This window comes from Aporhodopirellula sallentina SM41 (assembly GCF_000346505.1).
Taxonomy (GTDB): domain Bacteria; phylum Planctomycetota; class Planctomycetia; order Pirellulales; family Pirellulaceae; genus Rhodopirellula; species Rhodopirellula sallentina.
Genome location: NZ_ANOH01000431.1, coordinates 1 through 57,671 on the forward strand (window position 1 = coordinate 1; position 57,671 = coordinate 57,671).

At 57.2% G+C, this 57,671-nt stretch carries 52 protein-coding genes and 1 other RNA gene (1 of these 53 running past the window's edge); 37 read left to right on the plus strand and 16 right to left on the minus strand.

Annotated features, from left to right (window positions below; translation table 11 throughout):
- The 3 genes from RSSM_RS35045 to RSSM_RS27740 all read left to right on the plus strand — a co-directional run.
- Positions 1 to 299, plus strand: a 299-nt coding sequence (locus RSSM_RS35045; protein WP_044303852.1) for a hypothetical protein, incomplete at its 5' end; no start/stop codon positions are given.
- A gap of 280 nt (positions 300 to 579) precedes the next feature.
- On the plus strand, positions 580 to 1,203 hold the full coding sequence (locus RSSM_RS27735; protein WP_144060174.1) for a hypothetical protein: 624 nt from the start codon (positions 580 to 582) through the stop codon (positions 1,201 to 1,203).
- A gap of 260 nt (positions 1,204 to 1,463) precedes the next feature.
- Positions 1,464 to 1,895, plus strand: coding sequence for a peptidylprolyl isomerase (locus RSSM_RS27740; protein ID WP_008687643.1), 432 nt, complete (start codon positions 1,464 to 1,466; stop codon positions 1,893 to 1,895).
- Positions 1,896 to 2,029: 134 nt separating this feature from the next.
- Here RSSM_RS27740 and RSSM_RS27745 read toward each other — a convergent pair whose 3' ends face one another.
- From RSSM_RS27745 to RSSM_RS27770, 4 genes are all read right to left on the minus strand, one after another.
- A complete protein-coding gene (locus tag RSSM_RS27745; protein WP_008687645.1) occupies positions 2,030 to 2,734 on the minus strand; it encodes a hypothetical protein in 705 nt (234 codons plus the stop codon).
- Between the two features lie 630 nt (positions 2,735 to 3,364).
- Positions 3,365 to 4,219 carry a glycosyltransferase family 2 protein gene (locus tag RSSM_RS27750; RefSeq protein WP_081613911.1) on the minus strand — a complete coding sequence of 285 codons (855 nt, stop codon included), beginning with the start codon at positions 4,217 to 4,219 and terminating at the stop codon, positions 3,365 to 3,367.
- A gap of 1,307 nt (positions 4,220 to 5,526) precedes the next feature.
- Positions 5,527 to 6,075, minus strand: coding sequence for a hypothetical protein (locus RSSM_RS27765; RefSeq protein WP_044303866.1), 549 nt, complete (start codon positions 6,073 to 6,075; stop codon positions 5,527 to 5,529).
- A gap of 277 nt (positions 6,076 to 6,352) precedes the next feature.
- Positions 6,353 to 9,349, minus strand: coding sequence for a protein kinase domain-containing protein (locus RSSM_RS27770; protein ID WP_063709143.1), 2,997 nt, complete (start codon positions 9,347 to 9,349; stop codon positions 6,353 to 6,355).
- A 329-nt stretch (positions 9,350 to 9,678) separates the two neighbouring features.
- On the opposite strand from RSSM_RS27770, the gene hemC reads away from it, so the two are divergent.
- Positions 9,679 to 10,623 carry a hydroxymethylbilane synthase gene (gene hemC / locus RSSM_RS27775; RefSeq protein ID WP_144060177.1) on the plus strand — a complete coding sequence of 315 codons (945 nt, stop codon included), beginning with the start codon at positions 9,679 to 9,681 and terminating at the stop codon, positions 10,621 to 10,623.
- 31 nt (positions 10,624 to 10,654) lie between these two features.
- On the opposite strand, the gene RSSM_RS27780 is transcribed toward hemC, so the two are convergent.
- Positions 10,655 to 11,236 carry a glutathione peroxidase gene (locus tag RSSM_RS27780; protein ID WP_044303868.1) on the minus strand — a complete coding sequence of 194 codons (582 nt, stop codon included), beginning with the start codon at positions 11,234 to 11,236 and terminating at the stop codon, positions 10,655 to 10,657.
- 133 nt (positions 11,237 to 11,369) lie between these two features.
- Between RSSM_RS27780 and RSSM_RS27785 the strand changes: the two genes are divergently transcribed.
- The 5 genes from RSSM_RS27785 (at position 11,370) to RSSM_RS27805 (ending at position 16,410) form a co-directional block, all read left to right on the plus strand.
- Positions 11,370 to 12,101: an SDR family oxidoreductase gene (locus RSSM_RS27785; protein WP_044303855.1), complete on the plus strand. Its 732-nt coding sequence runs from the start codon at positions 11,370 to 11,372 to the stop codon at positions 12,099 to 12,101.
- A 174-nt stretch (positions 12,102 to 12,275) separates the two neighbouring features.
- Positions 12,276 to 13,088 carry a hypothetical protein gene (locus RSSM_RS27790; RefSeq protein WP_236621437.1) on the plus strand — a complete coding sequence of 271 codons (813 nt, stop codon included), beginning with the start codon at positions 12,276 to 12,278 and terminating at the stop codon, positions 13,086 to 13,088.
- Between the two features lie 154 nt (positions 13,089 to 13,242).
- A complete protein-coding gene (locus tag RSSM_RS27795; protein ID WP_008687667.1) occupies positions 13,243 to 14,424 on the plus strand; it encodes a Gfo/Idh/MocA family protein in 1,182 nt (393 codons plus the stop codon).
- 153 nt (positions 14,425 to 14,577) lie between these two features.
- A complete protein-coding gene (locus RSSM_RS27800; RefSeq protein WP_008687669.1) occupies positions 14,578 to 14,814 on the plus strand; it encodes a hypothetical protein in 237 nt (78 codons plus the stop codon).
- 123 nt (positions 14,815 to 14,937) lie between these two features.
- Positions 14,938 to 16,410 carry a GumC domain-containing protein gene (locus tag RSSM_RS27805; protein WP_008687671.1) on the plus strand — a complete coding sequence of 491 codons (1,473 nt, stop codon included), beginning with the start codon at positions 14,938 to 14,940 and terminating at the stop codon, positions 16,408 to 16,410.
- Between the two features lie 123 nt (positions 16,411 to 16,533).
- On the opposite strand, the gene RSSM_RS27810 is transcribed toward RSSM_RS27805, so the two are convergent.
- Positions 16,534 to 17,118 carry a DUF2141 domain-containing protein gene (locus tag RSSM_RS27810; protein ID WP_236621438.1) on the minus strand — a complete coding sequence of 195 codons (585 nt, stop codon included), beginning with the start codon at positions 17,116 to 17,118 and terminating at the stop codon, positions 16,534 to 16,536.
- A gap of 216 nt (positions 17,119 to 17,334) precedes the next feature.
- Between RSSM_RS27810 and ffs the strand changes: the two genes are divergently transcribed.
- The 6 genes from ffs to rpoN all read left to right on the plus strand — a co-directional run bounded on the left by ffs (position 17,335) and on the right by rpoN (position 22,199).
- Positions 17,335 to 17,429, plus strand: an RNA gene (gene ffs, locus RSSM_RS32175) — signal recognition particle sRNA small type.
- A 101-nt stretch (positions 17,430 to 17,530) separates the two neighbouring features.
- Positions 17,531 to 18,721, plus strand: coding sequence for a DNA polymerase III subunit gamma/tau (gene dnaX, locus RSSM_RS27815; RefSeq protein WP_008687675.1), 1,191 nt, complete (start codon positions 17,531 to 17,533; stop codon positions 18,719 to 18,721).
- A gap of 344 nt (positions 18,722 to 19,065) precedes the next feature.
- A complete protein-coding gene (locus RSSM_RS27820) occupies positions 19,066 to 19,548 on the plus strand; it encodes a hypothetical protein (RefSeq protein ID WP_008687676.1) in 483 nt (160 codons plus the stop codon).
- 36 nt (positions 19,549 to 19,584) lie between these two features.
- Complete coding sequence (locus RSSM_RS27825; protein ID WP_008687678.1) at positions 19,585 to 19,971, plus strand: YbaB/EbfC family nucleoid-associated protein; 387 nt, start codon at positions 19,585 to 19,587, stop codon at positions 19,969 to 19,971.
- Complete coding sequence (gene recR / locus RSSM_RS27830; protein WP_008687680.1) at positions 19,968 to 20,567, plus strand: recombination mediator RecR; 600 nt, start codon at positions 19,968 to 19,970, stop codon at positions 20,565 to 20,567. Before RSSM_RS27825 ends, recR begins: the two co-directional genes overlap by 4 nt.
- A 144-nt stretch (positions 20,568 to 20,711) precedes the next feature.
- Positions 20,712 to 22,199, plus strand: coding sequence for an RNA polymerase factor sigma-54 (gene rpoN / locus RSSM_RS27835; protein ID WP_144060178.1), 1,488 nt, complete (start codon positions 20,712 to 20,714; stop codon positions 22,197 to 22,199).
- Positions 22,200 to 22,212: 13 nt separating this feature from the next.
- On the opposite strand, the gene RSSM_RS27840 is transcribed toward rpoN, so the two are convergent.
- Together RSSM_RS27840 and RSSM_RS27845 are read right to left on the minus strand one after the other, a co-directional pair.
- A complete protein-coding gene (locus tag RSSM_RS27840; RefSeq protein WP_008687683.1) occupies positions 22,213 to 23,811 on the minus strand; it encodes a sulfatase family protein in 1,599 nt (532 codons plus the stop codon).
- A gap of 268 nt (positions 23,812 to 24,079) precedes the next feature.
- Complete coding sequence (locus tag RSSM_RS27845) at positions 24,080 to 24,820, minus strand: tetratricopeptide repeat protein (protein ID WP_008687684.1); 741 nt, start codon at positions 24,818 to 24,820, stop codon at positions 24,080 to 24,082.
- A gap of 202 nt (positions 24,821 to 25,022) precedes the next feature.
- On the opposite strand from RSSM_RS27845, the gene RSSM_RS27850 reads away from it, so the two are divergent.
- The 3 genes from RSSM_RS27850 (at position 25,023) to gltX (ending at position 28,748) form a co-directional block, all read left to right on the plus strand.
- Positions 25,023 to 25,292, plus strand: a complete 270-nt coding sequence (locus RSSM_RS27850; RefSeq protein ID WP_008687686.1) for a hypothetical protein — start codon at positions 25,023 to 25,025, stop codon at positions 25,290 to 25,292.
- A 290-nt stretch (positions 25,293 to 25,582) separates the two neighbouring features.
- Positions 25,583 to 26,731 (plus strand): DNA-binding transcriptional regulator, encoded by a 1,149-nt coding sequence (locus RSSM_RS27855; protein ID WP_008687688.1) that lies wholly within the window; start codon positions 25,583 to 25,585, stop codon positions 26,729 to 26,731.
- Between the two features lie 463 nt (positions 26,732 to 27,194).
- Positions 27,195 to 28,748 (plus strand): glutamate--tRNA ligase, encoded by a 1,554-nt coding sequence (gene gltX / locus RSSM_RS27860; protein WP_008687692.1) that lies wholly within the window; start codon positions 27,195 to 27,197, stop codon positions 28,746 to 28,748.
- Position 28,749: 1 nt separating this feature from the next.
- On the opposite strand, the gene RSSM_RS27865 is transcribed toward gltX, so the two are convergent.
- Both RSSM_RS27865 and RSSM_RS27870 read right to left on the minus strand, forming a co-directional pair.
- Positions 28,750 to 30,144 (minus strand): mandelate racemase/muconate lactonizing enzyme family protein, encoded by a 1,395-nt coding sequence (locus RSSM_RS27865; protein WP_008687694.1) that lies wholly within the window; start codon positions 30,142 to 30,144, stop codon positions 28,750 to 28,752.
- 402 nt (positions 30,145 to 30,546) lie between these two features.
- Positions 30,547 to 31,179 carry a response regulator gene (locus RSSM_RS27870; RefSeq protein WP_008687697.1) on the minus strand — a complete coding sequence of 211 codons (633 nt, stop codon included), beginning with the start codon at positions 31,177 to 31,179 and terminating at the stop codon, positions 30,547 to 30,549.
- 572 nt (positions 31,180 to 31,751) lie between these two features.
- Between RSSM_RS27870 and RSSM_RS27875 the strand changes: the two genes are divergently transcribed.
- Positions 31,752 to 32,846 (plus strand): DUF4261 domain-containing protein, encoded by a 1,095-nt coding sequence (locus tag RSSM_RS27875; protein WP_044303871.1) that lies wholly within the window; start codon positions 31,752 to 31,754, stop codon positions 32,844 to 32,846.
- On the opposite strand, the gene RSSM_RS27880 is transcribed toward RSSM_RS27875, so the two are convergent.
- From RSSM_RS27880 to RSSM_RS27890, 3 genes are all read right to left on the minus strand, one after another.
- Positions 32,792 to 33,538, minus strand: coding sequence for an esterase/lipase family protein (locus RSSM_RS27880; protein WP_044303857.1), 747 nt, complete (start codon positions 33,536 to 33,538; stop codon positions 32,792 to 32,794). The genes RSSM_RS27875 and RSSM_RS27880 overlap by 55 nt on opposite strands.
- 23 nt (positions 33,539 to 33,561) lie before the next feature.
- Positions 33,562 to 33,744, minus strand: coding sequence for a YqaE/Pmp3 family membrane protein (locus RSSM_RS27885; protein WP_008687701.1), 183 nt, complete (start codon positions 33,742 to 33,744; stop codon positions 33,562 to 33,564).
- A 184-nt stretch (positions 33,745 to 33,928) separates the two neighbouring features.
- Complete coding sequence (locus RSSM_RS27890; RefSeq protein WP_144060175.1) at positions 33,929 to 35,221, minus strand: hypothetical protein; 1,293 nt, start codon at positions 35,219 to 35,221, stop codon at positions 33,929 to 33,931.
- 210 nt (positions 35,222 to 35,431) lie between these two features.
- On the opposite strand from RSSM_RS27890, the gene RSSM_RS27895 reads away from it, so the two are divergent.
- Entirely contained in the window at positions 35,432 to 39,007 is a 3,576-nt protein-coding gene (locus RSSM_RS27895; RefSeq protein WP_144060176.1) for a mechanosensitive ion channel domain-containing protein, read from the plus strand.
- A 20-nt stretch (positions 39,008 to 39,027) separates the two neighbouring features.
- Here the strand turns inward: RSSM_RS27895 and RSSM_RS27900 are convergent, their stop codons facing one another.
- Positions 39,028 to 39,951: a LysR family transcriptional regulator gene (locus RSSM_RS27900; protein WP_008687707.1), complete on the minus strand. Its 924-nt coding sequence runs from the start codon at positions 39,949 to 39,951 to the stop codon at positions 39,028 to 39,030.
- A gap of 124 nt (positions 39,952 to 40,075) precedes the next feature.
- Between RSSM_RS27900 and RSSM_RS27905 the strand changes: the two genes are divergently transcribed.
- The 8 genes from RSSM_RS27905 to RSSM_RS27940 all read left to right on the plus strand — a co-directional run bounded on the left by RSSM_RS27905 (position 40,076) and on the right by RSSM_RS27940 (position 49,430).
- The gene (locus RSSM_RS27905) at positions 40,076 to 41,662 is read left to right on the plus strand and encodes an MFS transporter (RefSeq protein ID WP_008687709.1); all 1,587 of its coding nucleotides are present in this window, start codon (positions 40,076 to 40,078) and stop codon (positions 41,660 to 41,662) included.
- A complete protein-coding gene (locus RSSM_RS27910; protein WP_008687710.1) occupies positions 41,659 to 42,702 on the plus strand; it encodes a Gfo/Idh/MocA family protein in 1,044 nt (347 codons plus the stop codon). Before RSSM_RS27905 ends, RSSM_RS27910 begins: the two co-directional genes overlap by 4 nt.
- Complete coding sequence (locus RSSM_RS27915; protein ID WP_044303858.1) at positions 42,699 to 43,328, plus strand: cyclase family protein; 630 nt, start codon at positions 42,699 to 42,701, stop codon at positions 43,326 to 43,328. Before RSSM_RS27910 ends, RSSM_RS27915 begins: the two co-directional genes overlap by 4 nt.
- Before the next feature lie 45 nt (positions 43,329 to 43,373).
- Complete coding sequence (gene otnK, locus RSSM_RS27920) at positions 43,374 to 44,678, plus strand: 3-oxo-tetronate kinase (protein WP_008687714.1); 1,305 nt, start codon at positions 43,374 to 43,376, stop codon at positions 44,676 to 44,678.
- Positions 44,675 to 45,295, plus strand: a complete 621-nt coding sequence (gene otnC / locus RSSM_RS27925; protein ID WP_008687715.1) for a 3-oxo-tetronate 4-phosphate decarboxylase — start codon at positions 44,675 to 44,677, stop codon at positions 45,293 to 45,295. Before otnK ends, otnC begins: the two co-directional genes overlap by 4 nt.
- Positions 45,296 to 45,433: 138 nt before the next feature.
- Positions 45,434 to 45,721 carry a putative quinol monooxygenase gene (locus RSSM_RS27930; protein WP_008687717.1) on the plus strand — a complete coding sequence of 96 codons (288 nt, stop codon included), beginning with the start codon at positions 45,434 to 45,436 and terminating at the stop codon, positions 45,719 to 45,721.
- A 30-nt stretch (positions 45,722 to 45,751) separates the two neighbouring features.
- On the plus strand, positions 45,752 to 46,870 hold the full coding sequence (locus tag RSSM_RS27935; protein ID WP_008687719.1) for an isocitrate/isopropylmalate dehydrogenase family protein: 1,119 nt from the start codon (positions 45,752 to 45,754) through the stop codon (positions 46,868 to 46,870).
- 58 nt (positions 46,871 to 46,928) lie between these two features.
- Entirely contained in the window at positions 46,929 to 49,430 is a 2,502-nt protein-coding gene (locus tag RSSM_RS27940) for a DUF5060 domain-containing protein (protein ID WP_008687721.1), read from the plus strand.
- 151 nt (positions 49,431 to 49,581) lie between these two features.
- Here RSSM_RS27940 and RSSM_RS27945 read toward each other — a convergent pair whose 3' ends face one another.
- On the minus strand, positions 49,582 to 49,770 hold the full coding sequence (locus tag RSSM_RS27945; protein ID WP_008687725.1) for a hypothetical protein: 189 nt from the start codon (positions 49,768 to 49,770) through the stop codon (positions 49,582 to 49,584).
- Between the two features lie 272 nt (positions 49,771 to 50,042).
- Here RSSM_RS27945 and RSSM_RS27950 point away from each other — a divergent pair, with 272 nt between their 5' ends.
- The 9 genes from RSSM_RS27950 (at position 50,043) to RSSM_RS27990 (ending at position 57,562) form a co-directional block, all read left to right on the plus strand.
- The gene (locus tag RSSM_RS27950) at positions 50,043 to 50,951 is read left to right on the plus strand and encodes a MotA/TolQ/ExbB proton channel family protein (RefSeq protein ID WP_008687726.1); all 909 of its coding nucleotides are present in this window, start codon (positions 50,043 to 50,045) and stop codon (positions 50,949 to 50,951) included.
- 2 nt (positions 50,952 to 50,953) lie between these two features.
- Complete coding sequence (locus RSSM_RS27955) at positions 50,954 to 51,391, plus strand: ExbD/TolR family protein (protein ID WP_008687728.1); 438 nt, start codon at positions 50,954 to 50,956, stop codon at positions 51,389 to 51,391.
- Positions 51,388 to 51,879, plus strand: coding sequence for an ExbD/TolR family protein (locus RSSM_RS27960; protein ID WP_008687731.1), 492 nt, complete (start codon positions 51,388 to 51,390; stop codon positions 51,877 to 51,879). Before RSSM_RS27955 ends, RSSM_RS27960 begins: the two co-directional genes overlap by 4 nt.
- Before the next feature lie 7 nt (positions 51,880 to 51,886).
- Positions 51,887 to 52,771, plus strand: coding sequence for an anthranilate synthase component II (locus tag RSSM_RS27965; RefSeq protein WP_008687733.1), 885 nt, complete (start codon positions 51,887 to 51,889; stop codon positions 52,769 to 52,771).
- Positions 52,768 to 53,415 (plus strand): DUF447 domain-containing protein, encoded by a 648-nt coding sequence (locus RSSM_RS27970; RefSeq protein WP_008687735.1) that lies wholly within the window; start codon positions 52,768 to 52,770, stop codon positions 53,413 to 53,415. The genes RSSM_RS27965 and RSSM_RS27970 overlap by 4 nt, the downstream gene beginning before the upstream one ends.
- A complete protein-coding gene (locus tag RSSM_RS27975) occupies positions 53,412 to 54,509 on the plus strand; it encodes a GHMP family kinase ATP-binding protein (RefSeq protein ID WP_008687737.1) in 1,098 nt (365 codons plus the stop codon). The genes RSSM_RS27970 and RSSM_RS27975 overlap by 4 nt, the downstream gene beginning before the upstream one ends.
- 130 nt (positions 54,510 to 54,639) lie before the next feature.
- Entirely contained in the window at positions 54,640 to 55,392 is a 753-nt protein-coding gene (gene pyrH, locus RSSM_RS27980; protein WP_044303859.1) for a UMP kinase, read from the plus strand.
- 32 nt (positions 55,393 to 55,424) lie between these two features.
- On the plus strand, positions 55,425 to 55,985 hold the full coding sequence (gene frr / locus RSSM_RS27985) for a ribosome recycling factor (RefSeq protein WP_008687741.1): 561 nt from the start codon (positions 55,425 to 55,427) through the stop codon (positions 55,983 to 55,985).
- 14 nt (positions 55,986 to 55,999) lie between these two features.
- Positions 56,000 to 57,562: a zinc ribbon domain-containing protein gene (locus RSSM_RS27990; protein WP_052336151.1), complete on the plus strand. Its 1,563-nt coding sequence runs from the start codon at positions 56,000 to 56,002 to the stop codon at positions 57,560 to 57,562.
- A gap of 4 nt (positions 57,563 to 57,566) precedes the next feature.
- On the opposite strand, the gene RSSM_RS27995 is transcribed toward RSSM_RS27990, so the two are convergent.
- On the minus strand, positions 57,567 to 57,671 hold the final stretch of the coding sequence (locus tag RSSM_RS27995; protein WP_044303876.1) for an NAD(+)/NADH kinase. The gene runs 867 nt beyond the window's last position; only the last 105 of its 972 coding nucleotides appear in the window; its start codon lies beyond the right edge, outside the window; its stop codon occupies positions 57,567 to 57,569.

Here is a 57,671-nt window from a genome sequence, read left to right on the forward strand (position 1 = left end):
CGCGATGGCCTGAAAACGAAATTCTTGGACAAAAAACGGTCTACCCAACCGCACGCGTGTTTGTATGCCCTTGCGACGTAGCGAGGTTTCCCAAACGTCGTTTGCAACGCACCCATAAAATAGCCGAAATCCGCGTGCGCTCCAGTGGTCGAACTGATTTCTGGTGCGATGTTGCTCCTTCTCGGGTAAACCATTCGACCCCGCCGGCAGCCGTTCGTGGCCGCACAGTTTCTCTTTCTACACGGTTCAAAATGATTGAAAACGGCGCGAAAGTCGCATCGCAATTGGACTCAGGCTAAGGGAGGATTCGCGATCACAGGCGATTGCGCAACGTATTCCCTCGGTCAGATGCGATGGCCCTCTGTCGGATCAGAAGGTTGTATCGACGCAGGGGGGGGCAGCGGCAATTTGACTCGTTTGAATGCGTAGAGGTGGGCCGCCTCCCGCGATTCGAGGTTCTTCGCTAAAATTCCTGCCATTGCGGAAGAACAACGCTACGACGCTTTCGCTTCTGATCGAAGCCGACGGCGGGTATTTCACAGCCCGTCATTCCTCGCTGTTAATGGATTGATGGGCGATATGTCCAACGACTCTTTCTCCTCCGGTAGTTCTTCAGGTCCCACCGGCCAGAATGGCAACTCGCCTGGTGTTCCGGGCAGCCAGCCCGACGGTTCTTCCTCGACCAAGAATCGCAAAACTTGTTTGTGGATTCTTGGAATTTTGTTGGGCGGTGGCTTTTTCTTGATGATCGTTTGCTGCGGTGTCGGTTTATACGGCGTGCAGAATTACGGTTCCGTCATCTTCGAGCCCGTGCGTGCTGAACTCAATCAGATGGCGGAACTGCGCAGCGAAGTGGGGAATATCGAATCATTGAACATGAATGTATTCGCCACCGTGGAGGAAGGGGAATCCAATCCCGAGTTCGTGATCTTGGACGGGAAGTCCGACCAGGGCGACATTCAACTGTCGGTCAAAATGGATAACTCTGGTGAGCTGCAAAAAGTCTTTCTGGTGCTGCCCGACGGCAGTCGCAAACCGATCGATATGGACAAACGCGTGGGATCGACGACCGTTGTCCCCGCCCCCACGCCAGGCGGCAACTCCGAGCAGACGCCGGGCGATGCGGAGGAGTCCACCCGAACACCGCTCGATGAAACCGAGCGTGAGCTTCGTGAACTCGAAGCAGAATTGGACCTGACCTAGTATTCCGCTGCAACGTGGCTTTCGGGAGGAATGGTAGTGGGTGACGCGAGGAATCCCCTTGCGTGACTAGCACATCAAGGACTCGTCGCCTCGTCCAGTACCCGAAAATCAAGTTGACATGAAGTACTAGTTGCGGTCGGCGAGCGAATGAACTGGTTCGTGAGTGACTGGCCCGCTCATTGATCCGCCGCGCTGCGTCGGCTATGGTCCCGCCTGTTCCAAAACGCCTATTTCCCTACTCATTTCACGAAATCACTACGATGAAAGTAGCTACGTTCGAGACCAATCGCGGTACCATCAAAGTCGAACTTTTTGAAGAGAAGACTCCCAAGACCGTTGGCAACTTCGAAAGCCTCTGCGAGAAGAAGTTCTACGACGGGTTGAAGTTCCACCGCGTGATCGCTGACTTCATGATCCAAGGTGGTTGCCCACAAGGAACCGGAACCGGCGGACCGGGATACCAGTTCGAAGACGAGTTCGACCCTTCGCTGCGTCACGATGGTCCCGGCGTTCTTTCGATGGCCAACGCAGGACCGAACACCAACGGTTCGCAGTTCTTCATCACGCACGTTGCGACCCCGCACCTGGACGATCGTCACTCGGTGTTCGGGAAAGTGATCGAAGGACAAGACGTCGTTGATTCGATCAAGCAAGGCGACGAAATGACCACGGTTCGCGTGACCGAAGAGTAGACCCTCGTATTCCACTGCAGCGTGGCTTTCGGGGGGAATCGTAGTGGGATGACGCAAGGAATCCCCTTGCGTGACTAGCGATCAAGGACTCGTCGCCTCGTCCCCCTACCCGAAAATCAAGTTGACATGAAGTACTAGCGGTCGCATCCCGAATCGCAATCGCAACCGGATTCGCACGAGTTGCAGGTGTTGCATGCCGGTTCGATCAATCCGCCATGGTCGCATGTTTGCCATGTGCCAAGCAGGTGCGGGCTCTTGTTGCGGCAACGGTTACGCGTCTCTTCGGCGTATCCGGCCCAAACCGCTGAGTACGAATTCCGGCTGCGGAACATCTGCAGCAGGCTGCTCGGTGGTGGCAGGGTCGGACGGTAGTGTGGTCGGCACTCGCTGAGTCCCTTGCAGTGGCAGTCAGCACCGTTGACGAGTTCACCGCACCCGCTGCCGCACCCGCACGATGGTTTCGAACAGGAACCCGAGTCGCAACCGCAGTCACTCGCCGGCGTGTAGTACGGGTTCGCGGTCGGGGTCGGTCCGGCGAAGTGGTCTGGCTCGCTGTACGCGCCGCCGACGGTTCCGGCGTCCTGGTAGATCATCTCGCCAGCATGCGAGGTGAGGGTTTTCCCTTCTCCGTCGCTGTCCTTCGCCTGATTGGGTTGGACGCTCGTTTGCGAGACGTCGGCTGCCGGTGCGAGGCTGAAGTCTTCCGATGCGTAAGCGTCCGAATCGTGAGACGCCGCTTCGGCCCAATCACCGAGCAGGGAATCAAGGTCAGCACGTGCAGCAGATGCGCCGCAAACGGTTGCGATGATAGCGAGAGCAGCGGAGAGCGAACGTTTCATGTTTGATCCTTGAAGATGTCTTCCCGATCGGTAGTCGAAGTACCGTTAGGAGGTATCGACCGATCGGGGGAGACGGCAACGCAGCAAATTCAATGGCTGTTAGCGGTTCGCCAACCGATGCAATCCGCTAATCGGAAAAACCGGAACCCTCGATATCGCCGCTTTTCTTCTGTGTGCGGATGTTCAGAGGTTTGGTTGCTTTGAAAGAGGGGGCGATTGTTTTTGGCGGGCTGTTGATTCATTCGTCTAACAGCAATACCGTTCAATTTTCGTTTAACCCGTGCCCGAAGGGTAGGTTGTGTTCCGTCAAGCGTCGCCTACGGCTACCGGTTAAACGAAAACGCCACAACCCGGTGCTTCATTGAACGGTATTGCGGTTAAACGAAAACAGGTTGACTCTTGATTAAATCGACAAACCGACTAGCGAGGGATCACACGCAACCACTCGCTGGCGCATCGGGCCGGTGTTGCCATTAATCAACAAACCGTCAACGAAATCGCTCGTCGTGACGGCCGGCATCTAGTCGCGTATCGGCATCGTTCGACATGCCGGTCTCTACGGGTATGGGATGCGTCCGCGTGGCTGCATTGGGGTGGCGCTTTCGCGCGACAGGTGTCCCTTGAGGCGTCTTAGCGTCGCAGGAGGCCGTATTTGGCGATGCAGTAGAGAGCCGCGACGCCGTCCTTCCAGGTGATCTTTTTGCCTTCGTCGTACCACCGATGCTGGTAGCGAATTGGGCGTTCGGTAAAACGCAATCCGAGTCGCGCCCAACGTGCAGTCATTTCGATTTCAATACCGAATCGATCTTCTTTCAGGGCGGGCAGTATTTGGCGAAAGTGTTCACGGGTCGACATTTTGTAGCATGTCTCGACATCGCTCAGTCGAGGGCCGATTGCGATGCTCGCGAGCATCGTGATCAATCCGTTGACGGCCTGGTGCCACCACGGTGAAACTTGTCGGTCACAGTGGCCGTAGCGCGTTCCGTAAACCACATCAGCAGAGTTCTCGATCAGCGGTTGGAGCAACCCTCGAAGGTCATCGGGATCGTATTCGCTGTCAGCGTCTTGGATCACGATGACGTCCCCGGATGCGGCTTCAATTCCACTGCGGATCGCTGCGCCTTTGCCACGGTTATGTTCATGGCGAATGAGTGTGACATCCTCGGATGCGCTGCACGCATCGAGTACTTCGGAGGAGCCATCGTTGGATCCATCGTCGACCAGAATAATCTCCAGGGGGATGCCAGTTTGACGCAGACGCGTCAGCACCTCTTCCACGGTATCGCATTCGTTGTAAACGGGCACGATGACGCTGAGTAAGAACCCCGGCGGCAACGAAAAAATTGCGAGTCGTCGACACGCGTTGGGGCCGAGAAGTTGCTTCACTTCTGCGACATAATTGTCGTCAAACCATCTTGCTTTATGCGGGGCAATGTGATCTTCATTGGCGGCGAGATGATCGGTCTGATCGGGGTGTTCATTCATGATGATCCTAGGTCTCGCGCGAGCCGATGCGTGATCGGTTTGAGACGAGTTATGCACAAAAAAATCTTCCGGCTAAGATACCGTTTTTGCAAGCTCAAACGCATCGGGAAAATTTTTCCAACCCGCAAAGGGTCACTTTGTTGTTGACATCGGACAGTCGTAACGGCAAATTCTTCATGGCTTCAACGACACGGGCGTCACCGCGGCCACGTTCGATTGTTATCTCACGCGATCGAGCTGTTTCGGTCCAACTTTTCTCGACGCCTTGCTTTTCCATACGGAGTGCGCAAGATGCATTTTGATAGGGTAACGTACACAATGTGCATAGTTAACTCACATCGAAAAGCATCGGATCAACACACCTTCGGAATCACTCCGAGCTCTTTCCAGCGTCAGTGCCTTTGGGCCTCTACTCGCTAGGTTTTTAATTCATCGGTCGGCGCAGGATCGCGTCGTCCATTGGTACGTCACAATGATTGTGGACGAGTCACCGGGAGATGGTTCAGACGGACGCCACCAACGAGGTTTCGGCCTCGGGACACGGATCGTCACTCCCAGATTTTTTCTTGTTGGTAACCTGAAGAGTTTTCCGCAGAACTCTCTTCGACAATTTCTTTTGTCGTCAGGCTTCGGACCAAACGTAGTTCATGGATGAGTTACGTCGGGCGATTGCCGAAGGATCAACAAAGCGAACTCAGTGAAGCAGGATGTGGAGCTGGTTCGCTTTTTTTATGCGCTCTCATCTTTGATGTGTTCAAGCGAAGATGCGCTCAAACGAAGGGGCGTCTAAACGAAGGCGCACGGCGCGTTCAAACAAACGTGGTTTTTCGTTTGAGTCGAATCAACGAGCGATGATCGGTGCGGATCAATCGTCTATCGCTACACCGGCTGTTGATTTATTCAAGAGTCAACCTGTTTTCGTTTAACCGGTAGCCGTAGGCGACGTGCAGTTGCAAGTACGTCGCCTTTGGCTGCCCCGTTAAACGATTAAATCAACAGCCCGGCAAGCGAGGGGTTGTGTGTGATCCCTCGCTAGCTGTGTGTGATCCCTGCTAGCGCAGCGGGCTGGTAAAGCAGCTGCCCATGATGCGTCAATGTGTCGCTGCGTTCATGCTTCCATGCATGATTGCTTTGCCGAGCGGGGTCGCCAAGATCTGCGACGGGCGACCGAGATAATCGCGGCTTACTTAGAAGACCACGATCGCGTTGCAGCGAGGTCGCGAAAACAAGATTGAGGCTCAGGCTCAGTGCAGTACAGCGCAGTGCAGTGAAAGGCCTCGGTGGTTGGTCTGGACGCCGATGGTTCGCTAGCGAGCGTCGCGACGGTAGCGAGGCTTTCTCGCTTTGGGTAATTCGATTTGATGTTCCTCTTGGAACCGTCGACGTTCCACCGCGTCGGCGTAGTAGGTCAACCAAGTCTCGTTGTCGTCGACGCAACGCCATTCGAGTTCATTGCCTTCGACTGCCACCTTCTTTTCACAACATGGCAGGATGTCGCGATAGATCACGCGGTAGAGTTCTCGGTCGCTCAGATGGTCCGTGCACGAGAGAACGATTCGTTGTGACTTGAGTTTCTCGATCGTTCGTTGCAGAACGCTCGAGAGGGAATCGTCGTCGAGCGATTCGGGGGAAGGAATCTGCAACGGCGGATTGAACCAATCGCGGATCGGAAGAGCCGGGGCACGTTCCCAGGCCAAGATCGATGCGAGGTATTCGTTTTCGACTGGTAACGGCATGTACCGCATCGTGGGGTCATCGATTGAATCATCACGATACGGTTCTAGCTCGTCTCTCAGTCGAGCGTTGTCGATCAGTAGATCCACTTCATCGATCATAGGTCGACTCGTCTCACTCATATCCATCGTTTCCTTCACCTTCCCAATTGAAACCGGCCACACGTCTCGCGTGTGATTCGGGGAACGTTCCCCACACTCCATTTTGATGTTGATGTCGGGGGAAATTCGTGGTCGGTGACACGCCTTTCCGCGACCCACCTAGGCTATCCAACTGCCTTCGCTGATCAAACGAGAATTGAGCGAAAACCAACGAAACTTGAAGATTCGAGACGCCAGATGTCGCCCTGATCGTTACGAGCGTTAGCGTTTGACAAACAGGCGCGGCGGTAGGGTTTGCTCAGGCCTGATTTTCCACCCATTCCCGCCAATCCTCCCACTGATCCGGGCTCAGACCGAGTTCCGGTAGCGATGGGAGGCGGACGGTCCGTCCGAGGTCGGGACGTTCCAAATGGACCGATAGCAGGCCGTTGATATCGATCTCGAAACCGATCTTTCGAGTCGGTGCATGTTCGGCCGCATCCACCGAGATGCGATGGCGTCCGAGCGTCTGCCATCCTTCATCATCGAGCCCCGAGGACTCGACCAACGCGAGCGTGAGAGCCTCGTCTTTGGCTGTGCCGCCGAGTTGACGATTGGTCCGCGCGGGAGTGGGAGTGCCGCGAGTGATGATCGGGAGGATCTTCCGTTTGCCTGTTGCCTCGGAGACGACAAAACCGACGGAGTGGGTGGCGATGGTTTGTGCGGGAAGAATGCCATCGCGGTGCCCCGGCAACTCGGAGGTCACGCAAGCGGCAGCGCCCGTCGCGGCATCGGTGTAGTCGAAGAACTCGATTGAGGTTTCCTTCTTCAGTGCCGAGAAGACGCGTTTGCGAATCGGTGGGAGGCGAAGAATCGGACTGAGGACGAAGCATCGGTCGACGTCCGTAACGTCAATATCGGCGCGGCTGCATGCGAGCGCGATGCCGCGTTCGATTTGCGTCATCAGGTCGTCGCACGACGTGAGCCATTCGTCGCGGGTCACCTTCACGTTTTCTGTTCTTCCATCGTGCCGAATCTCGACGCTGCTTTCGGGGAGCAGCAGCAGTGAGTTCATCGCACGCTCGCCGGCGATTTGGACCTTGGCGGCATGCAACAGCCAACTGCGGTTGGACTTTGCCTTGGAGCCTCGTTTGGGGCGATGTTGCAGTCGGGAGCGTATCGTTTCGACGAGGCGGCTCGACCAGTTGATGGCACCGAGTTGCCAGTGCCCTGCGGAGGCGACCTGTTCGAGCTTCTTGCCACGTCGTTTGATGACTGCGACGTCGAATGCTTGGCCCGTCAGGCCAACATAAAGAATCGTTTCTGAATCGCTGTCGTCGAGCGAGACAGCCGGTTCGTTGTACTTCGTGCTCGTGTCGCCAAACGACTGATCGCTGCTGAGGGCGAACCGTGCGATCGCGACGCCTCGGTCGATCAAGCGTACCGACGGCAGGCCTGCGATACGTGCGGCGGTGTAGACGGCGCGCCGGTGCAGTTGGTCGTAGCAACCGGGCACGGTGATTGCGACCGCGTCGGGCCAACTTTCGTGTCGATGCCAGGTTGCACCGAGTACGCTATCGATAGAACCATCAGTTGAACCGGAGTTGGGCGAGCCGGGAACTGCGGGAGGCGTGTTGTCTTTCGCCCTGCTGTGGTTCATCAATGTTGTACCGACCAGGCGACGCATGCAGAGCGCCTCGGCCACGATCGGTGGGCACATCCGGCCGTCGATTCGCCGAAGCATTTCGTCGCGGCCAAAGTACATCATCTGGCAATGCGAGACGCGATGGGGATGGTTCTTGCGGAGTTCGTAGGCTTCGTGTCCGAAGAGCACCTGCCCGGGCTGCAATCCCGAGTCGCTCGATGAGTTTGGGCGCTCTGCGACGGCCATGCGAAAGAGAGGTTGGGGGCGACCTGAATTGACCGACGGCCAACCCGGTTGGATGTTCCCATCGGGCAGTCCCACGGCGGTGGCGGCGTGGGTCAGTCCCAAGTCGATTCCGAGGACACTGAGTGTTTTATTTCGTGTCGCACGCGTGCTGCGACTGATCTCGTTTGCCGTCGAGCCTTCCTCGTCGAGTTTTCGTTCGGCGAAATCCAGTACCCATGCCGGAGTCGAACGGTCGTTATCGTAAGGCGACATCGCCCGGGCGACTTCGTCCATCGACCCGTACCGCTGGGCAGGAGATTTCGCGAGCATCCTGCTGACGATGTTCGCTAGCGTCAGGTCGATGTCTTGGCGGTACGCCATCAGGTCAGGAATCTCTCCGTGCCGATGGCCATAAACTTGATCGATCATTTCGCCGGGGAAAGGAGGATGACCGACCAACAGGTAAAACAGCGTTGCACCGAGCGAGTATTGGTCGCTGCGGGCGTCCGCTGATTCAGGATCCTCGAGTTGTTCAGGCGAGATGAAAGCGAGCGTGCCCAGTAGCGAACGTTTCGGTGAAGTGAATGGTTGCAAGGAGTCGGACTCCTGCGAACCAGAACCGGATGGCATCGCCGAGGATGACTCCGACGGTGACGCGGAGGTGACCTGTTGAGGATCGATGACTCCGATCTTGCTATTGGATTTGCTCTCATTGGCGTTGTGCCAGTGACGCGAGAATCGGGCCAATCCGAGATCGAGCAGTTTGATCGTTCCTTCCTGTGAACGCATCAGGTTTCCCGGCTTCACATCCCGGTGAATGATTCCCGCGGTGTGGGCGTGATGCAGCGCGAAGGCGGCTTGGCGGATTGCCGACGTCGCGTCGCCGATCGAAAACGGGCCTTCCTCAGCGACGATTTGCGACAGGGTTTTTCCGTTGACGTATTCCATCGCGAGGAAATGAATTCCCTCGGATTGGCCGGCGTCGAAGGCGGTCACGATGTTGGGGTGCATCAACCGTGAGGCGGCGCGGATCTCTTCGTGGAAACGGTTGACCGATCCGCTGCGACCGAGCCATTTCGCCGGCAGGATTTTGAGGGCAACGGTGCGGCCCATCGAACGGTGTTCGGCAAGGAAGACTTCGCCCATCCCGCCTCGGCCTAGGCGGGTGCCGACTCGATATCCTCCGATGACTTCCGGAAGCGGGCCGAACTCCTCGGGTTCCATCTCGTCGAGTTCGATGGAGACGGAATTGTCGTCGGACTGCCAATCCTGCGTGTGGTCTACTGAATTCGCCTTGCCGCGTTGGCTGGTGGTGCCTTGGGGGTGCCGCGCCGAGCCACCGGAGGTGGGAAAGTGGCTGATCGGAGGTGCCCAATCACTCGAATCCAAGCTGGCAGAATCCATCTGCGGCTCGGGAGTATCGGGATCGCTGGCGTTAGAAGACACGTTGAGGGGAATCCGAAAAAAGGGGGCCGGACATGACAGGTTTCGGCAGCGACGGTGTCCCCCTAAACTGCCGTGGAAAACGAACTTCAGGATAAACTAGCACCGCTCGTAGGGAACGCATAAATCGTCCAATCGTCCGGACCCGCCATCCATCGTGGCCGTGTTTCGCGTTCATTCGCGTCGTCCGGAATATGCGGGATTAGCGTTTGGCCGCAGTTGTCGCTCGTTGTCCGCTCATTTTTGACGATTGGATCAAATTGAACGATTCTTCCACTCCATCTCCTGAACGTATCCCCACGCCGCAGGTACCCGCTGATTCAGACCGAATCATACGAATCGCGACTCGTGAAAGTCCCCTGGCAATGTGGCAGGCTCGCTATGTCGCATCCCGGCTCAAAGAGCACGGAGTCGCGACCGAGTTGGTGCCGTTGGTCAGCAAAGGCGACACCGATTTGCGGCCGATCGACGGCACCCGACAGGTAGGTTTGTTCACGAAGCGGATTCAGCAGGCGCTCGTCGACGACGAGGCTGACGTGGCGGTCCATTCGCTCAAGGACTTGCCGACGCAGGTGGACGAACGTTTCTCTCTCGCCGCCGTTCCGGTGCGAGAAACGGTGCGGGATAGTTTGGTGAGCGTCGATGGGGTTTCGCTCGACGATCTTCCGCAGGGGGCGATAGTGGGAACCGGTAGCACGCGGCGCATCGCTCAACTGCGGTCGATACGGAGTGATTTAGAGGTGTTGCCGATTCGCGGAAACGTGCAGACTCGATTGGCAAAACTGCGCGGAGGGGAGTTCGACGCGATCGTGCTCGCCGAAGCGGGCGTGGTGCGTTTGGAAATGCATGATCTGCCGCGGGTGCCGTTTTCACTCAAACAGATGTTGCCCGCACCCGGTCAGGGCGCCCTCGGTATCGAAGTGCGGAGTGACGATGAGTTTGCTTTCGCGGCGTTGTCGAAACTGGACGATCGGCCGACACGGCTCGCGGTGATCGCCGAGCGGACCGTTCTGGCCGAACTGCACGGCGGGTGCCTGGCGCCGATTGCCGCGTTGGGGACGATCGAACAAACGCCTGATTCAGAAACGACGGAACTGAGCCTGACCGCCGTTGTGCTGTCGCCCGATGGTTCCCGCCGATTGCAAGAGCAGGCCCGATGCCGCGTCGATCTCAACACGGCGACCGCCGAGGTTGCTTCAGCTGAGTCGCTCGGCGGGAGAGTCGCGGAGGCTCTTCGAAGTGACGGTGCGGGCGAATTGATCGCGGCCGCCCGATGACCGGCCGCGATGGAAATCCGATCGAGAACGTCTAGCTCTTGCTGGACAGTTGTGCTTCGATCGCTGAGATGAGTTCTTCGTCGAACGGTTTCGTTCCCGATCCGAAGCGATTGACCACGTTTCCATCGCGTCCGATCAGGAACTTTTCAAAGTTCCATGAGACGGGACCGGCGCCCTTGGGCTGAGCATCCTGTTTGGTCAGGTGTTTGTAGAGGTCGCAGGCGTCGGGAGTGTTGACTTCGATTTTGCTCATCATTGGGAACGTGACGCCGAATTTGCTGGTGCAGAATTCTTTGATGTCGGCGTTGCTGCCGGGCTCCTGCCCACGGAACTCGTTGCTGGGGAAGCCCAGGATGACGAGGCCTTTGTCCTGGTACTTCTCGTAGAGGTCCTGAAGACCGGCGTACTGTTTGGTGTAGCCGCACTTGCTGGCGACGTTCACGATCAGGACGACTTTGCCCTCGTAGTCGTGCAGGTCGACTTGTTCGCCGTCGATGTTCTTGGCGGTGAAACTGAGTGCGCACGAGTGTTCAGCGGTCGCGGCATCGTCGGCGATCGCGGCGGTGGACATCAGGCAAGCGAACGCGGCTGTGAGCAGAAAGAGTCGGTTCATCATGTAGTTTCCAGAAGGGAAGGAACTGGGGCAAAAACAAAAGTCGCGGTATGATAGTGGGTCAGCCAGTGCTGTGCCGCGATGAACGGACATCGCGACTGATTTTGCCGCGATCATGATGAGGTTAGCCGAGATGAATCTGGATGGAAAAGTTGTTGCGATCACGGGCGGAGGCACCGGAATCGGAGCGGGAATCGCACGGGTGCTGGCCGAAGCGGGCGCGAAGGTCACCATCGGCGGCCGCCGCAGCGAACCGCTCGATCAACTCGCCGCGTTGGTCGACGCACCGCATCCGATTCGCACGCACACAATCGACGTCGCGGAAAACTCCACAATCGAAGCTTTCTTTCGAGACGTTCATGACAACGTCGGACCGGTCGACATCCTGGTCAACAGCGCGGGCATCAATATCGCCAAACGCACGATGGCGGAGATGGATCCGGACGAATGGGACCGGGTGATGCGGATCAACGCCACCGGGGCCTATCGGTGCATGTGCGAGGTGTTGCCCGCGATGCGAGACCGGCGTGACGGTTTGATCATCAATATTTCATCGATCGCGGGAAAACGGGCGATCAGTTTGGGCGGGATTGTGTACTGCGCGAGCAAGTTCGCGATGACCGCATTGGGAACGGCGGTGGCCAATGAGGTTCGCCACGAAGGCGTGCGGATTACGAACGTTTATCCAGGCGAAGTGAACACGCCGATTCTCGATCGCCGTCCGGTTCCGGTCTCCGACGAGCATCGCGAATCAATTCTGCAACCGGAAGACATCGCCGGCGTGGTGTTGTCAATTTGCCAATTGCCTCCGCGTGCCTGTGTGCCGGAAATCGTTATCAAGCCAACGACGCAGGAATGGGTGTGAGCGATTCGGTTGCCGGTAGGGGGCCCAGTAGGGTTGCCGGGGGACGCAGGGCTGCCTGAATGTCCGGGGTTCTCTAAGTTCTCTTGCCTCGCGGCGTTGTGAAACGCTACCACTCACAGGATGGAAGAGGTCTCGCTCCAACCGAAACACTATCTCACCTGCTTTTGGCCGGGGATGGCTGAATTATGGTGGCGTGGTCGTTTTTCGGCATTGCCGGCCGCGATCGCGTTTGCCGCGGTCGTCAACGCGCTGCTGATCGCGAAATTTATCTATTCCGATTGGCTTTCGGGTGGTTTGGTTTTGCTGGCGTGTTGGGTGGTTGCGGCCGCCTGGTTGGTCCTGACCATCCGGGCGATCCGAGAATTGCCTCTTTTGCTGACGCCGCTGCAAGCAAGCGAGGAGCCAGATCGGTTCCCGGATGCTCAAGTGGCGTTTTTGCGTGGCGACTATGAGGCGGCTGAAAAGCTGCTCGGTGAAAACCTCGCGATCGAACCGCGTGATCCGCCCGCCCTGCTACTGCTCTCGGCGATCTACCGACACACCGGCCGGTTGCACGCGTCGCAATTGTTGCTGACGGAAATACGGAAATTGGAGGTCGCGGATAACTGGGGATTGGAATTCGCGGCGGAACAATCACGGCTCGAAAGAGACATCGCTGCGCGAGAAGAAGACCAAATTGAAGAGGAGGCTGAGGACGAGGCTGGAGAAGCCGCTCAGCCCGAGCCCGAAGATGAGGCTCATCCCGAGGCCACCGAACGGACCGAGCAAGCGACCGACGCGGAAGATTCTGCTCAACGAGATCCCGAGCGCGGGGCAGAATCAGATTCGGGGGCGGCGTCAGAGCGAACCGGTGCGTCCCTTTCGGAGGACTTGGTCGAGAACCTCGCCGAAGATCAAAGCCGAGAGCGAGGAGATGAAGATCTGCCGAATCACAATGATGATAACGAGGGTTCCGGCGAGCCGGTCAGGACGAACCGGGCCGCGTGAGCGGTTGTGGATCGCTGCGACAATTTGAGTCGTTTGTGGCGCCCTTGTGGCGGTGTTCGGGGGGATGATGCCTGTTTATACTCGCCCGCGAGTGAGTTGAGGCCGGAGCCTCTACGAACAGTCACGTCTATCCCCGAGTCAAGCGAGCAGAGTTATGTCGGAACGACCCCTCAACGTTGGTTTAATCGGTGGCGGTGGTGGAGCCTTTATTGTGCAGCCACACCAACGTGCCATTCATTTCGACGGAACGCGTCGGGTAACGGTCGCGGCGCTGCACCCTGACCCCGAAGTGGCTCAAGCGGAAGCCGCCGCGTGGGAGTATCCGCTCAAGGGGTACGACAGCTACGATGATTTGATCAAACAGGAAGCCGCCAAACCGCTCGGCGAGCGAATCGACTATGCGTTGATCGTGACCCCAAACCACGTGCACTTTGACCCGGCGATCAAGTGTGTTCAAGCGGGAATTCCGGTCTTCTGCGAGAAGCCGCTGACTCTGAATATCGACGAAGCCAAACAGTTGGTCGATGCGGTCAAAGAGAAGAATGTTCCGTTCGCCGTTTCACACACCTACCTCGGTCATTGGACGAGTCGTTTTGCGCGATTCATCGTCAAGAGCGGATTGCTCGGCGACGTTCGATGGGTCGATTCTTACTATCTGCAAGGATGGCTCGCGGCGCGGACGGAGGACTCGGGGAACGCGCAAGCGGAATGGCGTGTCGATCCGAAGAAATCTGGTGCGAGCCTCTGCGGTGGTGATATCGGGACCCATGCATTGATGCAGTTGCGATACGTTACTGGGCTCGACGTCACGCGTGTGCAAGCACACCTGGAAACGTTCGTCGGTGGGCGGAGCCTCGATGATCACTTCACGACCTACGTGGAGTTGTCCAACGGTGGTCGTGGTTTGGTCCGCGCTTCGCAAATTGCTATCGGTCACAAGAATGATCTCGGCATCGAAATCAACGGCACCAAGGGATCACTCGTGTGGCGTCAGGAGTTCCCTGAAGAGTTGACGATCCGGTTGCCCGACCAACCCGACCGGACGTACTTCCGCGGTTCGGTTTCTGCTAACGATGGATTCCTCAAAGACCTGCCCGAGGAATTGATGGCGGAACCGAATATCCCGCCGGGGCACCCCGAGGCGTTCCATGATGCGTTCGCTCGATTGCACCGTTGTTTTGAACAGGACGTTCGGGCGTATAACGACGGCAAGCCGTTTGAATGCGATGGCAGCAAGTATGCCAACATCGACGACGGCTACATGGGAATGGCCTTCATTCAAGCATCGGTCAAGAGTTCGCAAGAAGGCAACGTTTGGGTCAACATGGACTGCTAGTCTTCCACTGCAGCGTGGCCTTCGGGTGGAATCGTAGTGGATGCCGCAAGGAATCCCCTTGCGTGACTAGCGCGTCAAGGACTCGTCGCCTCGTCCACTACCCGAAAAACAAGTTGACGTGAAGTACTAGGCGTGTAAACGTCGCGGCATGACGTGATTGGCATCGTCGATCGAGAAGGTGTCGATCGAGAAGGTGTCGATCGAGAAGGTGCCACACATGATTTGCAGGACGACGCCGTTTCGTTAACGAGCCGGCAGGTCACCGCATGTGTGTTCACCAGCCGGTATTTATTGATGCGATCGGATCAACCGTTATGTCCGGGCGCAAAGACCGCGTGGGGTGACGCGGCAGGTGGAATCTTTTGGGGTGGGTACGTCGCTGCGTCCTAGTGTTCTGCAGACGTACCGAAGCCCCGTCTCGACCAGCGGGATCGATCCGCGAATGTGCGGTGAGGTTTCGGCGATACGTCTTTCCGTTTGACGAAACGACTCCATTCCATTGCCGACTCTGCTATGTCTTCCGCACCGATTCCTTGGAAATACCTGCGTAACATCCTCGTGCTGTTTGCCCCGTTGTGGGTAGGCTCAGCCTTGTTGTTTGGAATCGGCGGTCTCGGAGTGGCGGTCCTGTCGAGCGATCGATGGTTGGCCCGTCAGCCTTTGGTGTTGCGTGACGAAGCGAACGGCGCGGTTGACCGGCTGGGACGTTTCGGTAGCCAAACGGAACTCAAAGCCGCCCAAGAAACCATTCTCGAAGTTGCGCAGAACCCGGAGGTCGTCGCGTCCGCACTTCGGCAACTCGGTCCGCCCGATGGTGGAAACGATCCTTCTTATCCGACGCCAAGCGAAGTGGACGATATCGCGAAGGAATGCGTCAACGTGGTCGCGCCGCAGGGGCGTGAGTTTGGAAACACCGAGGTGGTTTACCTCGCCGTGGAAGCTGAAACTCAGGAGCGAGCCGGTGAGTTCTGCCGCGTGCTGTTGGATAGTTTGACGTCTCACCTGCGTGAAGTGCGACGCATTCGTGCCGACAGCGTGATCGTCGAGTTGACCCACGCGAGAGATCTCGCGCGACAGAAACTCGACGCGGCTCTCGGCCGCATGCGTAAGATCGAATTGGAGGTCGGTGCCGACCTCGGAGAACTTCGCAATCTTAATGATACGATTTCCGGTGACGGTGCGAGCCGTCGGACGATGCAAGAGATCGAACGCGAGCTACAGATTGCTGAGTTGGAAATGCGACGGCTCGAGGCGATGTACGAATTGTTGCTCGCCGGTTCGAAGAACGCTCGCACGTTGTTGATCAGCGGGGATGAGTTGCTCTCGAGTCAACCTTCGCTGCAACGGCTCAAGGACGGATTGATCGACGCACGTATCGAAGCCAGTCGTCTGGCGAGCATTTACACAACCGAACACCCGCGACGCCGTGCGGCCATTACGACCGAACGAGAAATCGAACAACGCATGCTCGAAGAAGCACGTCACGCGTTGAAGGCGATGGAACCAACGTTGCGACTGAGCACCGAGCGTGTTCGTCGTCTGCGTGAGCAGCATTCGGATCTCAGCGAAAAACTGACTCGGCTCGCCGGTGTGCGTACGGGTTATTCCAAACTCGACTCTGAAATTGATGCTTTGACTGATAACCTCGCTCGCGCCGAAGACGCGCTCAGCAAAGCACAGGCGAGCCGGTCGGCTGCCCTTTCAACAAACCTGCTTTCCGAACTCGGGCCGCCTCAGGTGGGTGACAAACCCGAGGGGATGTCCGGTTCGATGACCACGCTCGGTTCGATGATCGCCGGTTTGGTTTTCGGTTTGGGAACTGTGTTCCTGGTCGCACCTGGACCAACGGGGCCAACGTTTGGACGTCGCCTCGGTGATTACCTGACCGGTCGTCGCAGCACGGATCCGGGAAACCATACCCCCGGCCAACGTCCCGCCGAGGGCGTGCCGCCGGACGGGGTTGAGCGACGTCGTCGCCAGGGCTAGGCATCGAGGATCACCGAGTTTAACTGCAGCCAAGAGCCAAGAGCCAAGAGCTAAACGGGCGAACGTCACATGCGTCGCCCGTTCGATTGGCGTGTCAGATTCTCTGCCTACCAGATTCTCTGCCTACCAAATTTTCAGTTCGATCACGCTGTCCGCTTCGGGGAGTGCGATCGTGGCACTCTCGAAGGACGGCGGACCCACTGTTCCGCGGGCTGCGTTACTGAATCCGTAGCGTTCGGTGGGAATACCGAGTGCGTTTCGGTCGAGCTTTCCGTTGGAATTCATGTCGTGGTAGGCCGCGATCGCGAATTCGGCCGGCAATTCGCTCAGAGCGACCCGGAACTCGCTGATCCCGTTGGGAGCGACGACGAGTGATTGTTTCCAATCGGCCGCTTCGGGAACGTTGAAATCTTCCTCGCTGGTGTAGATGGCCACTCGAATTTCGCCGGCGCTGTCGGCGGCGCCCACGACACGCAGCACAAATTCCGGTTCGGTCGAGGTAATGGTGGCTTGAGTCGGGGTGGCTTGTTCAATCGCGTCGGCGCTCGGGAACGAGGGTTCGCGAAACCGGTTTTGTTGATACGCCAACACCGCCACGCCGACCAAAAACACGCCGGCGGCGAAACACATTAGCAGCGTACCGTGATTGGCGTTCCATTGGTCTGAGTACGATTTCCATGAAACGTCGCCCCGCGGGTTTGCGGGCATTCTACCTTTGGCGGTTTCGGTCGGTCGGGTAACGGGCGGATGTTCCTCGTCCACAAAGAGCTCTCCAAAAATCACTGAATCAAGTCAAACGCGGGACGCTATTTGTACCCCATCGTAGCAGTCCTGATGAATCTCAAGTTAGCCGATTGCTGTGCCTTCCGCGAACAGTGATGTTGTTCTAAACTACGGCTCGATCAGAAAAATACCCCGTGTGATGGTGGCGGCCCTTGCGACTGCGAGCTGTGAACCTGGTCAGGCCTTAACTGGAGCAGCCATAAGCGGTGTAGCTTTGTGTGAGGGTCGCCTCCACCACGCGGGTTGTTTTTTTGCCGGGGGGGAGAATGTTACTCCGTCCCCTGTGTCGATCGACGGGGCCACTCTCGCCAGCAACAGGTAATCAATCGCCACCAATATGGGCAGTTCAGCTAGAGAGCAGGAGTCTGACAACGGTTCCTATGTCGTTGTGGCTCGTCGATATCGCCCTCGCGATTTTGACCAACTCGTCGGCCAGGACCACGTCGCCAAGGCACTGCAGGGAGCGATTGAGACGTCTCGCGTCGGGCACGCGTATCTCTTCACCGGTGCCCGCGGGGTCGGAAAAACCAGTACCGCGCGGATCTTCGCGAAGGCGCTCAACCATCCCGAAGGTCCCACCGCAAACCCTGACAGCGACAGCGATATCGCTCAGGCGATCGATTCCGGCGAAGACGTCGATGTGATCGAAATCGACGGTGCGAGTAACCGCGGGATCGATGAAATTCGTTCTTTGCGGGCGAACGTCGGCGTCCGGCCGAGTCGATCCCGGTACAAAATTTACATTATCGACGAAGTCCACATGCTGACCGGGGCGGCGTTCAACGCGTTGCTCAAAACGCTCGAGGAACCGCCCGAGCATGTGAAGTTTATTTTCTGCACCACCGATCCGGAGAAAATCCCGATCACGGTGCTCAGCCGATGCCAACGGTTCGATTTTGCTCCTGTTGAAAGCAGCAAAATTGTCGGACGACTGCGCGAAATCGTCGAGTCGGAAAACAATACCGCCGAAGACGAGGCCCTCGAGCTGCTCGCCCGACGGGCGGCCGGTTCGATGCGAGACAGCCAGTCGTTGCTCGAGCAGGTGTTGAGTTTCAGCGACGGGCATTTGACCGCCGATCAGGTCCACGTCATGCTCGGCACGGCGGACGATCAGCGACTGCACAAACTCGCTCAGGCGTTGCAGGCTCGTGATGCCGCCGCGGCGATCAAACAGGTCGACGAAGCCGTTGCGGCCGGAGTCGACGCGGGGCGATTGGCCGAGCAGATGCTCGGATATCTTCGTGATTTGATGACGGTGAGTGTCGGCTGCGACGCCAAAATGATGCGTTACGCGGCCGCATCCATGCACGGATCGCTCGTCGAACTCGGCCAGCAATGGGGACTGCAGACCGTGCTCGCGATCGTCGGGCTCGTGGATGAAACCCTCGTCCGGATTCGGCACAGTGTTCATTCACGCGTGTTGCTCGAATCCACCCTGATTCAAATTTGTCACCTGCCGGATTTGCAGGCGATTGTAGATCTGACGTCGGCGGCGAAGGATGCCGGCGGCGAAAAAAAAACATCGTAGCGCGAGTTCCAGCTAGACCGGCTGCCAACACTCCCGCGGCTTCTTCGGTCCAAGCGAGCCCGTCTGCTCCAGCGAATTCGTCTGCTTCAGCGAACCCGTCTTCCCCAGCGAGTCAGTTGGCTCCTCCAGATCAGGCAACCCAGCCGAGTTCATCTCAGCCCAGTCCGGCCCAGCCAAGCCTATCTCAGCCGAGTTCCACGCAGCCCAGCCCAACCCCGTCCGCTTCTGCGGCGACCGAGCCCTCCGGCGCGGCGGGAACGACCTCGGTCGCGACAGTAGGGTCAGCTCCGGCGACGGGAGGATCGGCAAGTCATTCGCCGTCCACCGGTTCGTCTTCGTCTGCGGTGGCAATAAGCACTCAACCGGCCAGCCCGCAAGGTTCCAAAGAGTCAACCGCAGTCGCGGCCGGTTTGGACAACGCCTCGCCGTTGACCGACGCCGAACTGCAGCCGTTGTGGAACCAGGTTCTCGATGAAATGGATCCGATCACGGCGACGTTGGTGAAGGCCGCCGAAAAGGTCGGCGTGCCTCAGCCCGGCGTGCTGCAGTTGACGTTTCCCGAAGCGTCCGGGTTGGCGATGAGCCGGTGCGGCTCGGCGACCAACAAAGATGAGATTGTCCGAACGGTGGCTCGCGTGACCGGGCGTCGTTTGAGTCTCGCGTTTGCGACAGGCACCAAAGCACCGGTGGTGGCTCAGGCGGTGGCAAAACCGAAGGCAAAGAACCGCATGCAGCGGATGCGGGAAATCGAATCCAACCCGATGGTCCGAGCGTGTATCGATCTGCTCGGCGCTGAAATCGTTCGCATCGACACGCCGCGAAACTAACCCCATTTTCTTCATTTCCTCGATAGGACTCATTTCATGTTTAAAGGACTCGGAAACCTCGGCAATATCGCTTCCATGGTCGGCAAATTGCAGGATCTGCCGCAACAAATGCAGGACCTGAACGAACGGATGAAGTCCGAACGTGTGACGGCGAGTTCCCCGTGCGGGCACGTGTCGGTCACCATGAACGGCGTTGGGGAAGTGCAGTCGGTCGACGTCAGCCCTGAGGTCTTTGGCGGGGAAGGCGGTTCCGCGGTCGCCCCCGAAACACTCGCCCAAGCGATCCAAGAGGCAACGAACTCGGCCGGTTCGGAAGCTAAACAGCTCTACGCCGGAGCCGTTCATCAACTGGCCTCGGATCTCGATCTGAATATCCCCGGCATGGACGGACTGCTGTCGAGTTTGACCGGCGGCAACGGATGAGCGGGCATGCCGGTGCGGTCTCGCAACTGGTCGATCGGCTGAGCCAATTGCCCGGTATCGGCCGTAAAAGTGCCGAGCGTTTGGCGTTTCACCTGCTGCGTGTCCGTGAGGACGAAGCGTTGGCGTTGGCGGACGCGATCCGGCGAGTGAGAACCGACGTTCGGTACTGCGCCGATTGCTACAACTTGTCCGAAAAGGAACTCTGTCAAATCTGCGCCGATCCGAAACGCGACCGCACTCGGTTGTGCGTGGTCGAGCAGCCGCGGGATCTACTCAGCCTCGAGGCGTCCGGCGCCTACAAGGGTCTGTATCACGTTTTACTCGGCCGCATCGCACCGCTCGACGGCGTGACACCCGACCAACTCACGATCGATTCGTTGGTTGATCGTGTGCGGACGGGAAACTTTTCTGAAATCATCATGGCGACGAATCCGACGGTTGAGGGCGACGGCACTTCGTTGTACCTGTCCAACCAACTCGGCGAGTTCCCCGTGGAAATTACCCGCCTGGCGCGCGGGATCACCGCAGGAAGTGTCCTGGAATATGCCAACCGAGAGATCATTGCCGACGCGCTCACCGGACGCCAAAAACTCTGAGAAAAACGGGGTGAAACGCGAACTTGCTTTCGTCTTTCCACAAAAATCACGAATCATTCTTTTAATTGGCACCGTATTCGCTCTACAATAGCCGGGACTCCTATTCACCCAACTATTCTCTAGAAGAATCGAACTCTCATGCGGATGTCAGTGGGGCTGCACGCCCGACAAAGCCAGGTGCAAAAACTGGCGCCTCGGATGATCCAATCGATGGAGATCCTGCAAATGCCGACGCTGGCGTTGCAGGAGCGGATCGAGCAGGAGATGAATGAAAATCCGCTTCTCGAGCAGGTCGTCGGTGACCCGCTGTCGCCCGAAGAGTCTGACGACGACGGTCCAACCAAGGACACCCGCAGCGAGGACGAGAAGGAGTTGGTTGTCGATAACGATCACGACAACAAAGACGATTTCGAGCGTTTGCTGAACATGGATGCGGAGTCATCGAGCAATTTCGATGACTCATTCCGCCGCAGTGCAAACCGCATGTCGGAAGAGGCTGATCGACGGCACGACATGATGGCCAATGCGCAGTCACGTCCCGAATCGCTTAATGACTATCTGCTGCACCAACTCGCGGAGTTGGATATCGATGATAACGTCGAACAGATTGCCGAGCGGATCATCAGCACGCTCAACGCATCCGACGGCGGATACCTGCGCAGTCCGATCGCGGACATGTTGCCACCGGGGCACACCAAAGAGGACCTCGCTCAGGCGGAGGAAGCTCTACGTGTGGTGCAGTCGCTCGAACCGACGGGGATCGCCGCCCGCGATTTAGCTGAGTGTCTGATTCTGCAACTCGATCCCAACCATCCGCATTACGAGGAACTGGAGAAACTAATCCGGTTCCACCTCAACGACCTCGCCGAAAATCGCCTGCCGCAGATTTCGAAAAAGACTGGCTATTCGATCGAGCAAATTCAGGAACTGCGGAACGATCTGCACCTGCTCAATCCCAAACCCGGTGCGGCGTTTCTAGAAACGTATGTCCCCAATGTCACGCCCGATATCATTCTCGAACAGGATGAGTCGGGTGAGTATCGGGTGCGTTTGGACGACGATCGCGTTCCCAATCTGTTCATCAGCGAGTACTACCGCAGACGCCTTCAGGCATCGGACTGCACCGCCGAGGAGCGGGAATTCATCAAGCAGAAAATCAACGGCGCGCAGTGGTTGATCGACTCGATCGAACAACGCCGCTCGACGCTAACCAAAGTCGCCGAGGCAATCGTTGAACACCAACGACGATTCCTTGACGAAGGACCTGAGGCGATCGAGCCACTGAAAATGCAACAGATCGCCGACAAGGTCGGGGTCCACGTCACCACGGTCAGCCGAGCGGTGGACGACAAGTGGATTCAAACGCCGCGAGGCATTCTGCCGCTGCGTCGGTTCTTCGTCGGAGGCACCCAGACCGAAGACGGCGATGACGTGGCGTGGGATACGATCCGTTTGAAGTTGCAAGAATTGATCGACAAAGAGGACAAGAGCAAACCGTTCAGCGACGAGGCGCTCGTCGACGAACTGCGTGCCGCCGGAATGACGGTGGCTCGTCGTACGGTGACCAAGTATCGCAAGAAGATGGGAATCCCGAGCAGTCGCCAACGACGCGACTGGACCTTATCGTCTTAGTCGAACGTTGTCCTTATCGGGTCGGTTTCACATAGTCGCCCGATTCGAAAATCACATCGTCGGAAACTCGTGGGTCGCCTGTCGTTTCGAGGTGCGTCATCAGTCGACGGTGCAGCCGCTGTCGCTCGGTTTCCCAGTCCGGATTTTCGGCCAGGTTTGTGGTGCAGTCGGGATCGTTGGCGAGGTAGTACATCTCGAACTTCGGACGACGCCCCACCGCTGCATCGAAAGCGTCTGGATATTGATCGCGGTTGAGCACGATGAACGCTTTCGTCGGACTCGCATCGAGGTCGCCATAGGCGGCGAACGTGTTGTTCGTCAGCGCGTCTTTGTTGGGGACTTCCCAATCGGACTGCAGGATCGGTCCATCGCCCATCGGAGTTCGTTCGGGCTCGAAGTTGATGATGTACAGCCAGTCCTTGGTTTGAATCGCCCGTTGTGGATAAGGCAAATAACCGCCTCTCGCTTTGGCGACATGTCGTTCGCGGCCCGTGATCGCGGCATCCCGTTCCGGATCAATCTGACCGCTGCGTGAATCGACGAGAATGTCGACGATCGGTTTCGCGATCATGGATTCCGGGATCTCGACATCGGCGACCGATAGGAACGTGGTCGCCAAACTCGGCAGGCTCACGAAGTCCTCCACCAGACGTCCAGGATGCGGGATACCGTCAGGCCATCGGATCGCCAACGGCACGTGCGTTCCAAAATCATAAAGGTTGCACTTGCCGCGGCTGACACCCGGAACGCCATGGTCACCACTGACAACGAGGAGCGTTTCGTCGGCGATACCCACGCGGCGGAGTTCTTCGTCGAGGACGCCGAGGGCGGCATCAAACGCCATCGCTTCGCCGAGATAGTCGGCAAAGTCTTCTCGCACGACCGGAACGTCAGGCAGATACGACGGAAGTTTGCCTTTGAGATCATCGGGGTCGATTCCCCATAACGCCTTCCCGCTGCCCGCAACCCATTTGCGGTGAGTATTGGTCGGTCCGAACCAGTAACAGATCGGTTGTTTGCTGTCGAGTTTTCGGTCGTCGTCTGCATCGAGGAACGAACGGATGTTGCGTCGAACCTCATCCAATAATTGTTGTTTGCCCACTTTGTGATTCTTCGCCTTCATCGCAACTTGCGAGAACGCATTGAATCGTCGGCCGGCCGATTCGAATTCGGTTCGCTTGCCACCGTGTGGTGCATCGACAGGTTGGCCGGGGCTCCAAACCTTGTAGGTTTGTCCGATGCGGTATCCCGATTCTTCCAACAGCAACGGGTACGCGGGTAAACTGAAATCCCAAATTGCTCCCTGCAAGATTGAAGATTTTTCGCATCGCCAAAATGGTTGTCCCGACAGCAGCGAACTGCGGCACGGCGTGCATGAAGGGGCGCTGACAAACGCGTTGGCAAAGAGCACTCCGTCACCGGCAATCTTGTCAAAGTTCGGCGTGTGAATCACTTCGCTCGGACTGTTGGGAAAGCGTTTCGCGTAGGCGCTCGCGTAACACCCCCAATCATCCGCGAACGCCATCACGATGTGCGGTTGTTGGCTCTTTGTTGAAAGCGGTTCGTCCGCGTGCAACGCCGGGACGAAAACGCATCCAATGAGTGCTGCCACATGACATGCGATCGAGCCAATGTCGACATGGTTTCGGTGTGATGCCGGTTGCCGATGGCCAATACACGCAGCAATGTTCAGGCGCGCAAAAACAGAAAGCAAATTCATGATCGGGACGTTTCGGACAGGTGGGGAGTTGGGGCGGGAGCACATGGACGAGTGAATCCATGTCCGGGCATATCGTAGCACAACGCATGTGAGGCTACCAAAAACTTCGCTTGACAGCGGTTTGGGCGACGTTGTTATCCGTGCGGCGTCCGCGGCAGGTTCAGTCTTGATCCGATAAGTGTCTTGCGTAGACCCGCGCGATATCGGCCATGTAGTGTGTCATCGGTGTGGCAGCAGCACGGTTGAGATGATCCAATGCGGCTTTGCGATCCCCTTCCGCATCGGCGATCAATCCCATGTAGAGGTCGCCGTAGAATTTGGCGTCTTGATGCTGCGGAGAATTTTCTGTCTCCGCAATCGCTGATCGGATTGCTGAGAAATCTCCGCCGGGAAGTCGTTGCAGAACCGCTTCCATCGGAACGCGAGTGTCACCGGGGGCCGGCAGCAGGATGGATCTCGCCTGCGACAGATTATTGGCTTTGGCGACACATAGGAAATGCCACGCCGCGTTCTCGACATCGTTGGCGTTTACCAACCGATGTTTTTCGAACAGGACACGGGCATCGTCGTAGCGTTCGACGAAATACAACGCGATCCCGTATTGCCAAAGGTACGGCAGAGACTGCGGGATTTGTTTGATCGCGAGCTCAAAGTTAGTGACCGCCTCCTCGCAACGTCCACCACGCAGCAGTTCGTCGCCGAGCCGCGTGAGTGCCACAGAGCTTGGCGATTCACCTTGCGAACGAACAAACTGCATTGCCGCGGCGATGTTGTCGGTGTGGCGTTTTGAATGTGCCGACGTTTCTTTTGAGTACGCTGACCCATTTGACAATAACGTTCCTATCAACGTGACAACAACAGTCGCGACAACGGTATGTATCGATGGCTCGGTGGAAGGCAAGATTCGGTTCCTATGCGGAAAGACGTGCGGCGCGGTGAAACGTTTGTTGGATCGGTGAAATGGAATCACAATCCATCATAAAGACTGCTCGCGGGATCCACATGAAGTTGTTTTCGGCATCAAAGCGATTGATGGCTGCACGTGAATATTTCGATACGTGTAAAATCAGGTTCGTCCATTCTCCCCAATCGCCGAGAACAAAATGAGTGAACTCTCTCCCGAGATGGAACGTGAGATCCGCGAGTTTGTCGAGCAAGGCAAAAAGCTGCACGCGATCAAAGTCTACAAAGAGCATGTGAATTCTTCGTTGCTCGAGGCCAAGAATGCCATCGAGGCGATGGAGAAGGAGGCGGCGAGTAAGCAACCCGAGAGCGCGGTGGTTCAGTCGCAGTCGGGGTGTGCTGGAATGCTCGTTCTGATTGCGACGACGTTCGGTGTGGCGCTGGGAGCGATCGCCCTGCTGGTCGCATGAGCGTAGAAATTGTCGAGATTGTGATCCGTACGCTTTCGTGAGCGGGATGCTGTGTTTGTAGTGGACGTGCGGTCACGTGACTCTCGCTCAATCCGTCTGACGGCTACCGGAACATCGATGAACGAGGGTTGAGGGCAACGCGATAGGCAAATATCGACGCCTTGTTCGGTGGATTACGAGGTGTTGCCGGATCGGCGACAGCTTTCCTGGCGGGGGGATTGTATTTGGCTAGCCAGGGATCGGCTTGGTGGCTAATATGGGGGTTTAGTCACCCCGAGCAGGTTCGGCATATGAATCAAAGCAAAGCTGTCACGCTGCTAGTTGAAAACTCCAATTCGTATTCTCGTTCTCTCCTTCAGGGCATTGCTTCCTACATGAACGAGAATGGGTCATGGTCCATTTATCTCTCTGAGAACGGTACCGTGTCGCGATCTCCGGAGTGGTTGGCCGAATGGAAGGGGGACGGGATCATCGCACGGATCGATAATCCGTCGGTGGCCGATACGGTCGGGAACTTGAATATTCCCGCGATTGCGGTGTGTGCTGCGGATCACCTTTCGCAGTTCTCTTCGGTCGAAATCAATCAAACCGCCGTCGCCAAGATGGCCTTCGAGCATCTGCATCAGTGCGGATTCGAAGCGTACGCATTCTGTGGCGAGCCCGGCAATGATTGTTCGGATGTGAGAGCGACCGAGTTCATGCTATGCGTGGAGCAAGCGGGATTGAAGTTTCACCGATACGACCACCGGGAATCCCACGACAGCGACGTTTCGCTGAAGCAACAACGTCACGGTCTGGCGTATTGGCTCGCATCGTTGCCGAAACCGATTGGTTTGCTCGCGGTGAACGACGCGAAGGCGAAACAGGTGTTAACGGTTTGCCGCGAGAATCAAATCCGCGTGCCTGAGGACGTCGCGGTCCTCGGTGTCGACAACGATGAGGTGTTGTGTGATTTGTGCACGCCATCGCTGTCGAGTGTCATTTTGCCGGGCAAGCGAGTCGGGTACGAGGCGGCTCGGAATCTCGATCGTTTGATGCGAGGCGAAACGCTCGAAAACGAATGCGTTTTGGTCGATCCGCTCGGCATCGCGGCGCGTCAATCGACGGACGTGTTGGCGATCGAAGACAAGGAAATTGCGATCGCGGTTCGATTCATTCGGGATCATCATTGCAAGGGAATCAACGTGCAGGACGTGGTGGACGCGGTTTCGCTGTCGAGGCGGTCGCTCGAGTCGCGTTTTCAGGCTCGCGTCGGCCGGACGTTGCACCAAGAAATCACGCGGCGACGCATCGATCGGGTTTGCCAACTGCTCAATGAGACGTCGCTCACCCTGGCTGAGATCGCGGCACGAACCGGCTATCAGAACGAAGAATACATGAGCGTCGCGTTTCGCCGGGCGATGAAAGTGCCACCGGGACGGTATCGTCGCGGCCGATAAGTAGGCTGCAGGATCGGTTTACTGATCGCCCTTCGAAGAAGATCTCCCTCCCGCCGGGTTCGTTCGGCGGATGCTCTGATTGGATCTTGGGATAATACGTTCGTGTAAACCGGGCGAGACGTGTTTGCGAGTCGGGCGTGCTCGCGAGCAGGACGCATGTGGGCGAGGCCCCACTTTTCTTCTCACGATTTGCTGACAGAATGTCGGCGAGTCGATTCGCCTGCGTCTTCTGTTGACGCGTGCGAAATCACTGTCGGTCGAATCACTCGCCCGAATTTGCTGTAACGCTGCGTTTGCCTGAGCGGTATTGCTGCCGTCGGCCGATTTCGAGTCTTCGAAGCGACACGCCGCACGACCGAGTCTGCCAATGGCCGCGATTGCCAACGGCGCTGACCGCGGCGATTGTGTCGACCAATGGTTCAGGCCGATCCCACTTTCCCCCCTTCATTCAACCCGTTGTCACATGATTCGTACACGTTTTGCTCCCAGTCCGACCGGCTACCTGCACATTGGTGGGGTGCGTACGGCATTGTTCAACTGGATTCTCGCTCGCCAGACAGGCGGACAGTTCATCCTGCGAATTGACGATACGGATGCGGGGCGAAACGTCGAGGCGGCGTTGCAGCCGATTCTCGAGGGGTTTCGTTGGTTGGGAATGGATTGGGACGAGGGGCCCGAAGTCGGTGGTCCTCACGGGCCTTATTTCCAGTCGCAGCGAAGCGAGATGTATGCCGACGCGATTTCTCGACTGCTCGAGTCCGGTCATGCGTACCGCGACTTTGCGAAACCTGACGAATTGCAAACCTTGCGTGAGGCCGCGCGAGAAAGTGGTCAGGCGTTCGTTTATGACCGACGTTGGATGGCCAACGACGAGGCTGACGTAGAGAAGTATCAAGCCGAAGGCCGGGAAGGCGTCGTCCGGTTGAAAATGCCACGCGACGGCCAGTGCGTGATCAACGATTTGATCCGCGGCGAGGTTGTCGTGGAATGGGCGTCGGAACAGGATCACGTGATCGCCAGAGCCGACGGCAGTCCGCTCTATCACCTCGCGAGTGTGGTGGATGATCATGCGTTTGGGATCACGCATGTGGTGCGAGCGGCGGAGCACCTGCCCAACACGCCTCGTCAAGTTTTTATCGCTCAGTCGCTCGGCTATGAACTGCCGACCTACGCTCACTTGCCTTATGTTGCCGAACCGGGTGGGACGGCAAAACTGAGCAAGAGAAAACTCGACAAGTATCTGAAGAATCGTGACTTTGCCAATTTGATGACCAGAGGCAAAGCGATCGCCGAGCGATGTGCGCTGACGACCGACGACGATACGTTCAATCCGGTGCTCGTCGACTTCTACCGTGAAATCGGATTCTTGCCGGATGCATTGTTGAACTATCTGATGCTGCTGGGTTGGTCGCTCGATGGCGAGCAGGAAAAGTTCACTCGCGAGGAGATGATCAAACTCTTTACGCTCGATCGCGTCAACAAGGCCCCCGCGTCATTTGATCCGGCGAAGCTGACCGCGTTCCAAGCCGACGCGTTCAACGCTCTGCCACAGGATGTGAAGGTTGGCATGGTGAAGCCGTTTGCCGTGGCTGCCGGTTGGGTCGAATCCGGCAACGACGAGTCAGAGCAAAAGCTAGCAGACGTGATCGCCGGGGCCGGTGACCGCCTGAAAATGGCGGGCGACATTATCGATTTCGACTACTGCTTCGTCGACGATTACGAAATCAACCCAAAGGCGTACCAAAAGAGAATCGTTAAGCCCGGCAACGCGATTGAGTTGCTAGGCAAACTCCGGGAACATCTCAGTGGGGCGGACGAGTTTTCCGCAGACGCCGTCGAGAAGTCGGTGAAAGGATTCTGCGAAGACCAATCGATCGGGCTCGGTGAGATCATCCATGCCCTTCGTGTTGCGACCACGGGCGCCGCAGGTGGATTCGGAATGTTCGAGACGTTGGCTGTGATCGGCAAAGAGCGGGTTCTCCAGCGGATCGAGAAGACGATCGCGAACGCTTCCTAGATCATTGTTCGTTCGCCGGTGCCGAATAGCCAAGACCGTTTCCACTGAGGATCGCAGTGGGAACGGCACCGCCGCGAATTTCAAACATCGGTTCGTAGTCCTTCATCCATGCTTGGTTTCCTGCTGGGCAATATTGGCGGCCGTTGCTTTCGACTGCGGCGACCCCAGGGATGTGAGCCGACAGCGACGCCGAGTGCAACAGAGAGGCTCCGACGCACGTGAGGTCTTGCACGCAGAGAAACCTTTTCTCATGCCGTGCAACCGCGCCGAGAAGCAACGCTTCTGCATGCCCTTTGCATGCCTTCAGCGCGATCCCCGAGTAACCCTGCGATACGGCCAGTCGCAGGCTCGCCAGATCGGTCAACGACTCATCGATGACGACCGGTTTCAATTTTGCCGCTCGGTGCATCGTGACGGCATCGGGGCGGCTGAGGTCGCGCGCGGTCGGTTGTTCGATGTACTGGACCCGGTCATAGCCTTGTTTGCATTGCGACTGTAGTTCGGACAGCAGTTGCAGCACGTAGTCCTCGTCGGGGCATCGTTCGTTGAAGTCGAGCGAGTACCAGTAAGGTTTTCCAGTGGAACTTCCCCGGTGCAACGTTTGGTTGGCAACATCGTGGATCGCAATGACGCGTTCTAAGTCCCACTGCGGGTCGTCGCCGTTGAGTTTGATCTTGAGGTGCGTCAGTTCGTTCCTTTCAATCCACTCGCCGAGCGTTTCGGGAAGTCCGTCGCCGACAGGCGTTTCGATATCGTCTGTCGTCAGTGGGTCGAGGGCACCGACGAGGTGATACAGCGGCAGGGAGGCAACCGGTGTTGGAGAGATGAATTGATCGAGCGTGAGACCACGATACGAATCGTCACGCAGTAGTGTGCCGAGATCGGATCGCAGATGTTCGGGCGACAAAAGCGCGTAGCTGCTCGCCCCGGCGGCTTTTCCTTGAGCATCGAACAGTGCCGCCTCGATCGGCGAACACGCGAGCATGATCGCCAGTTCCGGGATCGCGGATGTCAATTGGTGTTGCCGTGCGATCTCCTCAGCGATGCGATGTCGGTGTTCAGACAGGTCGACACAGATCTCGATCGGATGCCCTGTCGGTGACGCGTCCTCGAATTCTTTCGCCATCCGGCGTGCAATCTCGAGCACCACTTCGAGTTTCTTTGCGGCAGGAACGTTCGCATCGGGCCATGCCCAGGCAACACCCATCGTCATGCTTCCCAAACCGCTCGCCCGACGACCGTCTGCGATTTGTGCGTCGCAGTGGACGTTCAAGACAGTGACGTCGGTGACGACGCGACCACCAAATTTCATCGGCGTTCGGTATCGGTAAGATTCCTCCTCGAGGCGGAGTTGAAAGTCTGTTAACGCGGTAGCGGGAACGGACTGAGTGCACATGGAGAGAATTCGCTGAAGGATCTTGATGAGAAGGTCGAGTGAGTGTGGTTAGGATGATGAAACCGAGTCCATCACGCTACCGGGGACCACGGGAGATGGGGCGGTACTCGCCGGCGCCGCGGTCTTGTTTGCCGGCGGGCAGTGTTGGCGACTGCACCAACGTTTGAGTGACTGCGGTTTCGGTGAGTGCATAAAAAAACCTCTCGGTCAGACGTCGAAACGTCGGGCGAGAGGTGTGGTCGCTGTTGGGTCTTTGTTGGTTGAATTGAGACGACAAATTTGTCGTCTAATGTTCCTAGCCTCCCGCGGTGGGGCACCCGCGGACGTTGCTCGGCGGAACCTTTCGGTCTCGACCCAATTGCCACAACAGCGTGGCGGCAATTCGAATCGTATTTCCGCGAACTAGACTAGGTTTTTACGAACGGCCCAGACAGCGGCTTGGGTGCGGTCCGAAACGCCGAGTTTACGCAGGATGTGCTGCACGTGCTCTTTGACGGTTTCGTAGCTGATGCCGAGCATCTTGGCGATTTCTTTGTTCGTCAGGCCGAGGGCCATTTGACGAAGCACTTCGCTCTCACGCTGGGTCAACGGCACGTCGATGTCTTGGTTCATCCGTGGAGTTGCCAGGGCACCGGTAACGCGACGAAGTTCTTCGCGAGTCCAGGATTGTTCTCCGGCGAAGCAAAGGTTCAATGCCTCGATCAAACGCTCCACGGGAGCCGTTTTGAGAACGTATCCGGATGCACCAAGAGCTACCGCACGAGCGACGTAGGTTGGGTTGTCGTAACCTGAGAACAGCAACACAGGCAGATCGGGGTGGTCGAGTTTGACACGACCGAGCGTGTTGAGGCCGTCGCCGCCATCCATCCGGATATCCAGAAGGATCGCGTCAGGGGTGTCGTTGTTGACGAATTCGAGGGCTTCAGCAGCCTTGGTAGCTTCGCCGACAATTTCGATGTCGGTTTCGCTCAGGGCTGCGCGGGTGCCCAACCGCGAAACAGCGTGGTCATCGACGATGAGAAGTCGTTTTGACATTGTTTTTTCCAGTGAAAAGGAGGGGGTGAGACGTTGCGAAAAAGAGGTATTTGGCAAGTAGACGATGACGCGACTCAATCAGTTCCGCCAAAATCTGGCCGGATCTGTAAATCGGGGGGGCAACGAGAAACCTACCTCTATAAGGTAGGAATGCGGCAACCATTAGCGGCAGCCGTAATGAATTATTACGGAAATTACTGCGGAATGTTAGCAGTGGTGCCATTTTTCCACCAAATGCCCCCACATTGGATTTCTTTCGCAGGCAGGTGGGGCAATCCACGGGTGGTCCTGTCGCACGCAAAAGGAACTAACCCAACTCTAATTTATACATCTCCCCTGTCATTTTGTTCGCTGCACCCCCGCGGAATCATTTCACGTTTTTCCTCCCCCGCAGTCGCTAATTTTGTTGCAACCGGCGCAAAAAGACCTGCGAACGGTCGCTTTCAATAGGTCTCTGCTTTAGATTGAGAGGTGCGAGAGCGAAATGGAACGGCGTGACGGTTAACCGATCGGTTCGGCGCCCCGGGTACGGAAAAGAATCGCTCGCGAAACAACCGGACAGGAGTGACTTGATGGCAAAGGGATTGTTCACCCAAGGGATGTGCGTGCTGCTGAAACAGCCGCTGCCGTTGGAGGAAATCCAGGAACGACTAAAGATGTTCGAGTTAGTCGCGCGCCAGGAGTCCGACGATGATGATTCTCCGGAAACGTTGGTTTACGAATTCCGACCCGAAGTCGGCGGGCATTTGCTCGTCACGCCGACGTCGACACCCTGGCCGGACGATATGGGGGACCCCGATGAGTCGCCGGAGCGTTTCGTTGCGTGGTCACTCGGTCAGTTCGGACCGCTTGCTTTTCCCGGGGGGTTAGAGCGAGCGACATCACAATCTTGGGGGTGGGATGGCGCGGCTGAAGCCGTTTCGCAGCACACCTGCCACGTGAGGCTGCTGATCAGCTACGTCCTCGGTTCGGACGATGACGACGACGATTTGCCGATGGTCCCGGAGGACTATGACGCGATCGCGGAACTGCAAACGCTGACCCGCGCCGTGACCGCTTTACTGGAATCCCCCCATTCTCTGTGCTATTTCAACCCGGGTGGGGAGATCCTGCGGGACGCGAGCCTGCTGCGCCAGGGGCTCAACCACGCGTGGTGCCATGAATTGCCGCCGCTGGACATGTGGACCAACGTCCGGATTTTTTCGGAGGAGGACGGATGGGTGGTGATGGATACGGTCGGCAACGGGCAGTTCGACCTGCCGGATATGGAGGCCGTTTGTCGGCGTGAGGTCTATCAACCCGGCGACATCGAGAACTTCCTGCGTCATGCCACCCTGTACCTGCTCGCCGGTGACGAAGACGTCTGTACGGGGGATACCGCGGATGGTCCGGGCAACATCAGTTGGTCGGCGATCGAATGCGGCACGTCGTTATCCGATCCTCCACGGCCGACGATCCGTTGGATCCCCGAGGACTCGCATTCGCCACCGGATCATTTACTCGATCCGGGCGATGAAGAGATGGATGAGGACATCGACGAATTGCTCGACGACGATGAGGACGGCGAGAGTTTCCTCGACGATCACGAGATGCGGGGCAGTTCCTACGATGATCAGCTCGAAGATTTCGACGACGGTGATGAGCCTCCCGGTTCGCTGCCGTTCTGATCGTCGAACAGAAATCTTTCAACGAGTCGAAAGACGTTCGGCTGCAGCACTACCGATAAATGCGTTGCCGCGACCCGGTGGACTTTGACGTTGGGCAGGTGGGTTAAGTCGGCACGCCCGACTCCGAGATCGATCAACGCCCAAATTACCATTCGCCTTAGTGAACGGTCGCAATCGAGTGACTCGCGGGCTTTTTCCGCGTTTGCGATGACGGCGATTTCAGGCATCAAGTCGCCACCGAGATAGTGCATCACTTTCGGAACGAACCCGCTTCGGATTACCGGAGCGATCGAGGCGAGTGCATCAACGCGGTGATTCGGGCTTCTCGCGATGGCTTGCCGGGCCACCCAATCACCGAAACTGTGGGTGACGATACCGATGCGTTCCTCTCGGCTGGCGTCAGTGATGAATTCCGACAGTCGCTGCACGCTCGCTTCGGTGTTTCGAAAAGCGTACCGGTCTCGCCAGATCGTGACCTCCTTTGCATGGCGGCGCAGATGCTGACGCATTGGCAGCAGCGCTGTTCGCGGTTCGAGCAAACCGGGGATCAGCAGCACGCGATCGATTGGGGGATCGGTCTCGCTAGCGCAGGCGACTGAGTTCGCGTCTGACGTGGTGTTGTCGGTTGCTGATGCCGCTGTCTCGCCGCGCGATGCCTCGTGGTTGTCGTTCGGTGCAGGAGTTGATCGCATGGACGGCAAAAAGAGCAGGGATGCTAAGGCAAGCGGGCCAGCCCCGGGCGGCGCGACGCCATGACATAGATCGCATGCAGTACGCCGGGCACGAAGCCGAGCAGCGTGAGCAGGCAATTGAACCAGAAGTGTTTGTTAATACCGAATTGAATGTAAACCGAGGCGGGCGGCAGCACAAAGGCCAGCAACAGGCGGACAAATTCCATAGCTTTCTCCCTCACGAGCGAACGTTTGCTAACGCGGCGTTAAATCGGCGTTAGTTGCAGGTGAAGAAGACGCAATCGGCGTACCAGTGATCTCGATCGAACCAGCGAGTCGTTCAATGTCCCGCAGATGACCGACTTTGTTTGTCGTGATGACGTGCGAGCGACCAACTCGGCCGAATGTCTATTAGCTGCCGAGGCCTAAGATTCGCCGGAGGCGGGTTTCGCGGTTGAAGTGCCGTACGTCGTTTGGATTTTCGACGACGGGAAGGCGTACCGGGCGGCCGGAAGTCGGCTCGGTAGAAGGTTGGCCAGCGATTGGGTTGAAGTCATTCGCTTCGGTATCGATTCCTTCGCTGGCTTCGTTGTCTTGCGGGCTCGATAGCGACGCGGCGACTTCGGCGGGCTGGATCCGGTTCAGCGGGCTTTGCTCGGCTGTTGTGATCGGTTCCTGGATGTCGGCGGTGGCCGTTGGAGTTGCGTCCCGCGACGGCGGCCGGACCGTGGCGATCCAGTCCGTCAATGTTCGAATAAGTGCGACTTCGTGTTCGGCGATCGGCGGTTGTTGGTTGGACTGTGCCGAGTTAGTCGTGGATGCATCGCTTCCGTGGTAGCGGGTCGCCATCGTGATCAGCTCGCTGTCTGACGGACGTTTGGGTTGGCAATACGGCAGTGTGGCATTGAAGTTGGCGATCGAGCCTCGCTGGGTGACTCGCATCGCGCCGCTGGCAGGCAAGGTGAGGTGCCACTCGGTGGCCTCCGGTGATGATTCGTGGTGGCAACTCGCGCATCGCGCCATCAGGATCGGTTGCACTCGTGAAGTGAACGGGTGCAAGGATGCGGGGGCGTTGAGCGTGTTAATCGATGCGTTGGTGTGTTGTGTTTCCGACGGTATTGATGGGCGTTCCACCAAATGGCTGGCCGGTTGAATCGGGTTGTTGCCTCGACGAGAGTCCGTTTCGTCAAATGCGATCGCGTGTGTCGCGGACGTAAAATGATTGTCCTGCGTTGAACTGATCGAACCCGCTTCCTCGGTCGAGTTCATTCGCCGCAGTCGCGATTCGAGTTGGAGGGCAACGGGATGATTGGGTGCGACGGAATGAATCTGAATCAGAAGCCGCGTCGCTTGGTCGGGCAGCCCGTTATCGATGCACCATCGAAGGTCTTTGATCAGATCGTTGAGCGACGGGAGTGTGCGACGACGCTGAGAGCGAATCCGAGATTGGTACAACTCCATCACGTCGTTTTCGACCGCAACCACTTGGTCCGCTCGAAGAGTCAATTCCGATTGGTTGCCTCGACGTACAATGACCGACGAGCCACGACGCCAAACCGTCCCGGTCAACACGCTATCGTTGTTGAGCAAAACGTACTGTGTCGAGGTCTGCGGAGAGGCCGCCTCGATCGACGCGGGTAAAAACGCAGCAGTGATCGTCACGAACAGTCCAAACACGATCCTCACCGCTGGCGCGGGCGTCATGCAGCGGTTCGGTTGAAGTCGGTCGTGGTTGGAGGATTCGCCCATAATTCCATGGGCTATCAAAATAGGCTCGATTCTGTCAAGTGAAACGGGAAAATCTCGATCATAGTTTTGCCCTATCAATCGCAAGTGTGAATTTCACAAACTACGCCCATGTTGCCATATAGAAACCACGATGTTCGACGCCGCGTCTCACGCCATGCGATCCGCATGAGTGTTGTCGCATTCTGGTTCGCGGTTGCTGCGGTTGTGGCGACTCAAGCGATTGCGGCTGACGGTTTGGCCGATTCACGTTTGGGGCCGGTGACGTTTGCCGGCGGGAGCGGTCGCCAATCCGAGGCTGCTTCGTTGGGCAGAGCTGCCACTCGGCCACCACACGCTGCGCCGCCGATTCATCACGTGGCGGTGGCAATGCCGATTCAGGCATCCGGTGCCACCGCGGCGGACGATGCCGGGAAGACCGAAACGACCAAGCCGACCGAGCAGATTCCGCTGACCAATTCCGAAGCCGTCGCGAGCGAAATTGGTCGCGTGAGCAAGGACGACTCGCTCGACCCGATGCTGCGCGATCTCATCGTGTCGTCGTTGACTGACCTCGGCAAAGTTCTGGCGGGCAAGCAAGCCGCCTCCGACGCGATCGCCGGATATGACAAAGCGCTAGCGAAAATTGAACGCGACAAGCGAGACGCAAAAGAAGAATCCGAGCGGCCATTGGAAGTGCCCGAAGAGTTAAAAGTGCCCGAAGAGATCGACGACTACCTGACGATCGATGAACTCAAACAGAAACTCATTCTCGCCAAGTCAGACGTCGTAGCCGCTCTTGAGAAATCGCAAAAAGCCGACGCCGCGATCGCTACTCGCAAAGCCAGGTTGGAAAAATTGCCCGGTGAAATATCGACACTCCGGCAGGAAATCGAAACGCTCGAATCGTCGTCGGTCGGGGAACTGAATGATGATCCCGAAGGCCAACTTCGCCACGTTCGCGAAGCGTTGTTGGCGGCGCAGCTCGCGTCTGCCAAGCAACGCCTCGATGCGGCGCTACGCGAACAGATGTTGCACGAGGCGCAAGCCGAGCTGTTGCCGCTGCAAAGTGCCGCGGCTCAGCGTAACGTTCGGCAGGCTGAGATGGTTCAGGATCGATGGTCGGCGATTTTGCAGATGCAGCGTCAAAGCCAAATCGAAACCGAGCTGCAGGACTACAAAGAGGAAATCGTCAAGGCAGGTGGCAGTACGGAATCGTCACAAATTCTCAAGCTCAAAGATGTTTGGATTGAGATCATCGGTGAAACCGATCAAGCCGACCGGATGTTGGCCAAAGAGAAAATCCAAACGGATACGTGGGCAGACCGACTCACCGAAACGCAATCGCAAATCGCCGAATCCAACCGCACGGGCGAACGTCTTTCTAGCAGCGAAGGTTTGCAGCTGCAGTTGTTAAAAAACCGACTGCCTTCACTGAGTCAAATCGGTGATCAGATTTCAAAGATCGATCAGACGATCGAGAAACGTCGCGACTTGCAACGTCAGCTCGAACTGACTCTGCAGGGGATCGACGATTCGGTCGCCGGAGAGTTGCCGATGGAGGTCTTTTCCGAACGCGTGATTCTCGGCAGCAGTCCGTCGTCGAGCAACTTGCCGGCAACCGAGGTCGAGTTGCTCGCCAAGTTTATCGCTGATTTGGAAACGCACTTGGCGAAGTTGGCCCAGCGGCGACGCGAACTCGAGAGGCTACGTAAGACCGTTTCGCAGCTTCTTTCGCTTATTGACTCGCATATTGTTTGGATCCGAAACGAAGCCGTTTTTCGGTTGCGTGACATTCCCTTGGCCTGGCAATCGTTCCGGTGGATCGTTCACCCTCGGCACCTCAAGTTGCTCGGCACTCGATTGTTTGAAGGGTATCTGAATCGCCCCGAGTTGATTGTCATCGTGTTGATTGCTTTGGCGACGGTTCTCGGGCTCGGTACGCGATTGCGCCGCCGGATTGCCGAACACGGAAAGAGGGCATCGAGTCGACAGAGTCTGTCGTTGCAGCCAACCTTTGCGGCCACGCTCTTGTCGTTTGCGTTGATGTTGCCGCTCGTTGCGTTGCTATGGATAACCGGAGACGCGTTGAAAGCGTCCGGAGGGGCCGAACCTTTGGTGCGGTCTGTCTATCAGGCGTTTCACCTCGCCGCCGTCGCAGCCATGCCGGTTGAGTTGTTGCGTCAGTGGTTGCGTCCACAGGGGCTCGCGATCGCTCACTTCAATACCGACGAAGATTCAATCAGAGGATTACGCCGATGGTTGCGGATTCTGATCGACATCGGATTGCCGGTGTTGATCATCTTTGTGACTGCTTCGGAACTCGGACGATATCAGTTGACCCAGGCGCTTAGCCGGTTGATGTTTATCTGTGGGATGATTTTGCTGAGCATTGTCTTGTGGCGAACGCTCGAGCCGAACAAAGGTATTTTCTCGGTCGAGATTCGTGACAACCCCGACGGATGGCTGGCGCGATTGCGACACATATGGTTCCTGCCAATTGTTTGGCTGCCGATCGTCTTTGCGGTTGTCGCGGTGATGGGGTACGGCCGTGCCGCGGAGGTGCTCATCGAGCAGCTCTACTATACGTTCGGGGTGTGTGTCGTCGCGTTCTTCATCGGAGGAACCGTGCGTCGTTGGTTGCTGACGCAGCGACGTCGTTTGGCGTGGGCGGTGCACCGTGAACGACTCGAGGAAGCAGACCGAATTGGTGCCGTCGGTGTGGACGTCGAGCAACCGACGACGATGGAAGCATCTGAGATCAGTGCACAGACGAGCCGTTTGCTGAACACGTTTTTGATCATTGCCACTCTGATCGGTGTTGCGTGGATTTGGTCGCCGGTGCTTCCCGCGGTAGGTTATCTCGAATCGATCCGGTTGTGGACGAGTGTCGATCAACAAGGGGAAATCGTTTACGTCACACTCGCCGACGTGGTGAAAACCATCCCGGTCGTGGTCTTAACGTGGGCGTCGGTGCGGAACCTGCCCGGTTTGATTGAAGGCGTGTTATTGGAGCGTCTGCCGCTCGAAAAACCAGTGCGTTACGCGATCACGACGCTCGGTACGTACGCGTTGATGTTCATCGGACTGGGGATCAGTGCGAAAACGCTCGGCTTGCGATGGGATAATATCCAGTGGCTCGTTGCCGCGCTCGGTGTCGGGCTCGGGTTCGGTCTGCAGGAGATCTTTGCGAACTTTGTTAGCGGATTGATTATCCTGTTCGAGCAACCGATTCGTGTGGGCGACATCGTGACTCTCGGTGATACCACCGGCGTTGTTGCGAGGATCCGAATGAGAGCGACGACGATCACGAACTGGGACCGACAGGAATTGATCATTCCGAACAAGGATTTGATCACCGGTCGCTTGGTGAACTGGACTTTGACCGACACGACGAACCGTGTCGTCGTGAATGTGGGTGTGGCGTACGGTAGTGATACCGATCAAGCATGTGATTTGCTCAAGAAGATCTGTGCCGAACACAGTTCGATCTCGGTGGATCCGGCGCCGAATGTGACCTTCGAAGGGTTTGGCGATTCGACGCTGAACCTCGTGCTGCGGTGTTATCTGGCTGACCTCGATAACCGCCTGTCCGCGATCCACGAATTGCACACGATGATCAACAAAGAGTTCAACGCGGCGGGAATCGAGATCGCGTTCCCTCAACGCGACCTTCATCTGCGATCGTTGCCGCAGGAACTCATGCAGTCGCTCTCGGCGATGCGTTCGGGTGAGAAGCCCGCGAGTGACTCCGGCGGAGCGTAGGCCGACTCGCGAGGATCTGTTTACTCGCCTGATTCGATGCACTTGACCGCATCGATCAATTCCAACATCGGTTCGGTGAGCAAACGTCCTCGCCGCCACATGAAAACGATCTTTCGTTTGCCGAGTTGTTTGCTGAGTGAACGCGTCGCGAGCGATTGGCAGAGGTCTCCCTGTCGGCGACCGGCGAGGATTCCCACGCCGACTCCCGCTTTGACGCACGCGATCGTGAAGGCGCTGTTATCGGTTTCGATGTGAATGTTGGAAACGAGCCCCTCGCGATGAAACGCCTGTTCGAGTGCGTCGCGACCATGTGTTCCCGCGGCGGTGACGACCAGAGGATGTTTAGACAGTTCACGCAATCCGTGGGAGCGTGCCTTGGCGTAGGGATGCGACTTGCTGCAAACGGCAAGAAACTCGACCGTGTAAGCCGGTTCGTAGTGAATGCCGGATGAGCCCTGATGCAGTCCCGGTTCGAGCGTCAACGCAATGTCGGCTTCGTCCGCGAGCAGCAGTTCCAATGCTCGACGTTCATTGCCCTGCCGGATGGCTAACCGGTTGGGATGTTGGTCGTGAAATTTCGCGAGCGGTTCGGCGAGGTCCTCGATCATCATCCGCACGCCGGTGACCAGCCGAATGGTTTGCTTGCTTGGCTCGCGGCTCATTCGTTCGAATGTCGATTCGAGTTGAACGAGAATGCCGTCGATTTCTTCGTAGAGTTGTTTCGCCGCGGAGGTGGGGCGGACTTGCCGACCGACGCGGTGGAACAATTCGACCTCGTACATCTTTTCGAGGGCGTGAATGTGCTGCCAAATGGATGGGACCGATAGATCCGTGACGCGTGCCGCTGCGGCGTAGCCTCCTTGCTGCATCACATGCCGAAATGTGTGCAGGTGGGCAATGTTAATCGCCGCAGATCGCAGGGTGAGATCGGCAGAAGCGGTCATTTCGAATTCCTGAATGATCGTTAAGGAATATTTAATTGTACCTAGCGAATAAGCCAGTACAATCATCGCCGAAGTTGACCGTCGTTTCTGTCTTTTGGGGATTTGGAACCTCCTAAAGGCTATCATGACGACGACCCGAACGCCATTCCTATCTCAGGCTTTCATGAATCCTGCCGCCCCCACGTCCCAGCGATTCTGGTTGGTTTTCCTCGTGTTTTTACACACGGTGAACACGTACATGGATCGCGTCTGCATCTCCGCCGCCAAGGGGTCGATGCAGGATGAAATCTCGGGTCTTGATGACCAGATGATGGGGTATGTCTTCGGGATCTTTGCGATCGGATACGCGCTGTTTCAAATCCCTGCGGGATGGTTCAGCGACCGTGTCGGTCCGCGTCTCGGACTGACGATTGTGGTGGCGATTTGGAGCGTGTTCACGGCGTTGACCGGCGCTGTGTACACCGCGATCAGTTTGCTGTTCGTGAGGTTTCTTTTCGGTGTCGGCGAGGCGGGGGCGTACCCCGGAGCGACCCGTGCGATGTATAGCTGGTTGCCGGCGAAAGAACGCGGCCTCGGTCAGGGGATCTTTCACTCCGGTGCACGGATTGGTGCAGCGTTGTCGTTGGTTTTGATGCCCATGTTGATCGCCGCGATCGGTTGGCGGATGACTTTCGTAGCCAACGCCGCGGTCGGTTTGCTGTGGGGTGGTGTGTGGTGGTGGTGGTACCGAGATGACCCCGCGAACCATTCCAAAGTCAACGAGGCTGAGTTGGAGTTGATCCAACGCGGTATCGCGGAAGAAGCGGCGACCGAGTCCACCGTGCCATACGTGCAGGTGGTGACATCGCTCAACGTTCTGTTGGCGATGTTTCAGTACGCGGCGAGTAACATCACGTTCTTCATTAGTATCACGTGGTTACAACCTTATCTCGTCGAGACGTACGGTGAAGAGTACGCGTACCTGGCGTCGCTGCCGTTGCTCTGTGGCGCGGTTGCGTTGTGGATCTCGGGGTACACGGTGACGTTCTTGCACAAGCTGGAGATGCCGGTGTTGTCTCGCCGGTTGCCGGCGATGATCGGGTTTGCCCTCGGTGCGATCGGACTCTTGTTGTGCACGCAGGTGACTGAGTCGACCAGTGTGTGGATGTTCATTTTCTTCTTTTCGGTTGGGACTTTCGGCGTCGAAATGACGCTGAGTCCGAGTTGGTCGTTCTGCATGGACATCGGCGGATCACGTTCGGGTGCGGTTTCGGCGGCGATGAACATGGTTGGTAACATGGGGGCGGCCGTCAGCGCAGTGGCGTTCCCGTTTTTCGTTGCCAACGTGACGGTTCCCGGGATTGCTGAGACGACCGGGACTGCGAATTCGTTTTTCCTTTTCGCAGCGGTGATGAATTTGTTGGCACTCGGGGCATGGGTGTTGATGAATCCTCGTCGTGAATTGCGAGAAATTTCCTCGTCGGCGTTGAGGCTACGTTTGGCGATGTTCTTGGCGATGTTCGTGTTGGTGATGGCGGCTCTGCTGTACACCAAATTCATCTACGAACCTGAGCCAGAACAGGAAGCACGAGCGAACTCGGTGGAGCGAGCGGTCGTGTGTGATTATGAGAGGGAGTTCGAGGGGCAGGGATTCCTTCCGAGTCAACGGCATGCGCAATGGCAATCCGTCATGCCATGCGTCGAGGTTGTATCGAAAGGAGCGATGGTATGAAGAAACTCAAAGGAGTTGCCGTCGGAGCGGGGTATTTCAGCCAATTCCATTTTGATGCTTGGTCGCGTTTGCCCGAAGTCGAGTTGTCGGCGGTTTGTGATGTGAATGCCGACTCTGCCCAACAAGCATCCGAGAAGTACTCGATCGCCAACACGTATCGCGATGTCGGCGAGATGTTGGATCGTGAAAAGCCCGACTTTATCGACATCATTACTCGGCCTGATTCACATCTGGCTTTGGTCGGCGAGGCCGCAAAGCGTGGTGTGGCGGTGGTGTGTCAAAAGGCGCTCGCGCCAACGTTCGAAGAAGCGAAACAGATTGTCGAGGTCGCCGAATCGGCTTCGGTTCCGTTGATGGTTCACGAGAATTTTCGGTTCCAACCTTGGTATCGTGAGATCCGTCGACAGATCGAAAACGGTGCGATCGGGGATCAACTCTTTTCGGTGGCGTTCGAATGTCGGATGGGAGACGGTTGGCAACCCGACGCGTATTTGGCTCGGCAGCCCTACTTCCGTGAGATGCCGCGTTTGCTGATTTTCGAAACGGGAGTCCATTTTGTGGATACCTACCGTTACGTCGGTGGCGAGATTGCAGGCGTGTACGCGACCCTGAATCAACGCAACCCCGACATCGCCGGTGAGGACAGCGGTACGGTGATGTTTGAATTCGAGTCCGGGGCCAACGGGCTGTGGAGAGGCAACCGGTACAACGAACCAACCTCGTCGGATGCACGATTCACCTTTGGCGAAGCGATTGTGGACGGCAGCGGTGGTTCATTGCGGCTCTATGGCAATGGTCGGTTGACCCTGCAACCACTCGGTGAGCCGGAGCATGGCGTCGAATACCGGTGCGAGCGCAGAGGGTTTGCGGGCGATTGTGTTTACGCGACACAGCGGCACTTTGTGGACTGTATGCTCGCCGGTACACCGATGGAAACGAGTGGCCGAGAGTATCTGAAATCGCTCGTGGTGGTCGACGCGATTTATGAGTCGTCGCAGACGAAGATGCCGGTTCGCGGATTGTCAGGAGAGGCCAAATGAGAGTGATTGATTTGAGCCTCGCGGTAAACAATGAAATGCCGGGTGTCAGTGTGAGTGTCGCCAAGCGACTCGAGGTCGAAGGTTGGAACGCGACCACACTGAATCTGTATTCCCACTGCGGGACCCATATGGACGCGCCTCGGCATTTTTTGAGCGACGGTGCAACGCTCGATGAGCAGGACCTGTCAGTGTGTGTGGGTGAGGCGACGGTCATCAATCTCGCGCCGGTGACGCCAAAGCAATTGATCGATGTCGAAGATCTCGGTCCGCACGCCGAAACGATCGGACGAGGGGCTCGTTTGCTGTTCCGGACGGACTGGCACAAGCGTTTTGGGACGCCCGAGTACCGGAACGAGTTGCCTCGGATTTCACTCAATCTCGCGAATTGGTTAGTCGAACGTCAGGTCGCGATGATTGGTGTCGAGCCGCCGTCGGTCGCCGACGTGAACAACGCTCGCGAGTTGACCGATGTGCATCAAACTTTGTTTCGCGGGAACGTTTTGATCGTCGAGGGAATTGCCCACCTCGACAAACTCACTCAGGAAACCGTCGAATTCATTGCCCTGCCGATGAAAGTGACCGGGGGCGATGGATCCCCGGTACGGGCGATCGCGATTGAAAAATAGAGACAGCGAAATAGAGACAGCAAAATAACGACAGCCGAAAATTTCATGCAAGAGACTTCTTCCCAACGAACCGCCGTCCTCGGGTGCATCGCTGATGATGTGACCGGCGCGACCGACCTCGCCAATAATTTGGTGCAAGGCGGTATGCGGGTGGTCCAGATATTGGGAACACCCACTCCGGAGATGTTACGAGATTTGTCCGAGGTGGATGCGGTCGTTGTTGCACTCAAGACGCGGTCGATTCCTGCCGAGGATGCGATCGCTATGTCACGTGATTCGTTGAAAGTCCTTCGTGAAAATGGGGCCACGCGTTTTTATTTCAAATACTGTTCAACGTTTGATTCGACAGACGATGGCAACATCGGTCCGGTCGCCGAAGCCCTGATGGATACTCTCGGGGTGCATCAAACCGTGTTCTGTCCGGCGTTCCCGCGGGCCGGTCGGACGGTCTACCGCGGTCATTTGTTCGTCGGTGACTCGTTGCTCAATGAGTCGGGGATGGAGAATCATCCTCTCAATCCGATGACGGACGCGAACTTGGTACGGTTTCTCTCGAAGCAGACGTCGCGACGTGTCGGGCTGGTTTCCTACGACGACATCGAAGAAGGATCGTCGGCGGTTGAGCACCAGTTGTCTGATTTGCAGGGCGACGGCGTGGCGATGGTGGTGACCGACACGTGTGGTGATGCACAGTTGGCGACCCTCGCATCGGCCTGTGTGTCGATGCCACTCGTTACCGGAGGTTCGGGGTTGGCTCACTATCTGCCCGATGCGTACCGGAAGGTCGGATTGCTCTCCTCCGAAACTCATGCCCCACCGATTCCGAACGTCGAAGGACGTGGGTTGATTGTTGCAGGCAGTTGTTCGAAAGCGACCAACGGTCAAGTCGAGTACATGAGCGGAAAGTGCCCGACTTGGTCGGTCGACGTTTCGTCGCTGATGAGTAATCGCGACGCCGAGTTGGAACGGCTCATACAGTGGGTTGGAAAGACCGATGCGTCGGTGCCGGTGTTGATCGCATCAAGTGCTCGACCCGAGAAAATCGCCGACCTGCAAAGCCGATTCGGGGCGATGGAAGTGGCGCTCGCGATCGAGGGGTTCTTGGCGGAAGTGACCCGTCGTTTGGTCGAGGAACTCGAGTTCCGTCGTTTGGTTCTCGCCGGCGGTGAGACCTCTGGGGCGATTGTCCGCGAACTGTCCATTGACGCGCTGAGAATCGGCCCCGAAATCTGCACCGGGGTTCCGTGGACGGAATCGATCGGCCGCCAACCATCACTGGCGCTGGCGTTGAAGTCGGGCAACTTCGGCGATGTTGATTTTTTTGAAACTGCGTTGGAGATGCTGCGATGAGCGAACGGGAACTGAGAGAGCGAATTGCGATGCAGGGCCAGTCGCTCTTTGATCGCGGGCTGACGGCGGGGAGTTCGGGCAATATCAGTGTTCGATTGCCCGATGGCATGCTAATCACACCGACTAACAGTTGTCTCGGCCGGCTCGATCCGGATCGGATTACTAAACTCGATAACGTCGGCAACGTGGTCGCTGGAGACAAACCATCCAAGGAAGCCTTCCTGCATCACAGCATGTATCAATCGCGTCCCGACGAACAGGCGATTGTGCATTTGCACTCCACGCATTCAGTCGCGGTTTCGTGCCTCGCCAACATCGACGAGAGCAACGTGTTGCCACCGATCACGGCGTACTACGTCATGCGTGTCGGTACGTTGCCGCTGGTCCCCTATTATCCGCCCGGGGACGTGGAGTTGGCCGGTGCCGTCGAGAAAGCCGCCAAACTCTCGCACGCCGTTCTGCTTTCCAATCACGGTCCGGTGGTCGCCGGCGGGGATTTGGATAAAGCCGTCAACGCGACTGAAGAACTCGAAGAAACCGCCAAGTTGTTCCTGATGTTGCGTCACGAACCGACCCGCTTCCTGACGCCGCAGCAAGTGCAGGACCTAGCGAAATAGCACACACCAATACCAATTCACTTTATTGCCGCTCAACATCAATTGCCGCTCAACATCATTGCCGCTCAACGACCGCCGGGCGGATGCAAGCGGTCGTGCCGCGCCGAGGCAGCAGACGATCACCCAGGAGTACAAAACATGTTTGTCGTTACCGTCATTTTTGAAGTGCAAACGAATCAGGTTGACGCCTTTCGCATCGCCATGGAGGCACAAGCGAAGAACTCGCTCGAAAAGGAGGAAGCCTGTCGACAATTCGACGTCTGTTACGCCGCAGGAAAAGCGGAGGCGTGTTTCTTGTATGAAAAGTATGACACGCAAGCGGACTTCGACGCCCACAAAGCGACTGATCACTTCAAAGAATTTGACGCGGCCGTCGCACCGATGTTGGTCAGTAAGTCCGTGCAAACGTGGACCTGCCAAGAATAGAAACACCACACTCTTATCAACTGAATTCAAATGAAAGATTATCGAATCGCGTTGTTGCCCGGCGACGGTATTGGTCCCGAATGCATGAACGCTACTCGCACCGTCCTGGACCGCATCGTTGCGGAAACCCCAGGTTTGAACCTGGAGATGACCTCGTATCGTGCCGGTGCGGAGTTGTATCGTGACACCGGAGAGACATTGCCCGAGAACGTGTTGGCCGACTGCGTCGATTCAGACGCGGTATTGTTGTCCGCGATCGGTTTGCCGGATGTTCGTTATCCCGATGGGACGGAAGTGCAACCGACGATGATGGTGGGACTGCGTCGCGCGCTCGATGTGCATTCCGCGGTGCGTCCGGTCAAACTGTATCCGGGTGCCCCGTGCGTGCTGCGTGACACCGGGCCGGGGATCGATTTTGTGATCATCCGCGAAAACCTCGAAGGACTGTTCGCCTCGTTTGGAGGCGGTGCCAAGGTCGGCAACGAAGTCGCAACTGATACTCTCGTGGTCACCCGCCAAGGAACATCACGCGTGTCCGAATTTGCATTCCGTTTGGCTCAGCGGCGCAAGGGGCGTCCGAGCGACGGGAAGAAGATGGTGACCTGCGTCGACAAGGCGAACGTGTTTCGGTCACTCGCGTTTTTCCGTGAAGTGTTCTTCGATGTCGCCAAGAACCATCCCGAGATCGGCAGCGATGCGGTCTACGTGGATGCGATGAGTTTGTATCTCGTCCAAAATCCTTGGGACTTTGATGTTCTCGTCATGGAAAACCAATTCGGCGACATCCTTTCCGATCTGGGAGCTGGTTTGGTAGGAGGCCTGGGCCTCGGACCGTCCGGAGAAATTGGCGAGCATCATGGGTTGTTTCAACCGTCTCATGGCACGGCTCCTCAGATCGCCGGAAAGAATCTCGCCAACCCGATGGCAACGATGCTGTCCGCCGCGATGATGCTCGATTGGCTCGGCGATCAGCACAACGATCCGGTCGCGATCGATGCCGCCGCCCGCCTCGAGACGGCAGTTGCGAAAGTCCTCGAGGCAGGAGAGGTGCGTACGCGTGATATCGGTGGCACCTCCTCGACGAGCGATGTGGCGACCGCGGTTGCCGATGCGATCGGCTGTACCAAAGACTGTGCCGCACCGGCATAGTTCTTTCCAAGGCCGTTTTGTGATGTTCCCCCATTCATCCTTTCTCAGAAGTAACACCATGAATGTTGATGTCGTTTTTTCGATCCGTACCGCATTGTTTTTGGGCCTGTTGATTTCAACGTTGCACGATGGGCAGATGCAGACCGTGCAAGCACAAACAGCGACCGCGCCGCAGAATGACAGCCAGGCGAAGGTCTCGTTGGAGATGCCTGCGAGTTTGTTCATCGAAGGTGAGAACCAAGGTTACTACCTCGATCGTGGCAAGTGGCTCGCGATCAACCCGGCACAACGAAAGAAAGCGAGTGTCGCGCGGACCTTCCCGTATCCCACCGGGCTCTACCACGTCACGCTGCAAACCGTCGGCGAGAACGACGGGAAGTCGAACTACTGGATTGCGGCCGATGGCGAGCGGATTGGCGACTACACCAACTCGCTGAGTGAGTCCACCTACGAGGAAGGCGATTCATTCCATCACACATGGAAAGAGGTGCGTGTCACCGAAGGTGCGATCATCAAAGTCGGCTCTGAGGTTGGGAGCAATGATGGGCAAGAGTTCAGCCGTGCTCGATGGGGGACGGTCGTTTTCGTCCCTGCCGACGAAGACACACGTGCCGCCGCACTGCCTGTTTACAAAGAGCAACTCGCGCAGAAGAAGGTCGCATCCCGGCGAGAGAATGCAAAGGCAACCGCGGGGTCGCCAACGGTTCCGGTCAGCAATCTACCTCTGCAAATGCCCCGAGCCGACGACGGCGACGGTTCCGTTGAGATTGGCGGAGAACTCAAGGCTTGGCACAAAGTGGTCGTCGACCTGAGCGGCCCGTACGCACACGAAAAAGACAACGCACCCAACCCGTTCACCGACTACCGGATGACGGCGACGTTTCGCCACGAAGACGGAACGCAGTACACCATTCCTGGGTTTTTCGCGGCCGATGGCGATGCCGCCAACTCACACGCCGAGTCAGGAACCGTGTGGCGGGCCCTGTTCGCTCCCGATCGTCCTGGCCAGTGGTCGTACGAATTGACGATCGTGCGTGGAAAGCATGTCGCCTTGGACGACGATGCGGATGGCGAATCCGTCTATGGCACCAAGACGGGGACGTTTGAGGTTGCAGCCACCGACAAGACAGGACGTGACTTTCGCGGGCAAGGCCGGCTGGATTATGTCGGCAAGCATTACTTGCAGTTCGCGGGATCGAAGAGGTACTTTTTGAAGGTCGGTGCCGATGCTCCTGAAACCCTGCTCGCGTTTGCTGACTTTGACAACACGATCGCCGGGAACGCTAAGAAAGCACCGATCAAGAAGTGGCAACCCCACGTGCAGGATTGGCGTGACGGAGATCCCACCTGGGCGGGCGGAAAAGGAAAAGGGCTTGTCGGAGCGATCCGTTACCTGTCGCAAAAAGGGTGCAATGCCTTTTCTTTCTTGACGTACAACGCAGGTGGAGACGGCGACAACGTTTGGCCGTTCATTCACCGTGACGACAAGATGCACTACGACTGCAGTAAACTCGATCAGTGGGGCATCGTGTTCGATCATGGAACGGCGCTCGGTATGTATCTGCACTTCAAGATGCAAGAGACCGAGAACGACGATCATAAAAAAGGAAAAGGCGGCGGCTTTGTGCCGACCAGTTTGGATGGCGGCAACCTCGGTCCACAACGCAAATTGTATTGCCGCGAATTGATCGCTCGGTTTGGCCATAATCTGGCGTTGAACTGGAACATCGGCGAAGAGAACACTCAGTCGACCGAGCAGCAAAAAGCGATGATCGATCGGATCGCCGAACTCGATGCGTACAACCATCCGATCGTGATCCACACCTTCCCCAACCAACAGGATCAAGTCTACAAACCGCTGCTCGGGGACCGATCAAAGTTGACCGGCGCGTCGCTGCAAAATAGCAGTTTGGAGACCACTCACGCCCAAACGTGGAAGTGGGTGAAGGCTTCCAACGAAGCGGGCAAACCGTGGGTGGTGGCGTTCGATGAGTCCGGATCCGCCGCGCACGCTCAATGTCCGGATTTGGGCTACAAGGGTTTCGACGGACATGATAGATCCGGGAAAATGACCTACACCCAGCACAAGGTTCGCAAGCAAACGTTGTGGGGGAACTTGATGGCCGGCGGTGCCGGATGTGAGTACTACTTTGGCTATTCGTACGCCGAGAATGACATCGTTTGCGAGGATTGGCGGAGTCGCGATCAAAGTTGGGACTATTGCCGGATCGCGATCGGATTTTTCCATGAGAACAACGTCCCGTTCTGGGAAATGGAAAACATGGATCAACTCGTTGGGAATGCGAAACGCAGTGTGTCGAGGTTCTGTCTTGCCAAACCCGGCGAGATCTATCTTGTCTACCTGCCCAATGGTGGAACGACCGAACTCGATCTCTCCGGTGCAGACGGAAGTTATACCGTGAAGTGGTTCAATCCTCGTTCGGGCGGTTCGCTGTCGAGCGGATCGGTTTCGAGTGTGAAGGGCGGAGCGAAGGTGTCGCTCGGCAACGCACCCGAAGATTTCGACGAGGATTGGTTGGTCGTCGTTAGCAAGAACTAGCGACATCACCACGCCTGTTGAATTCGTTTTCGGTGCGACGAAGGTTGTGCCGAAAATGATAAAAAGGGAACACGCGTTGGTGTCCGCAGTCCGATGGTCGTCTCCGTGGGAACGCGTTTGCCGATTTCCTGGCTAAAGAGCAATTTCCCCGCTACAGAGAGAGAATCCAAAAAGCGGCGGCTAGGAATAGCAATACCCAGGCCGTCCATTTCCAGTGAGACGGGAGCCCGTTGCGATTTCCACTGGCGGAGTCGGGGAATTCTCGTTGCAAGAATTCGTCATAGTCTTCGTCGTCCCAGTCGCTGGCGTCTTGCCATTCTTGTTCCTCTTGTTCGTCCATTCGGTTTCCTTCGATCGAATGAGGATATCGTCGCGCGCCCGGGGTGATTTTGTTTTGTCCCCAGCGGGGGTGATGCGATTACCGGCGAGGTCGACTATTCTATCGATATTGACAGGCCAACGCAGGCTCCTGTTCCCGTAACGCCGATCGTTTGTGCCCACGGTTGCCCTTCGAGCGTCTGCGGGTTTTGATCGCAGCTCGCGTTGATCGATTGCCCCCGATTCGATGTCGGCGTGGTAGTGCATCCACTGAAATCTAGCCAAGGTAGCCCGATGAAATATGTGTCCGAGCGGATGAGCGAAGTTTTGCCCGGTTGGAGTTTGAAAACTTTGTTAGTGGTTCTCGTGGTCGGCACCCTCACGTCCGGGATCGTTTCTATCACAGCGGTCCAGGCACAGGACGATGCTGCAGCGGAGTTTGGTGCCGAAGACGAATTTGGTGCCGATCCGGAACCCGGTCCTGCGGCGGGGCAACCGGAACCCGACGCCGGAGCAGACCCCGGAGATGGAGGGGGCGGTGACGCGGGCGGTGCCCGTCCAAAGCAATCGCTACTCGGCTGGTTCATCAAATCGCTCGGCATCCCTTATTTGGTTGTCTTCATGGCATTGTCGGTGACCCTGGTGTCGTTGTTCGTGATGAACATGCTCGCCGCACGACGTGACACCTTGTGCCCACTCGATCTGATCGAAGAGTTTGGTCAACGCCTCGACGAAAACGACAATCAAGGTGCATACGATTTGGCGAAGAGCGACGAGTCGGTTCTCGGTCAGGTCCTCGCTGCTGGTCTTTCGAAGATCTCTCGTGGATATCCGAAGGCGCTCGAAGGGATGCAGGAAGTCGGCGAAGAAGAAAGCATGAAGCTCGAACACCGTTTGAGTTACATGGCATTGATCGGCAACCTGAGCCCGATGATCGGACTGTTCGGAACCGTTCAGGGGATGATCGCGTCGTTTGACGTGATCGCGAACGGGGGCTCGACTCCAAAGCCGTCTGAGCTAGCGGAAGGGATTTCAACCGCGCTCTTCACCACGCTCGTCGGACTGTTTATCGCGATTCCCGCGATCGCCGCCTACAACATTTTGCGAAACCGGGTCGCCCGGCTGCTGCTCGAGGTGGGTGTGGAGAGCGAAAACTTGATGAGCCGGTTTGAAGACACGACGCCGAAGGCCGGAGGCCGCTAATCATGCGTGTCAAACGTGACAAGGTGGACATGGCCGAAGGCGACATGACACCGATGATCGATATGACGTTCCAATTGATCGCGTTCTTCATGGTGTTGATCAATTTCGCACAAACCGAAGCGAACGATCACGTCGTGTTGCCCAACAGCAAATTGGTCAAACCGCCCGAGGCTCCGTTGGTGTTCCCGATCGTGTTGCACGTCGCGGCGGACGGCCGGGTGTATCTCGGCGGGGATGATTACACGGCAGAGACGCTCCGCATTGGTCTCGATCGCGAGTTGGCGGTGATCCGTGGGGAAGGCAAAACGCCTGCCGATGCGAACGTGGTGATCCGCGGCCATAAGGACTGCGCGGCGGGAGAGATTCAGGAAGTCGTTCGGGTCTGCCAGGACTCACAACTCGTTAACTTTGCTCTCCGGGTGAAGGAGGATCGGTCGTGAAAATTCGTAACCCACCTACCGGTGAGAAGAACGAGTTGAACATGACGAGCATGATCGACATCGTGTTCCTGTTGCTGATCTTCTTTGTCATGACGTTTAAAATCGTTGAACTCGAAGGGGATTTCAGCGTCAAAATGCCTTTGGCGGGAACATCCAACAGTACGATCGACCCCACCGAATTGCCGTTGAAGTTGCGATTGCGTTCCGACGACACCGGGACGTTGGTTGGGATGGAGTTGAACGACATTCAAATGGGCAGTGGACCCGAAGCGTTCGATAAACTGCGGGGCACGATCATCGGGCAGATCGGATCATCGGCACCGGTCCCCGAAGAAGCGGGCGAGGGGCCCGAGGTCGAGATCGATACCGATTACAACTTGCGTTATGAGTATGTGATTCGGGCAATCACCGCAGTCAGTGGTTACAAGGACGGGGACCAGGTGGTTAAATTGATTGAAAAGATCAAATTCGCCAAACCGCGACGGTAGCTCCACCTTGATCCTGTTGTTGGACAACTACGACTCTTTCGTTCACAACGTTGCCCGCTATCTTCGGCTCGCGGGAAAAGCCACTCGCGTGATCCGCAGCGACGCGATTACGGCGGAACAGTGTTATCGATTGCAACCCGAAGCGATCGTGCTCTCGCCGGGGCCGAACCGGCCGGAGGAGGCGGGGTGTTGTCTCGAGGTCGTCCGCTCGCTCGCCGGTGAAATTCCGATTCTGGGGATTTGTTTGGGGCACCAAGCGATTGCGGCCGCATACGGCGGGGTGGTGACCGTTTCTCCGCCCGCTCACGCGGTGGCGACGTCGATCCAGCACGACGCGACGGGGGTGTTTGCAAAATTGCCATGCCCGATGTCCGTTGGCCGTTACCACTCGCTCTGTGTCGATGCCAAGTCGCTGCCGGGGTCACTCGAGGTGACCGCATGGACGGCAACCGAAAACGGCGAACTCAATCCGGATCAATCAATTGTCATGGGTATCTCGGATCATGCTCGCTGTGTCCACGGGGTTCAGTTCCATCCCGAGTCTCTGCTGACGCAGCATGGGCACGATCTATTTGGGAACTTCTTTGCCCTCGTTGATCGACACCACCAGCGAATCCGCCACATTCAAGGCGCGACGGTTGGAACGGGACGACCGGTTGTTTGGATGTCCGAGTCAAGGTTTCCGGGCACCCTGTCGGGCAATGAGTCAAACGCGGACGCGACTGCCGATGGGATCGCGTACCGAACGGCCCCGTTTCCGACATTGTCGATTGCGGTCAATCGAGGTCTTGCGTCCAAACGACTCGGGCCTCACGAACACGACACGCCGTCGTCACCTGAGCAAAATCGCGATGCCGATACATCGTCACGCGAGCACGAGGGGCCGCAATGATACTCGAGTCCATTGTGACAACGGTCAGTCCGGAAGGAGAGGTCAACATCGCACCGATGGGACCGATCGTTCAGGAGGACACCGTTCAGAAGGAAACTGTTCAGGACGAAACGACCGAGAGCAACACGCGAGATTGTTGTCTCTCGTTCTTGCTGCGCCCCTACCAAGGATCTCGGACGTGCCGGAACCTGCTAGCGACCGGACGAGCGGTGATTCACGTGACCGACGACGCCTTGTTGCTCGCACGAGCAGCGATCGGCCGTGTTGACCCCGAGGGCCTCGTTTGTCCGGTGGATGAGTTGTCGGCAGAATACGTGAGGTTGATTGACTGTCACCGGTGGTTTGCGGTGAAGGTGATTAAGAAAGGGGGAGACCCGCCGCGGCACGAATTGACGGCCATCAGTGTTGCCGATGGCATCGTGCGTCCGTTCTTTGGGTTTAATCGTGCGAAGCATGCGGTCATCGAAGCGGCGATCATCGCGACTCGGATCGGAATGATTGACGAGGCGACGATCCGCGACGATATGAAACGATTGCGTGTCCCCGTTGAGAAAACGGCGGGACCCGACGAGAGGTCGGCTTTCGAAATGGTCGACGCTTTCATTGAACAGCGATTAAGCGGTTCGCCGGAGAGCGAAGGATGAACGCACTGCGAATCACGACCGGTGCCCGTTTGCATTTCGGCTTGCTCGACGTCGTCGCGCCGTTCGGCGGTTGCGGTGTGATGGTTGATCAACCGGCGACGGTCGTTGAGGCACGACGCGCGAGTCAATTTGGGTATAGCCAAGTGAACGCCCCAGTGGATCACCGCGACCGCGCCGTTGCGGTCGCGCGGCGAATCGCCGATATGGTGGAACCTAACGGCCCGCTGCCTGGGGTGCATGTGTCGGTCCGGAATCTGGCGCCGCCGCACTCAGGACTGGGCAGCGGCACGCAGCTATCGCTCGCGATTTCGGAGGCGATTCTTCGTGTTGCGCCCGAATGCTTCGGCGATGCGGCAGGCGCCGATACGCCGGACACAGATGTGCCAAACATTGAAACCCCCGAGGACGTCTTCTCCGCGAGCGGTGAACCGGTGGCGGGCGCGGCGCCGCTGAGTGGAGAGTTGTGGCTGCGTGGTGCCGACCGTGGGCGGCGATCTGCGGTTGGGACGCATGGCTACCGACTAGGTGGTTTTCTCGTCGAGGGAGTCGACCGAGACGGCGGCGAAGCGATTCCGAACCCGTTGAATCTTCGCCTTGAGATGCCTTTGTCGTGGCGGGTCGCCATCTTGTTGCCGGTCGCCCCTGTGTTCGGGGCGGGATCCGTTTCGGGGGAACAGGAACAGGCCCATTTCGATGCCCTTTCGCCGGTGCCCCGGGAACGTCGATCTGAGATGACGGCGTTGTTGAAGGATTCACTCGTTCCGGCAATTCGAGATGAAGATTTCGAGCGATTTTGCGCGGCCACCACGAAGTACAATCGGCTCAGCGGCGAATTGTTTGCTCCTGTCCAGGGCGGTGCCTACAACGGGGACGAAACGGCGGCGTTGATCGAACGTCTTCTGGGCGAAGGATTTGGCGGGGTCGGTCAGAGCAGTTGGGGGCCGGGGGTATTTGTTTGGCATCGTGACGAAGCCTCTTTGTTAGCGTTTCGTGATTCGTGGAGTCATCCGGGGTACCGCATCTTGACGACGTGTCCCAAACGCGACGGGAGGATCGCGGAGTGGATCGCGGACGATGATGACCCCGGAAAATAGGACACAAACACCCGCGTTGAACTCATTCGTTTCGATCATCATTCCCGCCCCCATGTTCTAAAGTCGCCCGACAGGCGTTATCGTTGGATCAAATTTGCCGTCGTCCCATCCTCCATCTAGATGTCGCACCGTGTCTGATACTGCTGATTTACGATACCGCCGCGTGATTTTGAAATTGAGCGGCGAGAGTTTGGCTGAATCGGGGAAACGTGGGATCAGTGGCGCTGAAATGGCCACGATTTCCAACCAGATCAAACTCGCCCACGAATCCGGATGCCAAATTGCCATTGTCAACGGCGGCGGAAACATTCTACGCGGGGCTCAGTTTTCGGGAGCCAATGCGACGGTCGGCGAAGCGACCGCTCACTACATGGGAATGCTCGCGACGGTGATTAACTCGCTCGCCCTGCAAGACGCTCTCGAAGACATTGGATTGCCGACGCGGGTGATGAGTGCCCTCCCGGTTGATAAAGTCGCCGAGAAATTCATCCGCCGACGAGCCATCCGCCACCTGGAGAAAGGTCGCGTCGTGATCCTCTCGGGAGGCATCGGTTGCCCGTTTGTGACCACCGACACCGCAGCGGCGCAGCGGGCGTTGGAAATCGATGCGGATGTCATCTTGAAGGCGACCCGGGTCGATGGCGTCTACAGTGACGATCCGGAAATCAACCCACACGCGGTGTTGTATGATCACCTCAGTTATCAAGAAGTGATTTCCAAAAAACTCCGTGTCATGGATGCGACCGCGATCGCACTTTGCAGCGAGCATCGCAAACCGATCCTCGTGTTTAATTTCAAACGCGACGGAAATATCGTTCGCGCCGTCCGCGGTGAAACCGTTGGAACTTGGATCGGCGACCCGAGCGACTCACAATCTAACTAACCTGGATTCCCACCTAGCAGGAGATGTCTGATATGACCAGCGACGAAATTTTGATGGATGCTGAGGAGCGGATGGAAAAAGCCGTTTCCGTGTTGACGAACAACTTGGCCGGTATCCGGACCGGACGTGCGAACCCCGGTTTGGTCGATTCGCTGAAAGTCGAGGTCTACGGATCCTTCACTCCCCTGAAGCAACTCGCCTCGATCGGAACACCCGAACCACAACAAATCTTGATTCGTCCCTATGATGCGGGAACAATCAAAGAGATTGAGAAAGCGATCGTGGCCGGCGATCTGGGGTTGAACCCGCAGAATGACGGACGAGTCATCCGTCTGAACGTCCCACCGTTGTCGACCGAAGTGCGAAAGAAAATGGTCAGCCGGATCAAAGAATTGAGCGAAGAAGCCAAGGTTTCGATTCGCAACATTCGCCGCGACGCCAACAAGGCAGCCGATCAATCCGAGAAAGACAACGTTTTGACCGAAGACGATCGTGATCGTTGCAAAGAACAAGTCCAAGAGTTGACCAAGAAGTTTGAAGCGAGTGTCAACGAATCCGCGAAGGTTCGCGAAGCCGAAGTCCTGGAGGCTTAAAGATCGTGCCGCAAATGGTGCAGTGCCCGCAGTGCAAAACTGCTGTCGGAGTTCCTGACGACGCCGGTGGTTCCCGCGTCAACTGCCCCCATTGCGGCCAGGCGTTCATCGTTCCCGGCTTCGCAGGCGGTACCGGATATACCACCGGGAGTTCAGGTGGATCGTCAGGTGGCGGACCGGCGGGAACACAGAATGATGACGACGATGATGATTGGTTGAAACTCGCCTCACCGACACCGAAACCGTCGTCAAAATCATCAGCACCCAAGGCTGCTGATCCGCCGGTCGATGCGGGCAATTCAAACGATGCCAGCGATGACGATTGGGACTTAGACCTCCCTGAACTGCAACCGGCCACACCGCGGAAACCGGCGATGGACGCGGCGTTGCCCGATGACCCGTTGTTTGATGACGCAGCGGAAACCGATGAGTCGGTTTGGTCCGAAGCCGAGCCCGCCGCCGACGATGACATCGCGTCGACGTTCGAGGAACGCGCACCCGGTACCAATTCCGACGGCGATGAGATCTTGTACAAGAAAGAATACCGTGTCCGTTGCAATAACTGTGGCACGCTAACCACGGTGACCGCTCAGCAGGCGGGGAAACAAGTACGTTGCCGTGATTGTCATTCCATGGTGCGTGTCCCCCAGCCTCCTCGCGTGGAGCGAAAGGCAAAGATTGATATGGAGGCCGCGCCTGCGTTCCAGTTTGCCCAGTCGACGAGCACCGTCGAAAATCGCCCGGACGACCCCTTTCGCAAATCGGCCAGCGAACTCCTCGCGGCGGCGTCCAAGGTTGAGAAAGACGAGCCGAAACCGGACCTCGATGTCCCTCGGATACGTGATTGGGCGGCATCGGTTTTTGGGATCTTCCTGCAAATCGGCGTCGTCGCCCACTGGCTGATTCTTTCGACCATGGCGTCGGTGATTGCGTTTGTGGCGTTGGCGATTGATTCGCCGATGTTGGTGGTCGGGCTGTTCACCGCCGGTGGCTTCTTCGCCGCAGTTGTGTTGGCCTGTGGTTTCACAATCATGCAGTCGGTCGCCAACGAGGAAGAGAGTGTTACCGAGTGGCCGGTGACGTTGGAGCCTGCCGAATGGATCGCGCCGCTGATTTTCTGCTTCGCGGCCGCTGGGCTCTCGTATGGTCCGGGGTGGTTTCTCGGTTACGTCACGTTTGGCAACGGATTGACGACGATTTGCTTATCGATGATTTCAACGTTTCTGATCTTTCCGTTCGTGTTGCTGTCGATGCTCGATATGCAAAACGTGTTTGTTCCCTTTTCTCCGGACGTCGGGCGTAGCGTCACCCGATGCGAAGAAGCGTGGGGCGGGTTTTACTTTTCCTCGGGAATCGTCTTCTTTGCGACGTTCTTGATCTTTGCCTGTGCGAGCCTCTTGGCTCCACCGGCCGCTGCGGTTTTGGGGATTTTTACAGCGGTGTTTGCGGTGTTTGTCTATTTTGCGATGCTCGGACGGTTGGCGTCCTCGGTCGGACAGAGCGTCAATGCGGATGCCAAGGAGAATGACATCGCCGAACAACGCGAGCGTGAGCGGGAAGCAAAGAAAAACCAATAGCGGCTTAAGTGACGAGCCGTGATTGCGTTTCGGCGATTCGAAATTCCGCGATCGTGCCGCTGTTGAAGGTCAGGAAGTCCGACTCGATTCCGTCGGAGAAGATCACTCC

Excerpts from the sequence above, each read along its gene's own strand:
- RSSM_RS27900 (WP_008687707.1), bottom strand. The coding sequence starts at position 39,951 with ATGACCGCTTCTGCCGATCTCACCCTGCGATCTGCGGCGATTAACATT.
- dnaX (WP_008687675.1), top strand. The coding sequence starts at position 17,531 with ATGGGCAGTTCAGCTAGAGAGCAGGAGTCTGACAACGGTTCCTATGTC.
- RSSM_RS27910 (WP_008687710.1), top strand. The coding sequence starts at position 41,659 with ATGAAGAAACTCAAAGGAGTTGCCGTCGGAGCGGGGTATTTCAGCCAA.
- RSSM_RS27975 (WP_008687737.1), top strand. The coding sequence starts at position 53,412 with ATGAACGCACTGCGAATCACGACCGGTGCCCGTTTGCATTTCGGCTTG.
- otnC (WP_008687715.1), top strand. The coding sequence starts at position 44,675 with ATGAGCGAACGGGAACTGAGAGAGCGAATTGCGATGCAGGGCCAGTCG.
- RSSM_RS27930 (WP_008687717.1), top strand. The coding sequence starts at position 45,434 with ATGTTTGTCGTTACCGTCATTTTTGAAGTGCAAACGAATCAGGTTGAC.
- RSSM_RS27735 (WP_144060174.1), top strand. The coding sequence starts at position 580 with ATGTCCAACGACTCTTTCTCCTCCGGTAGTTCTTCAGGTCCCACCGGC.
- RSSM_RS27850 (WP_008687686.1), top strand. The coding sequence starts at position 25,023 with ATGAGTGAACTCTCTCCCGAGATGGAACGTGAGATCCGCGAGTTTGTC.
- RSSM_RS27940 (WP_008687721.1), top strand. The coding sequence starts at position 46,929 with ATGAATGTTGATGTCGTTTTTTCGATCCGTACCGCATTGTTTTTGGGC.
- RSSM_RS27865 (WP_008687694.1), bottom strand. The coding sequence starts at position 30,144 with ATGTGCACTCAGTCCGTTCCCGCTACCGCGTTAACAGACTTTCAACTC.
- RSSM_RS27780 (WP_044303868.1), bottom strand. The coding sequence starts at position 11,236 with ATGAACCGACTCTTTCTGCTCACAGCCGCGTTCGCTTGCCTGATGTCC.
- RSSM_RS27795 (WP_008687667.1), top strand. The coding sequence starts at position 13,243 with ATGTCGGAACGACCCCTCAACGTTGGTTTAATCGGTGGCGGTGGTGGA.
- RSSM_RS27970 (WP_008687735.1), top strand. The coding sequence starts at position 52,768 with ATGATACTCGAGTCCATTGTGACAACGGTCAGTCCGGAAGGAGAGGTC.
- RSSM_RS27750 (WP_081613911.1), bottom strand. The coding sequence starts at position 4,219 with ATGAATGAACACCCCGATCAGACCGATCATCTCGCCGCCAATGAAGAT.
- RSSM_RS27790 (WP_236621437.1), top strand. The coding sequence starts at position 12,276 with ATGGCTGAATTATGGTGGCGTGGTCGTTTTTCGGCATTGCCGGCCGCG.
- RSSM_RS27870 (WP_008687697.1), bottom strand. The coding sequence starts at position 31,179 with ATGTCAAAACGACTTCTCATCGTCGATGACCACGCTGTTTCGCGGTTG.
- RSSM_RS27885 (WP_008687701.1), bottom strand. The coding sequence starts at position 33,744 with ATGGAATTTGTCCGCCTGTTGCTGGCCTTTGTGCTGCCGCCCGCCTCG.
- RSSM_RS27880 (WP_044303857.1), bottom strand. The coding sequence starts at position 33,538 with ATGCGATCAACTCCTGCACCGAACGACAACCACGAGGCATCGCGCGGC.
- recR (WP_008687680.1), top strand. The coding sequence starts at position 19,968 with ATGAGCGGGCATGCCGGTGCGGTCTCGCAACTGGTCGATCGGCTGAGC.
- rpoN (WP_144060178.1), top strand. The coding sequence starts at position 20,712 with ATGTCAGTGGGGCTGCACGCCCGACAAAGCCAGGTGCAAAAACTGGCG.
- RSSM_RS27945 (WP_008687725.1), bottom strand. The coding sequence starts at position 49,770 with ATGGACGAACAAGAGGAACAAGAATGGCAAGACGCCAGCGACTGGGAC.
- RSSM_RS27915 (WP_044303858.1), top strand. The coding sequence starts at position 42,699 with ATGAGAGTGATTGATTTGAGCCTCGCGGTAAACAATGAAATGCCGGGT.
- RSSM_RS27875 (WP_044303871.1), top strand. The coding sequence starts at position 31,752 with ATGGCAAAGGGATTGTTCACCCAAGGGATGTGCGTGCTGCTGAAACAG.
- RSSM_RS27905 (WP_008687709.1), top strand. The coding sequence starts at position 40,076 with ATGACGACGACCCGAACGCCATTCCTATCTCAGGCTTTCATGAATCCT.
- RSSM_RS27740 (WP_008687643.1), top strand. The coding sequence starts at position 1,464 with ATGAAAGTAGCTACGTTCGAGACCAATCGCGGTACCATCAAAGTCGAA.
- RSSM_RS27950 (WP_008687726.1), top strand. The coding sequence starts at position 50,043 with ATGAAATATGTGTCCGAGCGGATGAGCGAAGTTTTGCCCGGTTGGAGT.
- RSSM_RS27990 (WP_052336151.1), top strand. The coding sequence starts at position 56,000 with ATGGTGCAGTGCCCGCAGTGCAAAACTGCTGTCGGAGTTCCTGACGAC.
- RSSM_RS27955 (WP_008687728.1), top strand. The coding sequence starts at position 50,954 with ATGCGTGTCAAACGTGACAAGGTGGACATGGCCGAAGGCGACATGACA.
- RSSM_RS27935 (WP_008687719.1), top strand. The coding sequence starts at position 45,752 with ATGAAAGATTATCGAATCGCGTTGTTGCCCGGCGACGGTATTGGTCCC.
- RSSM_RS27810 (WP_236621438.1), bottom strand. The coding sequence starts at position 17,118 with ATGCCCGCAAACCCGCGGGGCGACGTTTCATGGAAATCGTACTCAGAC.
- RSSM_RS27785 (WP_044303855.1), top strand. The coding sequence starts at position 11,370 with ATGAATCTGGATGGAAAAGTTGTTGCGATCACGGGCGGAGGCACCGGA.
- RSSM_RS27895 (WP_144060176.1), top strand. The coding sequence starts at position 35,432 with ATGAGTGTTGTCGCATTCTGGTTCGCGGTTGCTGCGGTTGTGGCGACT.
- gltX (WP_008687692.1), top strand. The coding sequence starts at position 27,195 with ATGATTCGTACACGTTTTGCTCCCAGTCCGACCGGCTACCTGCACATT.
- RSSM_RS27855 (WP_008687688.1), top strand. The coding sequence starts at position 25,583 with ATGAATCAAAGCAAAGCTGTCACGCTGCTAGTTGAAAACTCCAATTCG.
- RSSM_RS27805 (WP_008687671.1), top strand. The coding sequence starts at position 14,938 with ATGTCTTCCGCACCGATTCCTTGGAAATACCTGCGTAACATCCTCGTG.
- RSSM_RS27765 (WP_044303866.1), bottom strand. The coding sequence starts at position 6,075 with ATGAGTGAGACGAGTCGACCTATGATCGATGAAGTGGATCTACTGATC.
- RSSM_RS27825 (WP_008687678.1), top strand. The coding sequence starts at position 19,585 with ATGTTTAAAGGACTCGGAAACCTCGGCAATATCGCTTCCATGGTCGGC.
- frr (WP_008687741.1), top strand. The coding sequence starts at position 55,425 with ATGACCAGCGACGAAATTTTGATGGATGCTGAGGAGCGGATGGAAAAA.
- otnK (WP_008687714.1), top strand. The coding sequence starts at position 43,374 with ATGCAAGAGACTTCTTCCCAACGAACCGCCGTCCTCGGGTGCATCGCT.
- RSSM_RS27745 (WP_008687645.1), bottom strand. The coding sequence starts at position 2,734 with ATGAAACGTTCGCTCTCCGCTGCTCTCGCTATCATCGCAACCGTTTGC.
- RSSM_RS27890 (WP_144060175.1), bottom strand. The coding sequence starts at position 35,221 with ATGACGCCCGCGCCAGCGGTGAGGATCGTGTTTGGACTGTTCGTGACG.